Annotated in this window: 49 protein-coding genes and 1 pseudogene (2 of these 50 running past the window's edge); 21 read left to right on the top strand and 29 right to left on the bottom strand. The window is 71.0% G+C overall.

Annotated features, from left to right (window positions below; genetic code table 11):
* From FLX07_RS11250 to FLX07_RS11230, 5 genes are all read right to left on the bottom strand, one after another.
* Positions 1 to 8 carry the 5' end (the start) of a TetR/AcrR family transcriptional regulator gene (locus FLX07_RS11250; RefSeq protein WP_142570367.1) on the bottom strand. It extends 604 nt beyond the left edge of the window, so 8 of the gene's 612 nt are visible here — the first part of the coding sequence; it begins with the start codon at positions 6 to 8; its stop codon lies off the left edge, out of view.
* Between the two features lies 1 nt (position 9).
* Positions 10 to 384 carry a hypothetical protein gene (locus tag FLX07_RS11245; RefSeq protein WP_142570365.1) on the bottom strand — a complete coding sequence of 125 codons (375 nt, stop codon included), beginning with the start codon at positions 382 to 384 and terminating at the stop codon, positions 10 to 12.
* Between the two features lie 309 nt (positions 385 to 693).
* A complete protein-coding gene (locus tag FLX07_RS11240; RefSeq protein ID WP_142570363.1) occupies positions 694 to 1,056 on the bottom strand; it encodes a DUF2203 domain-containing protein in 363 nt (120 codons plus the stop codon).
* Positions 1,057 to 1,090: 34 nt separating this feature from the next.
* Positions 1,091 to 1,462, bottom strand: coding sequence for a VOC family protein (locus FLX07_RS11235; RefSeq protein WP_142570361.1), 372 nt, complete (start codon positions 1,460 to 1,462; stop codon positions 1,091 to 1,093).
* A 10-nt stretch (positions 1,463 to 1,472) separates the two neighbouring features.
* Positions 1,473 to 2,360, bottom strand: coding sequence for a helix-turn-helix transcriptional regulator (locus FLX07_RS11230; RefSeq protein ID WP_167748202.1), 888 nt, complete (start codon positions 2,358 to 2,360; stop codon positions 1,473 to 1,475).
* 102 nt (positions 2,361 to 2,462) lie between these two features.
* On the opposite strand from FLX07_RS11230, the gene FLX07_RS11225 reads away from it, so the two are divergent.
* Complete coding sequence (locus FLX07_RS11225; RefSeq protein WP_167748201.1) at positions 2,463 to 3,860, top strand: MFS transporter; 1,398 nt, start codon at positions 2,463 to 2,465, stop codon at positions 3,858 to 3,860.
* 72 nt (positions 3,861 to 3,932) lie between these two features.
* On the opposite strand, the gene gdhA is transcribed toward FLX07_RS11225, so the two are convergent.
* The gene (gene gdhA / locus FLX07_RS11220; RefSeq protein WP_142570357.1) at positions 3,933 to 5,276 is read right to left on the bottom strand and encodes an NADP-specific glutamate dehydrogenase; all 1,344 of its coding nucleotides are present in this window, start codon (positions 5,274 to 5,276) and stop codon (positions 3,933 to 3,935) included.
* A gap of 70 nt (positions 5,277 to 5,346) precedes the next feature.
* Positions 5,347 to 6,279, bottom strand: coding sequence for a GNAT family N-acetyltransferase (locus tag FLX07_RS11215; RefSeq protein WP_229689675.1), 933 nt, complete (start codon positions 6,277 to 6,279; stop codon positions 5,347 to 5,349).
* A gap of 376 nt (positions 6,280 to 6,655) precedes the next feature.
* Between FLX07_RS11215 and FLX07_RS11210 the strand changes: the two genes are divergently transcribed.
* Positions 6,656 to 8,455, top strand: a complete 1,800-nt coding sequence (locus tag FLX07_RS11210) for a PQQ-dependent sugar dehydrogenase (RefSeq protein WP_142570353.1) — start codon at positions 6,656 to 6,658, stop codon at positions 8,453 to 8,455.
* A 323-nt stretch (positions 8,456 to 8,778) separates the two neighbouring features.
* Entirely contained in the window at positions 8,779 to 10,287 is a 1,509-nt protein-coding gene (locus FLX07_RS11205; RefSeq protein ID WP_142570351.1) for a PQQ-dependent sugar dehydrogenase, read from the top strand.
* Between the two features lie 12 nt (positions 10,288 to 10,299).
* Here the strand turns inward: FLX07_RS11205 and FLX07_RS11200 are convergent, their stop codons facing one another.
* Both FLX07_RS11200 and FLX07_RS11195 read right to left on the bottom strand, forming a co-directional pair.
* Positions 10,300 to 11,073 (bottom strand): thioesterase family protein, encoded by a 774-nt coding sequence (locus FLX07_RS11200; RefSeq protein ID WP_142570349.1) that lies wholly within the window; start codon positions 11,071 to 11,073, stop codon positions 10,300 to 10,302.
* Positions 11,074 to 11,165: 92 nt separating this feature from the next.
* Entirely contained in the window at positions 11,166 to 11,543 is a 378-nt protein-coding gene (locus tag FLX07_RS11195) for a cupin domain-containing protein (RefSeq protein WP_142570347.1), read from the bottom strand.
* A 243-nt stretch (positions 11,544 to 11,786) separates the two neighbouring features.
* Between FLX07_RS11195 and FLX07_RS11190 the strand changes: the two genes are divergently transcribed.
* Both FLX07_RS11190 and FLX07_RS11185 read left to right on the top strand, forming a co-directional pair.
* Complete coding sequence (locus tag FLX07_RS11190; protein ID WP_142570345.1) at positions 11,787 to 13,214, top strand: M35 family metalloendopeptidase; 1,428 nt, start codon at positions 11,787 to 11,789, stop codon at positions 13,212 to 13,214.
* Positions 13,215 to 13,372: 158 nt separating this feature from the next.
* Positions 13,373 to 14,347, top strand: coding sequence for an aldo/keto reductase (locus FLX07_RS11185; RefSeq protein WP_142570343.1), 975 nt, complete (start codon positions 13,373 to 13,375; stop codon positions 14,345 to 14,347).
* A gap of 73 nt (positions 14,348 to 14,420) precedes the next feature.
* Here FLX07_RS11185 and FLX07_RS11180 read toward each other — a convergent pair.
* Positions 14,421 to 14,525 (bottom strand): annotated as a pseudogene (locus FLX07_RS11180) (helix-turn-helix domain-containing protein); the annotation flags it as partial.
* 68 nt (positions 14,526 to 14,593) lie between these two features.
* Here FLX07_RS11180 and FLX07_RS11175 point away from each other — a divergent pair.
* The 3 genes from FLX07_RS11175 (at position 14,594) to FLX07_RS11165 (ending at position 17,486) form a co-directional block, all read left to right on the top strand.
* The gene (locus FLX07_RS11175; RefSeq protein ID WP_223853267.1) at positions 14,594 to 14,752 is read left to right on the top strand and encodes a type II toxin-antitoxin system prevent-host-death family antitoxin; all 159 of its coding nucleotides are present in this window, start codon (positions 14,594 to 14,596) and stop codon (positions 14,750 to 14,752) included.
* Positions 14,753 to 15,252: 500 nt separating this feature from the next.
* On the top strand, positions 15,253 to 15,471 hold the full coding sequence (locus FLX07_RS36395) for a hypothetical protein (protein WP_167748200.1): 219 nt from the start codon (positions 15,253 to 15,255) through the stop codon (positions 15,469 to 15,471).
* 512 nt (positions 15,472 to 15,983) lie between these two features.
* On the top strand, positions 15,984 to 17,486 hold the full coding sequence (locus FLX07_RS11165) for an endo-1,4-beta-xylanase (protein WP_142570341.1): 1,503 nt from the start codon (positions 15,984 to 15,986) through the stop codon (positions 17,484 to 17,486).
* Positions 17,487 to 17,617: 131 nt separating this feature from the next.
* On the opposite strand, the gene FLX07_RS11160 is transcribed toward FLX07_RS11165, so the two are convergent.
* The gene (locus tag FLX07_RS11160) at positions 17,618 to 18,457 is read right to left on the bottom strand and encodes an SAM-dependent methyltransferase (RefSeq protein WP_142570339.1); all 840 of its coding nucleotides are present in this window, start codon (positions 18,455 to 18,457) and stop codon (positions 17,618 to 17,620) included.
* A 287-nt stretch (positions 18,458 to 18,744) separates the two neighbouring features.
* Here FLX07_RS11160 and FLX07_RS11155 point away from each other — a divergent pair, with 287 nt between their 5' ends.
* From FLX07_RS11155 to FLX07_RS11140, 4 genes are all read left to right on the top strand, one after another.
* The gene (locus FLX07_RS11155) at positions 18,745 to 19,674 is read left to right on the top strand and encodes an alpha/beta hydrolase (RefSeq protein WP_142570337.1); all 930 of its coding nucleotides are present in this window, start codon (positions 18,745 to 18,747) and stop codon (positions 19,672 to 19,674) included.
* Positions 19,675 to 19,679: 5 nt separating this feature from the next.
* Positions 19,680 to 21,365 carry a DNA polymerase/3'-5' exonuclease PolX gene (polX, locus tag FLX07_RS11150; RefSeq protein ID WP_142570335.1) on the top strand — a complete coding sequence of 562 codons (1,686 nt, stop codon included), beginning with the start codon at positions 19,680 to 19,682 and terminating at the stop codon, positions 21,363 to 21,365.
* 242 nt (positions 21,366 to 21,607) lie between these two features.
* Positions 21,608 to 22,423 carry an SAM-dependent methyltransferase gene (locus FLX07_RS11145; RefSeq protein WP_142570332.1) on the top strand — a complete coding sequence of 272 codons (816 nt, stop codon included), beginning with the start codon at positions 21,608 to 21,610 and terminating at the stop codon, positions 22,421 to 22,423.
* Between the two features lie 349 nt (positions 22,424 to 22,772).
* Entirely contained in the window at positions 22,773 to 24,434 is a 1,662-nt protein-coding gene (locus FLX07_RS11140; RefSeq protein WP_142570330.1) for a wax ester/triacylglycerol synthase family O-acyltransferase, read from the top strand.
* Positions 24,435 to 24,530: 96 nt separating this feature from the next.
* Here the strand turns inward: FLX07_RS11140 and FLX07_RS11135 are convergent, their stop codons facing one another.
* The 8 genes from FLX07_RS11135 to FLX07_RS11095 all read right to left on the bottom strand — a co-directional run bounded on the left by FLX07_RS11135 (position 24,531) and on the right by FLX07_RS11095 (position 33,048).
* Positions 24,531 to 25,142 carry a TetR/AcrR family transcriptional regulator gene (locus FLX07_RS11135; protein WP_229689674.1) on the bottom strand — a complete coding sequence of 204 codons (612 nt, stop codon included), beginning with the start codon at positions 25,140 to 25,142 and terminating at the stop codon, positions 24,531 to 24,533.
* Positions 25,143 to 25,421: 279 nt separating this feature from the next.
* Positions 25,422 to 27,032 carry a solute symporter family protein gene (locus FLX07_RS11125; protein ID WP_142570325.1) on the bottom strand — a complete coding sequence of 537 codons (1,611 nt, stop codon included), beginning with the start codon at positions 27,030 to 27,032 and terminating at the stop codon, positions 25,422 to 25,424.
* Complete coding sequence (locus FLX07_RS11120; RefSeq protein ID WP_142570322.1) at positions 27,029 to 27,373, bottom strand: DUF485 domain-containing protein; 345 nt, start codon at positions 27,371 to 27,373, stop codon at positions 27,029 to 27,031. The genes FLX07_RS11125 and FLX07_RS11120 overlap by 4 nt, the downstream gene beginning before the upstream one ends.
* A gap of 232 nt (positions 27,374 to 27,605) precedes the next feature.
* Complete coding sequence (locus FLX07_RS11115; protein ID WP_142570632.1) at positions 27,606 to 29,051, bottom strand: sodium/solute symporter; 1,446 nt, start codon at positions 29,049 to 29,051, stop codon at positions 27,606 to 27,608.
* A gap of 110 nt (positions 29,052 to 29,161) precedes the next feature.
* Positions 29,162 to 29,596: a DUF485 domain-containing protein gene (locus FLX07_RS11110; protein ID WP_223853266.1), complete on the bottom strand. Its 435-nt coding sequence runs from the start codon at positions 29,594 to 29,596 to the stop codon at positions 29,162 to 29,164.
* Between the two features lie 18 nt (positions 29,597 to 29,614).
* The gene (locus tag FLX07_RS11105) at positions 29,615 to 30,364 is read right to left on the bottom strand and encodes a LytR/AlgR family response regulator transcription factor (RefSeq protein ID WP_142570630.1); all 750 of its coding nucleotides are present in this window, start codon (positions 30,362 to 30,364) and stop codon (positions 29,615 to 29,617) included.
* Between the two features lie 85 nt (positions 30,365 to 30,449).
* The gene (locus tag FLX07_RS11100) at positions 30,450 to 31,631 is read right to left on the bottom strand and encodes a sensor histidine kinase (protein ID WP_142570320.1); all 1,182 of its coding nucleotides are present in this window, start codon (positions 31,629 to 31,631) and stop codon (positions 30,450 to 30,452) included.
* Positions 31,632 to 31,722: 91 nt separating this feature from the next.
* Positions 31,723 to 33,048, bottom strand: coding sequence for an alpha/beta hydrolase (locus FLX07_RS11095; protein ID WP_142570318.1), 1,326 nt, complete (start codon positions 33,046 to 33,048; stop codon positions 31,723 to 31,725).
* Between the two features lie 68 nt (positions 33,049 to 33,116).
* On the opposite strand from FLX07_RS11095, the gene FLX07_RS11090 reads away from it, so the two are divergent.
* Positions 33,117 to 33,692: a TetR-like C-terminal domain-containing protein gene (locus tag FLX07_RS11090; protein ID WP_142570316.1), complete on the top strand. Its 576-nt coding sequence runs from the start codon at positions 33,117 to 33,119 to the stop codon at positions 33,690 to 33,692.
* Positions 33,693 to 33,845: 153 nt separating this feature from the next.
* Here the strand turns inward: FLX07_RS11090 and FLX07_RS11085 are convergent, their stop codons facing one another.
* From FLX07_RS11085 to FLX07_RS11060, 6 genes are all read right to left on the bottom strand, one after another.
* Positions 33,846 to 34,751, bottom strand: a complete 906-nt coding sequence (locus tag FLX07_RS11085; protein WP_142570314.1) for a haloalkane dehalogenase — start codon at positions 34,749 to 34,751, stop codon at positions 33,846 to 33,848.
* Positions 34,752 to 34,774: 23 nt separating this feature from the next.
* Positions 34,775 to 35,206, bottom strand: a complete 432-nt coding sequence (locus tag FLX07_RS11080; protein ID WP_308424402.1) for an HIT family protein — start codon at positions 35,204 to 35,206, stop codon at positions 34,775 to 34,777.
* Entirely contained in the window at positions 35,203 to 36,363 is a 1,161-nt protein-coding gene (locus tag FLX07_RS11075; RefSeq protein WP_142570312.1) for an acyl-CoA dehydrogenase family protein, read from the bottom strand. The genes FLX07_RS11080 and FLX07_RS11075 overlap by 4 nt, the downstream gene beginning before the upstream one ends.
* Positions 36,363 to 36,881, bottom strand: a complete 519-nt coding sequence (locus FLX07_RS11070) for a MaoC family dehydratase (protein ID WP_142570310.1) — start codon at positions 36,879 to 36,881, stop codon at positions 36,363 to 36,365. The genes FLX07_RS11075 and FLX07_RS11070 overlap by 1 nt, the downstream gene beginning before the upstream one ends.
* A 228-nt stretch (positions 36,882 to 37,109) precedes the next feature.
* Positions 37,110 to 38,078: a DUF3618 domain-containing protein gene (locus FLX07_RS11065; RefSeq protein WP_142570308.1), complete on the bottom strand. Its 969-nt coding sequence runs from the start codon at positions 38,076 to 38,078 to the stop codon at positions 37,110 to 37,112.
* Complete coding sequence (locus FLX07_RS11060) at positions 38,075 to 38,473, bottom strand: phage holin family protein (protein ID WP_142570306.1); 399 nt, start codon at positions 38,471 to 38,473, stop codon at positions 38,075 to 38,077. Before FLX07_RS11060 ends, FLX07_RS11065 begins: the two co-directional genes overlap by 4 nt.
* Positions 38,474 to 38,800: 327 nt before the next feature.
* On the opposite strand from FLX07_RS11060, the gene FLX07_RS11055 reads away from it, so the two are divergent.
* From FLX07_RS11055 to FLX07_RS11045, 3 genes are all read left to right on the top strand, one after another.
* A complete protein-coding gene (locus FLX07_RS11055) occupies positions 38,801 to 41,338 on the top strand; it encodes a glycoside hydrolase family 48 protein (protein WP_409347505.1) in 2,538 nt (845 codons plus the stop codon).
* Between the two features lie 152 nt (positions 41,339 to 41,490).
* The gene (locus FLX07_RS11050) at positions 41,491 to 43,899 is read left to right on the top strand and encodes a glycoside hydrolase family 9 protein (protein WP_142570302.1); all 2,409 of its coding nucleotides are present in this window, start codon (positions 41,491 to 41,493) and stop codon (positions 43,897 to 43,899) included.
* Positions 43,900 to 43,999: 100 nt separating this feature from the next.
* Positions 44,000 to 44,404: a cellulose binding domain-containing protein gene (locus tag FLX07_RS11045; protein WP_142570300.1), complete on the top strand. Its 405-nt coding sequence runs from the start codon at positions 44,000 to 44,002 to the stop codon at positions 44,402 to 44,404.
* Between the two features lie 128 nt (positions 44,405 to 44,532).
* Here the strand turns inward: FLX07_RS11045 and FLX07_RS11040 are convergent, their stop codons facing one another.
* Together FLX07_RS11040 and FLX07_RS11035 are read right to left on the bottom strand one after the other, a co-directional pair.
* Positions 44,533 to 44,796 (bottom strand): hypothetical protein, encoded by a 264-nt coding sequence (locus FLX07_RS11040; protein ID WP_142570298.1) that lies wholly within the window; start codon positions 44,794 to 44,796, stop codon positions 44,533 to 44,535.
* Positions 44,797 to 45,118: 322 nt separating this feature from the next.
* On the bottom strand, positions 45,119 to 46,267 hold the full coding sequence (locus FLX07_RS11035) for an FAD-dependent monooxygenase (protein WP_142570296.1): 1,149 nt from the start codon (positions 46,265 to 46,267) through the stop codon (positions 45,119 to 45,121).
* An 85-nt stretch (positions 46,268 to 46,352) separates the two neighbouring features.
* On the opposite strand from FLX07_RS11035, the gene FLX07_RS11030 reads away from it, so the two are divergent.
* From FLX07_RS11030 to FLX07_RS11020, 3 genes are read left to right on the top strand one after another with little or no spacing between them, the layout of a single operon-like run.
* The gene (locus FLX07_RS11030; RefSeq protein ID WP_142570295.1) at positions 46,353 to 47,072 is read left to right on the top strand and encodes a TetR/AcrR family transcriptional regulator; all 720 of its coding nucleotides are present in this window, start codon (positions 46,353 to 46,355) and stop codon (positions 47,070 to 47,072) included.
* Positions 47,063 to 50,173, top strand: coding sequence for a DEAD/DEAH box helicase (locus FLX07_RS11025; RefSeq protein ID WP_142570293.1), 3,111 nt, complete (start codon positions 47,063 to 47,065; stop codon positions 50,171 to 50,173). The genes FLX07_RS11030 and FLX07_RS11025 overlap by 10 nt, the downstream gene beginning before the upstream one ends.
* On the top strand, positions 50,174 to 51,010 hold the full coding sequence (locus FLX07_RS11020) for an SWIM zinc finger family protein (RefSeq protein WP_142570290.1): 837 nt from the start codon (positions 50,174 to 50,176) through the stop codon (positions 51,008 to 51,010).
* A gap of 3 nt (positions 51,011 to 51,013) precedes the next feature.
* On the opposite strand, the gene FLX07_RS11015 is transcribed toward FLX07_RS11020, so the two are convergent.
* Entirely contained in the window at positions 51,014 to 51,943 is a 930-nt protein-coding gene (locus FLX07_RS11015) for a diacylglycerol/lipid kinase family protein (RefSeq protein ID WP_142570288.1), read from the bottom strand.
* Positions 51,944 to 52,064: 121 nt separating this feature from the next.
* Positions 52,065 to 54,821, bottom strand: coding sequence for an immune inhibitor A domain-containing protein (locus tag FLX07_RS11010; protein ID WP_142570286.1), 2,757 nt, complete (start codon positions 54,819 to 54,821; stop codon positions 52,065 to 52,067).
* A 197-nt stretch (positions 54,822 to 55,018) separates the two neighbouring features.
* On the opposite strand from FLX07_RS11010, the gene FLX07_RS11005 reads away from it, so the two are divergent.
* Both FLX07_RS11005 and FLX07_RS36985 read left to right on the top strand, forming a co-directional pair.
* Positions 55,019 to 56,359, top strand: a complete 1,341-nt coding sequence (locus FLX07_RS11005) for an FAD-binding oxidoreductase (protein ID WP_208762158.1) — start codon at positions 55,019 to 55,021, stop codon at positions 56,357 to 56,359.
* Between the two features lie 54 nt (positions 56,360 to 56,413).
* Positions 56,414 to 57,671: the 5' portion of a serine/threonine-protein kinase gene (locus FLX07_RS36985; RefSeq protein ID WP_208762157.1), read on the top strand. It continues 644 nt past the right edge of the window; 1,258 of the gene's 1,902 nt are visible here — the first part of the coding sequence; its start codon is at positions 56,414 to 56,416; the stop codon falls past the right edge of the window.

Genomic DNA, 57,671 nt, shown 5'->3' with positions numbered 1-57,671 from the left:
CTTCTCATGTCACCTCAGCTTGCCACCCTTCGGATACGCCGCACGCATCGCGCGCCGGTTGACGATCAGCGCGACGGCGGCGACCAGGACGCCGACGACTCCCTGCTCCGCCTTCATCCACATCGGATAACCGCTGTCGGGCGCGAGCAGGATGAGCACGATGCCGATGGGCGCGGCGATGCTGACGAAGCGGATGCGTACGTACGCGGCCCTCTTGCCACGCGCGGCCTGCCCGGTCAGGGCGACGAGCCAGACGGACGCCGCGGCCACGGCCGCCCCGCGCAGCCACACCACCCAGTTGCCGCCGACGACGGCGGCCACACCGAGTGCGGCGATGGAGATGACGAGGACGGCGACGAACAGCGCCCGCACGACGGGCCACATCGGTTCATTATCCACGTGGGTAAAGTTATCCCCATGGATAACTCACGTGCAAGCCCTGAGGTGCTCCCAGAATCGCGATGACGTACGGAACCGGCGGTCAGCTCCGCACGAGAATCCGGGCACCGGTCAGCTCGGTGCCAGGCGTCGTCGCCAGGGCGGCCGCCGTTTCCGCGGCGGTGAATCCTCGATGGAGGCGGCCGAGATCAGGGGCAGGCGCGGACGTAGCCGCCACGTCAGGGCAGGCGCGTCGTCAGGGAAAAGCGCGGCGGCAGCCGCGAGTCACGGCAGGGGCGCGGCGGCAGCCGCGAGTCACGGCAGGGCGCGGCGGCCGGGGAAGCCTAGGTCGCTGCGGTGGTACCAGCCGAGGGCGGTCTCCCCCTCCAGCCAGCACAGCCGTACGGACACCTCGCCGAGCACGGCGGGGAAGTCCACGAGCAGCGGGGCGACGCCCTTGACCTCGATGTCCTCGGCGTCGAACCAGCTCAGGATCTCGTCCATGCGCGCCTCCAGACCCTTGGCCTCCGGCAGGCCGCCGAGGGGTGAGGCGCCCGCGTGCCGCAGGTCGTGGGTGAGCTCGGCCAGGTCGGCGCGCACGGCGACGAATGCGCGGGCGTGCTCCAGCACCGCCGGCATCAGCGATCTGGCCTCGTCGACCGTGAAGATCCTCGCCACCCTCCGGACGCTACCGCATGGGCCTGCGCGAGGCTCACAGGCGGCGGCGCAGCAGGCAGAACTCGTTGCCCTCCGGGTCGGCGAGCACGTGCCAGTCCTCCTCACCGGTCTGGCCCACGTCGGCTGGTGCGGCGCCGAGCTTGAGCAGACGCTCCAACTCGGCCTCCTGGTCGCGGTCGGTGGGGTTGACGTCGATGTGCAGGCGCAGCTTGCCCCGCTTGGGCTCGGGCACCGGCTCGAAGATGAGCGTCGGCTGCAGGCCACCGAAGCCGGTGCCGGGCGGGCCGATCTCCACCCAGCCGTCCTTCCTCTCGATCACCTCGAAGTCCAGCACCGCGCACCAGAAGGCGGCAAGTCGCTCGGGGTCGTGGCAGTCGACGATGAGTTCACTGATTCGGCAGGCCATGACTGCGGCTTTACCCGCGGACGGGCTCCACATGCAGCGGGCAGTGGACGACCTCCGGATGGGCCGCCAGCCAATCGATGCGCTGCCTGCTCTCGTCGTCCATCGGCGTGTAGACCACGACGCGGGCCTCCGGCGGCGCCGCCAGCGCCATGCTGGTGGACGTCAGGCGGATCAGGCCCACCGCCGAGTGCCTGAACAGCTTCACCCGGACGCCCGGCCTGGCCACCTCGTGCATCGCCCACATCCGGGCGAACTCCGGGCTGGCCGCAGACAGCCGGGAGACGAAGCTCGTCCACGCCGGCTCTCCCACGTGTCTGCCGAAGGTCGCCCGCAGCGTCGCGACCATCTGCGGGAGCTCCTCGTCCCTGTTCACGAGCGGGCAGCAGCAGTCCGGCATGGTGAACACCCGCCACAGGACGTTGCGTTCGAGCCGTGGCCGGTCGACCACGGAGGCGAAGATCGTGCCGTACGCGGCGTTCCCGGCGAGCAGGTCGTATCGCCCGTTGTAGACGCATGCGGGCAGCGGATCGAGCCGGCGCAGGATCGTGTACACCTCGGCGTCGAGGCCCTCCCCGTCGCCCGCCGGGTCGGCGATCTCCGGCAGGTCCGCCAGCCGGTAGAGGTGCTCCCGCTCGGCGGCGTCCAGCCGCAGCGTGCGGGCGACGGCGTCGAGCACCTGCACCGACGCGTTGATGGGGCGGCCCTGCTCCAGCCAGGTGTACCAGGTCACGCCCACGCCCGCGAGCTGGGCGACCTCCTCCCGCCGCAGGCCCGGGGTGCGGCGGCGCAGCCCGGGCGGCAGACCGACGTCCTCGGGCCGGATCCGCTCGCGCCTGCTGCGCAGGAAGGCCGCGAGCTCCTCACGCCTGGTGTTCCTGATACGCGTCCCCGTCGTCACCTCCCCATCCTGGCGGCTGCGCGACCGCGTTGCCAGGTGGTGTCAGTACCAGTATCCGCAGGCTCTCGTTACCCGTACCAGGGCGGCCGCATCGTTGCCTGCATGACCACTGTCACCACCCGCGCGCCGGCCGCGCGGCGAACCTCGCAGACTCTGCTGCTCACCGTCATCCTGGCGGGGCAGTTCATGGCCGTCCTCGACGCCACCATCGTCAACGTCGCCGCGCCGACGATGCGCACCGATCTCGGGGCCACCGGCTCCGGGCTGCAACTCGTCATCTCCGGCTACACCGTCGCGTACGCCATGCTGCTGATCACCGGGGCGCGCCTCGGGGGGCTGCTCGGCTACCGGCGGCTGTTCCTCACCGGGCTCGCGGTGTTCACGGCCGCGTCGCTGATGTGCGGGCTCGCCCCGTCGACCGGCGTGCTGATCGCCTTCCGGCTGGTGCAGGGCGCGGGAGCCGCCCTGATGGTGCCCCAGGTGCTCAGCCTGATCCAGGTCACCTTCGACGGCGCCTCGCGGGGGCGGGCGCTCGGCGTCTACGCCACGGTCATCTCGGTCGGCGCGGTCGTCGGACAGGTGCTCGGCGGGCTGCTGGTGACCGCCGACCTGTTCGGCACGGCCTGGCGGCCGGTCTTCCTGGTCAACGTGCCGATCGGGCTCGCCCTGCTGGCCGTCGGAGCCCGGAGGCTGCCCGCCGCGCACATGCGGCGTGAGCAGGGTTTCGACGTGCCCGGCCTGGTCACCCTGTCGCTCGCGGTCTGCCTGCTGGTCGTGCCGCTCGTGCTCGGGCACGAGGAGGACTGGCCGCTGTGGGGGTGGGTCGCGATGGGCCTGTCGGTTCTCGCGCTCTGCGCGTTCCTGCTCGTGGAGCGGCGTGCGGCGCATCCGCTCGTCCCCGGCCGCCTGCTGCGCGCTCCCGGGGTGGCCGTCGCCGCGGCGGGCATCTTCCTCGTGATGGCGGCGTACGGCGGCTGGCTGTTCGCCATGGCCCTCCACCTGCAGGGCGACCTCGGCGACAGCGCCCTGCGCGCGGGCTGCCTCTTCATCCCCGCGGCCGCCGCGTTCGGGCTGACCAGCCTCAACTGGAAGCGGCTGCCGGCCCGCCTGCACCGGCCGATGATCGTCGTGTCCGCCGTCGTCACCTGCGCGGGCGAGCTGGCCCTGGCGGCGGCGCTGTCCGGCGGCGGCCACGGCGAGCCGCTGCTGGAGATCAGCTTCGCGGCCATCGGTGCAGGCATGGCGGGCACGTTCAGCCCGCTCATGGCGGTGGCGCTGGCCCGGGTCGCGCCCGCCGAGGCGGCCGACGCCAGCGGCCTGCTGGCGATGATGCTCCAGCTCGGCCAGGTCGTCGGCGTGGCCGCCTTCGGCACGCTGTTCCTCAGCCTCGCCCCGTCGGCGCACGCCGCCACGGTGACGTCGCTGTGGCTGGCCGCGGTCTCGCTGGCCGCGGGCGGGTGCGCGCTGCCTCTCCTGCGCACCCGCCGGAACCCGGGATGAGCCCCCGCACAAGCGCCCGCCCGAGCACCGGATGAGCCCGGACGAGCACCGGATGAGCACCCGGGCGGGCGCTCAGATGAGGCCGAGGGCGAGCATCGCGTCCGCCACCCTCCTGAAGCCGTCGATGTTCGCGCCGGCCACGTAGTCGCCCGGCATGCCGTACGTGTCGGCGGTCTCCAGGCAGCGGGCGTGGATGTCGCTCATGATCTCCTGGAGCCGCCGCTCGGAGAACTCGAACGTCCACGAGTCGCGGCTGGCGTTCTGCTGCATCTCCAGTGCGCTGGTGGCCACGCCGCCCGCGTTCGCGGCCTTTCCGGGGCCGAAGGCCACCCCCGCCTCGCGGAACACCCGGATGCCCTCGGGCATGGTGGGCATGTTGGCACCCTCGCCGACAGCGACGCACCCGCCTCGCACGAGTGCCTCGGCGTCCTTGCCGGTGATCTCGTTCTGCGTGGCCGAGGGGAGCGCCACCTCACAGGGCACCTCCCACACGCTGCGCCCGGCGACGTACGCCGCCCCGGCGCCGCGGCGATCGGCGTAGACGCTGAGACGGCGCCGCTCGACCTCCTTGACCTGCTTGAGGAGGTCGAGGTCGATGCCCTTCTCGTCCACCACATAGCCGGAGGAGTCGGAGCAGGCGACGACGACGCCGCCCAGCTCGCTCACCTTCTCTATGGCGTAGACGGCGACATTGCCCGAGCCCGAGACGACCACGCGCCTGCCGTCGAACGACGTGCCCCTCGCCTTGAGCATCTCCTCGACGAAGAACGCGCAGCCGTAGCCGGTGGCCTCGGTGCGGACCTGGGCGCCGCCATAGGCCAGTCCCTTGCCGGTGATGACGCCGGACTCGTACCGGTTGGTGATGCGCTTGTACTGGCCGAACAGGTAGCCGATCTCCCGTCCCCCGACGCCGATGTCCCCCGCGGGCACGTCGGTGTGCTCACCCAGGTGCCGATACAGCTCGGTCATGAAGCTCTGGCAGAAGCGCATGACCTCCCGGTCGGAGCGGCCCTTCGGGTCGAAGTCCGCACCGCCCTTCCCCGCGCCTATCGGCAGGCCGGTCAGGCTGTTCTTGAAGATCTGCTCGACCGCCAGGAACTTGACGATGCCAAGGTAGACGGAGGGGTGGAAGCGCAGCCCGCCCTTGTACGGCCCGAGCGCGCTGTTGAACTCGACCCGGAAGCCGCGGTTGATGTGCACCTCTCCCCGGTCGTCCTCCCAGGGCACTCGGAAGATGATCTGCCGTTCGGGCTCGAAGATCCGCTCGATGATTTTCTGCTCGGCGTACTCGGGGTGCTTGCCGAGCACCGGCCCGATGCTTTCCAGCACCTCCCGTACGGCCTGGTGAAACTCGGTCTCACCCGCATTGCGGCGCAGGACGTTGTCGTAGACCGCCTCGAGCCTCTCGTGCAGCATCAACCACTCCTCAGTGTCTGGTTCCTCCCCATTTCACAGTAGAGATATCCGAGTTGTGAACACCCCCGGCTCAACGCGTGGAACGCACAAAGGCCCGCCATACGTCGATGACGAGCACCGGGCGCATGCCGACCGACCGGTAGAGGCCGAGCGCGGGAGTGGTGTTGTTGCTGTCCACGTGCAGGATCGTGCCCACCCGCCCGCGCCGCTCGTCGGCCTCGAAGGCCCGCGTGAGCAACAGCCGGCCGAGACCGTACCCGCGGAATGCGGGCCGCACCGCCAGTGTGCGGACGTAGCCGCAGTTCTCGTCGGGCACGAAATGGTTGGTGCCGAGCAGCATGGCCGCGGGCTCGCCGTGGACCCGGGCCAGCAGCAGCTGCGTCCAGTCGTTCGCGCTGGACGCCTCCATTTCGCCGGCCCACTCCTCGAACGCCGTCGGCACGAACCCGAAGTGCTCGGCGAACGCCTCCTGCTGGACGGCGTGCGCCGTGCGTCGCGGTTCCTCACCGCCGGGTGCGCCGGTCTCGACCGTGACCCCGGGCAGGAAGAGGGGCCGCACGCCGGCGTGGTCGGTCCGCATGCGGTGGAAACTGGTCGCGGGCGCGAAGCCGTGCTCCTTGGCCGACTCGCGCATGACCGTGTCCTGCTCGTAGACGCTGACGTCGACGACCGCGTGGTCGTGCCCGGCCTCGCGGGCAAGGTCGCCGGCCCGGCCGAGCACCAGGTCCCACATCAGGGCGGCCGCGCCGGGCTCCCGCGCCTGCACGTCGACGTCGACGTTGTCGCTCGCCGCCTTGCGCCTGGCGTAGCCCCAGCACAGGAGCCGCCCGCCCGAGCGGACCACCCAGCTGTCGTGCTCCAGGTCCAGCTCGCCGAGAGTGTCGGCGATGTCGTCAAGCGTCCAGTCGGGCTTGCCGGTCACTTCGATGTCGTGCTCGGCGACCAGTTCGTGGATGGCCGCCGCGTCGGCGAGCGTCGGCCGCCGGATGTCGTAGTCGTTCACGCCACTGTTTGTACGCATCGCGACTTGTGAGCCACTTGCCGATGAATTGGCACGGTGACCGCAGCCCATCTCGCCGCGATCCGGCAGGGCACCGCGGACGCGGCGGCCGATCCTCACGGGCATCCCCCGCGCCCAGACCCGCAACGCGGACGGTTCGCGTGCGGGCCCTCCGGACAAACCCGCTCGCCGGCTCGCCGGTCCACAGCTACGGCCACCGCGACGCGGGGTCTGAAAGTTTCCTCGCCTCGGCCCCGGCGGCGGACGAACGCGCAGGCCGGCGGACGGGCCCACGCCGGGCCGTTTGCCTCGGGCGCGGTGGCCGCTTTCGATGATTGGAGAGCCGGTATGCGGCCCCGTCCCCTCCCGGGAGCACGTGATGCCCAAGCGTCTTTCCGCGGCACTCGCGGCCGTCCTCTGCGTCGTGACCGCCGCCGCGGCGCTCGCCGTGACCCGGCCGGCCCCCGCGACGGCGGCCACCGGCGGGTTCGACTTCACCAGGGCGCAGGTCGCCGTCTCGGGGCTGCGGTCACCCTGGGGAATGGCCTTCCTGCCGGACCGCAGCGCCCTCGTGACCGAACGCACCACGGCACAGATCTGGCGGGTGTATCCGGGATACACCCCTGCACTGGTGACCACCATCCGGAACGTCTACACGGCGGGCGACGGCGGCCTGCTCGGCATCGCCCTGTCCCCCACCTTCACGCAGGACCAGTTGGTCTACGTCTACTTCACCGGCGCCTCCGACAACCGCGTGGTCCGGTTCCGGTGGGGCTACCCCGACGCGCAGCAGGTCGTCCTCGCCGGCATCCCCCGCGGCCAGTCCCGCAACGGCGGACGGATCGCGTTCGGCCCCGACGGCATGCTGTACGTCTCCACCGGCGACGCCGGGAACCCCGGCAACGCGCAGAACCCTGCCACCCTGGGCGGCAAGATCCTGCGCGTGCGGCCCGACGGCACCGTCCCTCCGGACAACCCGTTCGCCGGCTCGCCGGTCTACAGCTACGGCCACCGCAACGTCCAGGGCCTCGCCTGGGACGCGGGCGACCGGCTGTACGCCACGGAGTTCGGCGAGGACGCCTGGGACGAACTGAACGCCATCGTGCCCGGGGGCAACTACGGCTGGCCGGTCTGCCAGGGCGTGTGCGGCGACTCGCGCGTGCGCGACCCGCTCGTGACCTGGCACCCGGCCGAGGCGTCGCCCAGCGGCCTCGCGTACGCCAACGGGACGCTCTTCGCCGCGGCCCTGCGTGGCACGCGGCTGTGGGCGGTGCCGGCCGCGGGCGGCGCCGTGGGCACCCCGGTGACCGAGCTTCAGGGGAGGTACGGACGGCTGCGCACCGTGGCCCTCGGTCCGGACGGCTGGCTGTGGGTGACGACGAGCAACTACGACAGCGGCGGGACTCCGGTCTTCGGCGACGACCGGATCATCCGGATCCCGCCCGTCGGCTCGTGGCCGCCGGCGAGTCCGTCGCCTTCACCGTCGGCCGGTCCGCCGCTGTCACCGTCACCCAGCCCATCGCCCTCGCCGCCCGGCGGCTCCTCACCGTGCCCCTCCCCCTCGCTCAGCCCCTCACCGCCGCCGTCGCCCAGCCCTTCGCCGTCGTTCAGCCCCTCACCGTCACCCAGCCCTTCATCGTCGCCGGGCGCCTCCTCTTCGCCCAGCCCATCACCATCGCCATCATCAAGTCCGTCGCCGTCACCCAGCCCGTCGCCGTCACCCAGCCCGTCACCTTCGCCGAGCCCGTCGCCTTCGGCCAGCGCCTCGCCGTGCCCCTCCCCCACGCCCAGCCCTTCACCATCGCCGTCACCCAGTCCCTCGCCGTCACCCAGTCCGTCACCATCACCTAGTCCGTCGCCGTCCGCGGGTACCCGCTCGTGCGAAGCGACGATCCGGTTCGTCCTCTCGTGGACGGCGGCCTCACGGGGCGAGCTGACGGTGCGGAACACGGGAACGCTGCCCATCTCCTCGTGGATCGTCACCTTCACGGTCCCCAACGGCCTGAGCTACGTGCAGTTGGGGAACGGCGGCTACACCCCGCGGGGAGGCACGGTGACCGTCACCAACCAGCCCTGGAACGGCACGCTGCCGCCGGGCGCGGCGGTGACGATGGACTTCGCGATCGGCTGGTCCGGTGGCACCGTCGAGGTGCCGGTGGCCACCTGCACGGCCGCCTGATTTACCTGTCCGTCCTGTCCGCGCCCGGCGGGGAGACCGGGGAGACGCGGATGCGGGACCCCGGACGGGTCCCGCATGCCGCGCCACGGCGTCACCGTGGCGGCGGAAGCCGCCGGAAAACCTTCCCCTGGCAATGAAATTTTCCCGGCCCTGACCGCCGTCCCCGTCGGTGGCACACGACACAACACGCTGGTCAGCGGGAAACGGCGCGAGCGTGGCGCGGAAATGATCGCTCAGTTCACAGGACGGTGATTGCACGGAGCACGGCGGACGCGTTCGATGGGTCACGAGCCGGAACCCGACGTCCCGACCTGGAGTCTCTGATGCCCAAGCGCCTCGCCGCGGCACTCGCAAGCACCCTCAGCGCGGTGACCGCCGCCGCCGCGCTCGTCGTGACCCAGCCGCTCCCCACGAGCGCGGCGACCGGCGGGTTCGACTTCACACGCGCGCAGGTCGCCACCACCGGGCTGCAGGTCCCCTGGAGCATCGCCTTCCTTCCGGACGGCAGCGCCCTCGTCTCCGAACGCGACACCGCCGCCATCGCGCAGGTGCGTCCCGGATCGGCGCCGACGCGGGTGGCCACCGTCCCGAACGTGTCACCGCAGGGCGAGGGCGGCCTGCTCGGCATCGCCGTCTCCCCCACCTACGCCCAGGACCAGTGGGTCTACGCCTACTTCAGCTCCTCGTCCGACAACCGGGTGGTCCGGTTCCGGCTCAGCGCCCCCCAGACCCAGCAGGTGCTTCTCTCCGGCGTTCCTCGCGCCCAGTTCCACAACGGCGGGCGCATCGCCTTCGGCCCGGACGGCATGCTGTACGTGACCACGGGAGACGCCGGGACCTCCGCCAACGCCCAGAACCTGAACAGCCCCGGCGGAAAGATCCTGCGGATGCGGCCCGACGGCACGGTCCCTTCGGACAACCCGTTCTCCGGATCACGCGTTTACAGCTACGGTCACCGCAACGTCCAGGGGCTCGCCTGGGACGAGAGCGGCCGGCTGTACGCCACGGAGTTCGGCCAGAACACCTGGGACGAGATCAACTACATCCAGCCCGGCCGCAACTACGGCTGGCCGACCTGCGAGGGCGTGTGCAGCGACTCGCGCTTCACCAATCCCATCCAGACCTGGAGCACCTCCGAGTCCTCTCCGAGCGGTCTCGCGTACGCCAACAGCACGCTCTTCGCCACGGCCCTGGCCGGTAAGCGGCTGTGGACCGTACCGGTCAGCGCCGGCAGCAGGACGGGCAACGCGGTGGCCGAGTTCCAGGGGACGTACGGACGACTGCGGGCCGCGGCCGTGGGCCCGGACGGCTGGCTCTGGGTGACGACGAGCAACCGCGACGGCAGAGGGACCCCGGTCGCCGCCGACGACCGCATCGTCCGCGTTCCGCCCGCTGGCGGGTCGTCGCCCAGCCCCTCAGCGTCACCCAGCCCCTCAGCGTCACCCAGCCCTTCGGCGTCGCCGAGCGTGTCGCCGTCCGCCAGCCCCACGGTCTCCCCCAGCGCCTCGCCGTCGGCCGGTACGCGCGCGTGCTCCGCGGCGTACCAGATCTCCAATCAGTGGCCGGGCGGCTTCCAGGGCGCGCTGACGGTGCTCAATTCAGGAAAGGCGGCCATCTCCTCCTGGACCGTCACCTTCACCTTCCCCAACGGCCAGAGCATCACCCAGCTGTGGGGCGGCCACTACACGCAGTCGGGATCCACGGTGACCGTCACCAACGAATCCTGGAACGGCGCCCTCGCGCCGGGCGCGTCGACGACGGCCGGCTTCACCGGCAGTTGGTCCGGCGGCGCCAACGGAACGCCGTCGTCCGTCACCTGCACGGCGTCCTGACGCCCGTCTGGATCAGCGTGGCCCGACGAACAACGTCTGCGTGGCCGTGCCGATCTCACCGGCCCGGTCGAACAGCGTGGTGCGGGTGAGCCCGCGTCCCCGTGGGCCGATCGTCGTGGCCGCGTCCAGGCAGACCCACTCGCCTTCGGGAGCGCGGAACAGCGAGATGGTGAGGTCCACGTTGGCGAACAGATAGGCGTCGAAGTCCAGGACGCCGCTGATGCCGTTGCCGCTGTCGGCGAACATCGCGAGCCGCTCCAGCGGCGTGGTCTCCTCGCCCTCCACCAGCGGCACCCGGGCCCTGCCCCACGCCACGGCGGGCCCGGCCTCGTCCGGGGAGCCCTTGACGAACCGCCAGTCCGTGGCCCTGCCGTACCCGAAATCCCGTGCGATCCAGGAGTCCGCGTCGCCGGGGGCGGACGGCGGGACCGGCGCGGGCGGCGGCGCGGCCTCGCTCGCCGGGCTGCCGGCCTCCCTGATGCGCCACGCGGTCGCCCTGACCAGCTCGCGCCCGCCGGAGGTGACGGAGGCGCCGAGACACTGCACGCGCCTGCCGTCCCTGATCATCTCGGTGCGCACCTCCACCTCGGCGGCCGGGACGGGCGCGAACACGTCCACCGCCAGCCGGGCCGTCGGAAGCCCGGGGAACCGGCTGGGGACGCGGGCGAGCTCGTGCACCAGCAGCGCGGTGACCGGCCCCATGTGCTGATGCCGCGGATCCCACGGCCCCTGGGTGTGCTCCGTCGCCCGGTAGCGGCCCTCGCCGAGAGGGACGTACATCGCCATGGAACAAGATTCTAGAGGCGGTTCCGCAGGGCCCTCCGGCCGGTGCCCTCGCCACTCGGGGTCCGCCCGCCAGCCCTGGCCGGTCCGGGCCGCTACGCGGAATCCGTGCCGGAGACCGCATATCCCGGAATCGACGGCCACCGGACGGTGAGCACCACCGACTCCTCTTCGGCATGCCAGGAGTGATCGACCCCGTGGCCCCACACGACGTAATCGCCCTGATTCGCCAACAGCACGCTCCGCCCGGGAAGTTCGACGCGGAAACGGCCGCTGATCAGCACGAGGAGCGCGGTGCGCTTCTCGCCGGTGACCCATTCCGCACGCCGGTCACCCCGGGGATGCGCGTACCACTTGATCTCCACGTCCTCGCTGTGCCGCACATCGGCAGCGGGTTTGAAATGCCCCAGCAGCCACCCACGGTCGGCGACCGAGTCCAGCTGAGCGTTACCCACGTATACGTTCTCCGCCATAGCCCCGCACGGTACCGAAGCCGTCAGGACCTGCGGGCTGTCTGCGTGTCAGGATGACGAAGCGACGACCGCGGCACCTGGCACTTCTGCGGATTCGGATCAGGGATGTACGACTGGAACACCAGCCGACCGGCCTGCCAACGCGACGTGTCGGGGCATGGGGAGGAACAGCGCCCACCGGTATGTCACCTTCTGCAAGCGCCTGGCAATCGGGGACCGACCGCGGGGGATTACAACGGCAGCATGATCCCCGTTCCCACCCCCGCGTTGCTCAAGCAGGTCGCGGCAAACGAGAACAACGTCTACGCCTCCTACCACCGGCTGATCGGTGCCGCCCTCGCGAAGCAGGTCACGCGCGACGACTCCTACCAGCGGCTCGCCGTCCAGTGGAGCAAGCTCAACCTCGTCCCTCCCGGGGAGACCAAGGAGGCTACGGGACGACGCAGGGCGGCCGAGCTGCCGCAGTTCGTCACTGACCTCAACCAGCTTCCCTCTCCCGCGGCCGACCAGGCGCAGCAGCCGGAGGAGGATTTTCCACCGGTGGCGGAGAGCCCGTGGTTCATCGGGCTCCTGAAACTGATCGAGGCGAATGTCGTCCTCCCGATCGAGACTGGTTCGCCACGAGCGATGGCGAGTTTGCGGACCTGCTTCGGGGACGAGGCCGCGGCGGCCGCCCCCCGGTTCCGGAAGATTCTGCAGCAACTGCGGGCCATCCACGCCCGCTCGGACGGCAAGAGCAAAGGGATGCTCTACAACCCGCAGCTGCCCCGCTCGATGGGGGCGCTCGGGCGGGGCAGCGGCGCGGAGGCGTGCATCGACCTCAGCTCCAGGTTTCGCCCGCATCTCATGTCCGACGTGGAGGCCGCCTCCACGCTGGTGCACGAGGGTTCGCACACGATCGCGGTGGAGCCCACCGTCGACTTCGCCTACCGCAACGCCCACGCCCACTACTTGCTGCCGCCGAAGCTGGCGCTTCTCAATGCGGGCAACTACGAGCAGGTGGTCATCGACCTGATCGGTGGGATGCCGGGACAGCTCAACGCCGGTGATGTCAAGGCCCTGCGGGACGGCGCCGGCGACTCGCTGGCGCAGGTGCACGCGTTGATGTGCTCACGGGTGGTCCGCGCCTGGGTCCGCGTCTACGACCTGATCGGCCTGGTCGCGAGCGGGCGGATCACCGCCGAGGAACTACGCGGGCTGCCGCCGGTGCCTTCAGACTCCAGACCTCTGCTCACCGCTCTGCTGAGAGAGCTCTTCGCCCAGCTCGAGACCCTGATGAGCGTGGTGAACACCTACCTCGTCCTCAGGCTCGGACCCAAGCCGGACGACGAGCTCAACCGCGCTCCGGAGCAGCGCACCAAGGACGATCCCGGCGCGCACCCGCGGCCGCCGACACCCGACGACATACAGCCTCTGACCTTCGAGACGACGCGCACCGCGACCACGGTCACCGTCTCCTTCGGCTGGGCCTCGGAAGGCACCCCGGACGCCATCGCCAGAAACGTCCTCTTCGAGCTGACCGACCGCCTCTGGCAAGGCGGGCACAGCGTCTTCAACGGCTCCGAAGTGGCCCACCTCGTCCAGTCGATCCAGCTCACCGATCGCCCGGGGCTGCGTGCGATGCTCGAGGACTACTACGCGAGTCTGAGCAGAAAGGCCAAGATCGACTAGGGCGCGCCGCATCTTGTCGTGATCACCACGTGGTTCGGGTCAACCGCGCTCTCACCCCGGCCGATCGACGTCACCGCGCCGCGCTGGTGATTCGCCCCCTCCGCGCGCGGGCGACACCCGTCCCGCCCGGGAAGTGATGGGGCAAATAGGGTGCTGCTATGGAGTATCGACGACTTGGCACCACCGGCCTCAAGGTCAGCAGGATCTGCCTCGGCATGATGAGCTACGGCGAACCGGCCAAGTGGGGCGGCTGGGTCCTGAACGAGGACCAGGCCGAGCCCATCGTGCGTAAGGCGGTCGAGGGCGGCGTGACCTTCTTCGACACCGCCGACGTCTACTCGGGAGGCGCCAGCGAGAAGGTCACCGGACGGCTGCTGCGCAAGGCCTTCCCCCGGCGCGAGGACTACGTCCTGGCCACCAAGGTCTACTTCCCGATGGGCGAGGGCAGGAACGACTGGGGCCTGTCCCGCAAGCACGTCATGTCGGCCATCGACGCCTCCCTCGACCGCCTCGGCACCGACTACGTCGACCTGTACCAGATCCACCGGTGGGACGACGAGACGCCGATCGAGGAGACCATGGAGGCGCTCAACGACATCGTCCGGGCCGGCAAGGCCCGCTACATCGGCGCCTCCAGCATGTGGGCATGGCAGTTCGCTAAGGCCCAGCACGTCGCGGACAAGAACGGCTGGACCCGTTTCGTCAGCATGCAAGATCATTACAACCTGCTGCACCGCGAGGAGGAGCGGGAGATGATCCCGCTGTGCCTCGACCAGGGTGTGGGGCTGATCCCGTGGAGCCCGCTCGCACGCGGCCTGCTCGCCCGCGCGGGCAGGCAGGCCGACACCGTACGGCAGATCGGCGACGGTGCCAGGCAGGAGCAGCTGTACGGCGGGCCCGCCGACGAGGCGATCCTGGAGCGGGTGGCCCGCACCGCCGAGGAGCGTGGCGTCTCCCCCGCGACCCTCTCCCTCGCATGGCTGCTCAGCCGCCCGGGTGTGACCGCGCCGATCGTCGGCGCGACCAAGGAGCACCACGTGGACGACGCGCTCGCCGCGGTCGAGCTGAAGCTCACTGAGGAGGAGATCGCCTTCCTGGAGGAGCCGTACCGGGCGCGGCCCCAGCAGTTCTGACCGGAGGGCCCCACGCTCACCGGGCCCGGGACAGTGCCTATCCGGGCAGGGACTCGGCGGACGGAGACGGGCAGCGCAGCCTGTCGTTGAACACCGTCCGCGCGCACCCGAACGCCCGGGCCAGTGCTTGACACTGGCCCGGGGTCGGGTAGAGGCGGAAGTTGTACCGCAGCTGCACAGAGCAATTGTGCATCCACGTAAATGCGCGTGCGTCCGCGTTTCAAGACGTGCATGGACTCGGGAGAGATGAGCGTCGCGGAAGCGCGCCGCCGGTTCGCGGACGTGCTCAACGACGCAGCTGTACGCGGCCGGATCACGTACATCACCAACCGGGGACGGACAATCGCCGCCGTCGTGCCAGTACCGATCGCCGAAACCGCCGAGCAAGCGCAGGACGAACACTGACCGTCAGGGCACGCTCGGGCCTTGGCGGCCCTCCCACGCGGGCCTTCACCCCGAGCCTGAAGGCCGGAGCACCGGCCCGCAACTCGGTAGCGCTTGAGCAGCCGCATCGCCTCCGGCGTCACGTGCTCGGGACGGATCTCGGAGGGGAAGCTGCCGAAGAACACCCGCCCGTTCGGGGGCAGTTCCTCTTTGACGCCCGCCAGCAGTTCCTCCACGGCGTCCAGCGCCGGCTCCGGCCCCTGCGTGCCGTACGAGAGGGCGGTGGGGGTGATGAAACGGACGTCGCGCAGGCCGTGGGCGGCCATCCGGCGGACGTGAGCGCACGCCGTCCACGCTGCGGTGCCGGAACCTGCCGCCGAACATGAAGGCCGAACATGAAGGGCGTCTGACAGAAGCGGCACGTGTAGGCGCAGCCCCTCGTGATCTCGATGGGCCCGAAGTGACCGCGCCGGTCGGGGAAGGACGGAAAGGCGTCCAGCGGTAACTGCGGGGCCGGTGGCGTGCGCAGCGCCCTGCCGTCGCCGTCGCGCACGGCCAGGCCGGGCACGGCGGTGAGCGGCCGGTCCGCGCGAAGCGCCTCGACCAGGGCGACGATCGTCGGCTCCCCCTCGCCGATCGCGGCGAGGTCCCAGCCGGCGTCGATGACCTGCTGCGGCTCGGCGGTGGCGTGCACTCCGCCGGCGATGGCGGGGAATCCGCCGGCGTCGACGGCCGAGTGAGCGTTCACAACGCGTCTTCCGATCGGCTCTCCTCTCCATGGGGGGTGATGAGAGGTGGTGTGGGGCGGAGCCAATACGAGGCGGAGATCCCTTGTCAAGGGCCTTGATACTTGTGCACCGCACCGTACAGGGTCCGAGTGCAGCCCAACTGGGGCGTTTCCGCGACGTCCCACGAGACCGGCGAGAGGCGGGTGGTGAAACTTTCATCCCTTTCCCCCGCCCAATCCCCGGGTAGCCGAAAGTTTCGGAGCGCAGATGCCATCTGCTTAACCGATTTGGCATACGCAGCTTGGCCAGGTAGCCCGAAAGTTTCCGTTGAAGTCTTGACAAGTTTCGGGAAGGTTTCCACACTGATCCTCCGAGGCGGTCCCCCGCTCCCAGGTGGTGGTGCACGTGCAGGGGGCCGCCGATCACGACGCCCTGGTGGTGTGCGTTCTCAAGCGACGAGGCGCGGCGTCGATATCACGGGAACTTCCGTGTTCCCTCGGTGATTCAGTTATGGAGGCTCAGACATGGGCGAAAACGTCATGTCCCCGCCCGGAACCCGGCTACGCCGGGTTCTGGTCGCCGGCGCTCTCGGCGTGCTCACCGCGGCAACGGCGGTGGTGTCGGTGACGGCCCCCGCCGACGCCGCAGCGAGCACGCTCGGCGCGGCCGCCGCGCAAAGCGGCCGCTACTTCGGCACCGCCATCGCCAGCGGCAAACTCGGCGACGGGAACTACACCGGCATCGCGAACCGTGAGTTCAACATGATCACGGCCGAGAACGAGATGAAGATCGACGCGACTGAGCCGAACCAGGGCCAGTTCAACTTCAACAACGCCGACCGGATCTACAACTGGGCGACGCAGAACGGCAAGCGGATGCGCGGCCACACCCTGGCCTGGCACTCCCAGCAGCCGGGCTGGATGCAGTCCCTCAGCGGCAACTCGCTGCGCCAGGCGATGATCAACCACATCAACGGCGTCATGGCCCACTACAAGGGCAAGATCCCCTACTGGGACGTGGTCAACGAGGCGTACGCCGACGGCAACTCCGGCGGCCGCCGCGACTCCAACCTGCAGCGCACCGGCAACGACTGGATCGAGGTCGCCTTCCGCACCGCGCGGGCCGCCGACCCGGCCGCCAAGCTCTGCTACAACGACTACAACATCGACAACTGGAGCTGGGCCAAGACGCAGGGCGTCTACAACATGGTCCGGGACTTCAAGTCCCGCGGCGTGCCCATCGACTGCGTCGGCCTGCAGTCGCACTTCAACAGCAACAGCCCGTACAACAGCAACTACCGCACCACCATCTCGCAGTTCGCCGCCCTCGGCGTGGACGTCGCCATCACCGAGCTGGACATCCAGGGCGGGTCGTCCTCGACCTACGCCAGCGTCGTCAACGACTGCCTGGCCGTCTCCCGCTGCATCGGCATCACCGTGTGGGGCGTGCGTGACAGCGACTCCTGGCTCGGTGCGAACACCAGCCCGCTGCTGTTCGACAGCAACGGCAACAAGAAGGCCGCGTACAACTCGGTCCTGAACGCCCTCAACGCGGCCACGCCGACGACGTCGCCCAGCCCCGGCACCTCGCCGAGCCCGGGCACCTCGCCCAGCCCCGGCACCTCGCCCACCCCCGGTGGCGGCGGCAACGGGACGATCAAGAGTGTCGCCTCCGGCCGCTGCGTGGACGTGCCCAACTCCAGCACCACCGACGGCACCCAGTTGCAGATCTGGGACTGCCACAGTGGCACCAACCAGCAGTGGAGCTACACCTCCTCGCAGGAGTTCCGGGTGTACGGCAACAAGTGTCTGGACGCCGCGGGCACCGGTAACGGCGCCAAGGTCCAGATCTACTCCTGCTGGGGTGGCGACAACCAGAAGTGGCGCCTCAACTCCGACGGCACCATCACCGGTGTCCAGTCCGGCCTGTGCCTGGACGCTGCCGGACAGGGCACCGGCAACGGCACCCAGCTCCAGCTGTACTCCTGCTGGGGCGGCAACAACCAGAAGTGGACCTTCACGCAGTAAGGCCGGCGGGGCCACCGACTCGGTCCGGCCCCACCTGCTGAACCTCTCGCTCTAGTCGCGAGCAAGGCCTCCGGTGCGCACGTCGCACCGGAGGCCTTGCGTTGGGCCGTACGCCCTCTTCCCGTTCCGGGTCAGGGCTTCTCCGCAAGGGCGCCGTAGGCCCAGGCGTGACCTCCCGGAATGCGCTCCCGGTCCTTGTACTCGTCAGGCCGCCAGCGCACCACCTCGACCACGCCCGGATCGATCACCTGCCAGCCCTCGAAGAACCGCAGCACCTGGTCGAGGGTGCGGGGCACCATGGGCGCGGTGCTGTTGTCGTAGGGCTTGGTGAAGTCCTCCTCGCTCACCTGGGGGGCGAAGTCGAGCGTGATATGCGACAGCAGCAGGTGGCTGCCCGAGGGCACGGCGGCCTTGAATGTCTCGACCAGGCCGTGCGGGTCCTCCTCGTCGGTGATGAAGTGCAGGACGCCCGCCAGGATGACGGCCACCGGACGGTCGAAGTCGATCACGGCCCGGACCTCCGGGTGGGACAGGATCGTCTCCGGCTTCCGCAGGTCGGCCTCGATCACCGACGTCATGCCCGCGGCGCTGCCGGTCAGCAGGGCTCGGCCGTGCACCAGGACGATGGGGTCGTTGTCCACGTAGGCCACCCGGGCCGCGGGGTTGACCTGCTGAGCGACCTCATGGGTGTTGCCCTGGGTGGGAATGCCCGTGCCGATGTCGAGGAACTGCGTCATTCCCGCCTCTCCGGCGAGATGACGTACCGCCCGGCGGAGGAAGGCCCGGTGGGCGCGAACGCCTTCGCGGGTGCCCGGTGAAACCCTGAGAAGGTGTTCGGCCGCCTCACGGTCGGGCGCGAAGTTGTCCTTGCCGCCCAGCAGGTAGTCGTATATCCGGGCCGGATGCGGAACCGCGGTATTGATTCGCGGAACGGGCCTGGCGACCGGTTCGCGGTCCGTCGGCTCTGACATCAGTGCTCCTTACTGCTGTCTCTCGATCGACAGGGGAGACAACGGCACCCGATCGCCCCGTCTCACCGCCGCGGAACTTTCGCGGCCGATTAAGTGATTTTTCGGGAGACGGTATTCGTCCCGCCGGGAGCCGGTCAAGCCATCCGGCTCGCTCACCGGCCGGTCGCGGCCCGGCTTGCGGCCGGTCAAGGCCTGCGTCCTCGAATTGCGCACCAATTCGCCTAAAACGCCGCAATTCACTCTCTCCGCCATTGACGGCGGCGGATCGATATGACATCCACCTTTTCGTGAAGAAGATTCTGCCGTGGCTCGTCCTCGTCGTCCTCGTCGTCATGGCGAGCGGCTGCCAGAGCGCCGCCGAGTCCGCGGCGCCGCCGCCCGTCCGCCCGACGGCTTCGGCCGCGATCGTCTCGCGGGAGGCCGTGGACGGGCGGACGGACAAACTTGTCATCGACTCGCCGGCCACGGGCGAGAGGCGCTCGGTGTGGGTGCTGAAGCCGGCGGCCTGGAAGCCGGGTTCCACCGGCTGGCGCGCGCTGTACCTGCTGCACGGCTGCTGCGCCGGCGGCGGCTGGGACTGGCTCAGGACGGGCGAGGTGGCCCGGCTGACCGCCGGCCTCGACGCCGTCGTCATCGTCCCCGAGGGCGGTTCGATGGGCTGGTACGCCGACTGGCGCGACGGCCCCGCCTGGGAGACCTTCCACCTGACCGAGGTGCCGCACCTTGTCGAGCCGCGATACGGCGTCGGCACACGCCGCGCGATCGCCGGCTTCTCCATGGGCGGCCTCGGCGCGTTCGTCTACGCGGCCCGGCATCCGGGTGTGTTCGAGGCCGCGGCGTCGTTCTCCGGGGTGCTCGACACCCGCGACGACGTCTCCGGATATCGGGCGTTCATGGCGGACAACGGCGTGGACACCGAGGATCTGTGGGGCGACCCGGATGCCTGGGCGGAGCACAACCCCGCCGGCCTGGCCGGGCGGCTGAAGGGCGTGCGCCTCTACGCGTCCGCGGGTGACGGCGAGCCCGGGCCGCTGGACCACGGGGACGGGCCGGTCGATCGCACCGAAGCCTCGATCATGCGGCAGAACCTGAACTTCGCCCGGGCCGCGGAGAAGGCGGGGGTGAAGGTGACGACGGATTTCTATGGAAACGGCACCCATACCTGGCCGTACTGGATCCGTTCGTTCGAACGCGCGCTGCCGCTTCTCCTACCCTGAGAGACATGGGACGGGCCAATGACGAGGCAGCCGCGGCGCTGCAGGAGTACGCCGAGCTTTTCGCGCTGAACGGCGGGGACGCCTTCCGCGTGCGCAGCTACCAGAAGGCGGCCAAGTCGATCGCGGGATTCCCCGGGGACCTCGCGGAGACCGATGCGCGGTCGATCCCGGGCGTGGGCGAGGCGATCGCCAAGAAGGTCGAGGAGTTCCTGGAGCGCGGCAGCTTCCGCCAGCTCGACGACCTGCGGGGCAAGGTGCCCGAGGGGGTGCGCAGGCTGACCCGGATCCCCTCGCTCGGCCCGAAGAAGGCGCTGTTCCTGTTCCAGGAGCTCGGCATCGACTCCCCCGCGGCGCTGGCAGACGCGATCCGGGACGGCCGATTGCAGGGCCTGCGCGGCTTCGGCGCCAAGACCGAGGAGAACCTGCTCAAGGGCATCGAGCACATGGAGCGGTCGGGCGGCCGGGTCCACCTCGGCGTCGCGGCGGATCTCGCCGAGCGGGTCATCGCCTCGCTGCCCGCCGACCGGATCGCCGTCGCCGGGTCGCTGCGCCGGATGAGCGAGACGATCGGCGACATCGACGTCCTCGCCGTCGGCGACCCCGGCCTGATGGAGCTGTTCGCGCGGCAGCCGTACGTCACCGAGATCGTCGCGAAGGGCGAGCGGAAGACCTCGATCAGGACCGACCGCGGCCTGCAGGTCGACCTGCGGCTCATCCCCGCCGAGTCGTGGGGGGCGGCCATGGTCTACTTCACCGGCAGCAAGGAGCACAACGTCCGCATCCGGGAGATGGCGGTCAAGAAGGGCTGGAAGCTGTCGGAGTACGGCCTGTTCGACGGCGACCGCCTCATCGCGTCGGAGACCGAGGAGGAGGTCTACCAGGCGCTCGGCATGGCGTGGGTGCACCCGGCGCTGCGAGAGGACGGCGGCGAGGTGGCGGCCGCGCTGCGGGGCGAGCTGCCGCGCCTGGTCGAGCTGCACGACCTGCGGGGCGACCTGCACACCCACACCGACCTCACCGACGGCATCGCCTCGCTGGAGGACATGACGGCCGCCGCCGCGATGCGCGGCTACTCCTACTACGCGGTGACCGACCACGCGCCCGACCTGGTCATGCAGCGCATGACCCTCGACAAGGCCCTCGCCCAGCGCGCCCGCATCGCCGAACTGCAGGCGAAATATCCGGATATGCGGCTGCTGCACGGCAGCGAGCTGAACATCGCCCCGGACGGCTCGGTGGACTGGCCGGCCGAGGTGCTGGCCGGATTCGACGTCTGCGTCGCGTCGGTGCACTCGCACTTCGGCCAGTCGCGGGAGGAGATGACCCGCCGTTTCATCACCGCCTGCGAGAATCCGCACGTCCACGTCATCGGCCACCCCACGACGCGGAAGATCGGCAAGCGGCCGCCGGTGGACGCGGACTGGGACGCGGTCTTCCGCGCCGCCGCCAGAACCGGCACGATCATGGAGATCGACTCCTACCCCGATCGGGCCGACCTGCCCTCCGGCCTCGTACGGCTCGCGCGCCACCACGGCGTGAAGTTCTCCATCGACAGCGACTCCCACGCCGTCCCGCATCTGGCCCACCAGAGGTTCGGCGTGGGCATCGCGCAGCGGGCCTGGCTCACCCCGGACGACGTGGTCAACACCTGGCCCCTCGACCGCCTGCTGGCCCATCTGGGCAGGGACTGACCGCACGGCTCCCGCCGGCGGATCATCGGGCGCGCCGCCGTCGGCCCGCCCCTGCCGGGCCCACCCCCGGCCGACCCACCCCGGCCGACCCGGCCGGTCGGCCGGGGAAGCGCCGGCCCTGTGGTTGCGTGCCGTAGCTTGATCGGAAAGGATGGGCCGCGACGCGCGATCCCCCGGCGACGAGCGGAGATCACTGACGCGGGTGCGGTCGTCTCTCCGTTCCGACCACTCCGAGGGCCCCCATGAGCGACACTTCTCCCGCCGACGACCCCGGCGTCCGCAGGATCGACAGCAGCGTGCCGCACTCGGCTCGCGTCTGGAACTACTTCCTCGGAGGCAAGGACCATTACCCCGTCGACAGGGAGGCGGGGGAACGGATCCGCGCCGTCTTCCCCGGGATGGTGGACATCGCCCGCCAGTCCCGGCAGATGCTCGTGCGCACCGTCGGCTATCTCGCCGGCGAGGCCGGAATCCGCCAGTTCCTGGACATCGGCACGGGGCTGCCCACCGTCGGCAACACCCACGAGGTCGCCCAGCGGCTGGCCCCGGCGTCCCGGATCGTCTACGTCGACAACGACCCCCTGGTGCTGGTGCACGCCCAGGCGCTGCTGACCAGCACCCCCGAGGGGGCCACCGACTACATCGAGGCCGACGTGCGCGACCCCGGCCGCATCCTGCGGGAGGCGGCCGGCACGCTCGACTTCACGCGGCCGACCGCACTCATGCTGATGGGCATCCTCGGCCTGGTGGCGGACTACGACGAGGCCCGGGAGATCGTGCGCCGGCTGCTTGCGGCCCTGCCGTCCGGCAGCTATCTCGCGCTCTACGACGGCTCCGACACCGACCCGGCGTACGTCGAGGCGCTCGGCCGCTACAACACCGCCAGCGGCGCCACCCCCTACACCCCGCGAAGCCCCGAGCAGATCGGGGGCTACTTCACCGGCCTGGAGCTGCTCGACCCCGGCATCGTCTCGGTGTCGCGATGGCGGGCGGAGGACAACCCGTGGGGCGAGCCCCGCGAGGTGGCCTGCTTCGGCGGCGTGGCGCGCAAGCCCTGACCCGCATCCGGCGGGCGACGCCGGTTCCCCCGGCGCCGGCCGCGACCGCGTTCGTCTCGCCTGGGTCACGGGCGCGCCTGAACATCCCCCGGCGGCACGTGGGAGAAACGCGGCGGTAACGCGATGCGTCGATGATGGTCACGGTGCGCAGGCGGGTGACTATCGTGCGCCAGGGGATCGCCGCGGGTGAACGGCCCCCGGCGTGCGGCGCCCTGCGCCGGGGCTGCGGATCCCGGACGGCTGGGCCGGCCGCGGACCAACGGCATGTCCGGGGGGCATGACCGGGTGGCATGACCGGGTGGCATGACCGGGTGGCATGACCGGGCGGCGTGAGCGGGAGGATGACGAGATGCGCCAGTTGACGGCACTCGACGCGCAGTTCCTGAGCGTGGAGTCGGCGACGACCGCGACCCATGTGGCGGGTGTCGCCATACTCGACCCTTCGGCCTCGCCCTCCGGCGACCTGACCAGGGAGGCGCTGCTCGCCCTGCTGCGCGAGCGGCTCCACCTCGCCCCGCCGCTGCGGATGCGGCTGGCCGACGTGCCCTTCGGGCTCGATCGGCCGTACTGGCTGGACGACCCGGACGTCGACCTCGACGCGCACGTGCACGAGACCACTCTCCCGGCGCCCGGCGGGGAACGGGAACTGGCGGCGTACGTGGCGGACGTCCACGCGCGGCGGCTCGACCGCGGGCGGCCGCTGTGGGAGGCACACCTCGTGCACGGACTGGACGGCGGCCGCTGCGCCCTCTACATCAAGGTGCACCACTGTGCGATCGACGGCGTGTCGGGCTCGGAGATCCTGACCGCGTTGCTCGACCCGTCGCCGCAGCCGCGCCGGGTCGAGGCGCCCCCGGCCCCGGCGTCGCCGCAGCCGCCCGGGCTGCTCACGATGCTCGCCGGAGCGATCACCCGGACGATCGTCCAACCGGTGGAGACGCTGTGCTCACTCGCCCGCGCCGCCGCCGACCTGGACGCGATCCCGGTCATGGCGGCGCTGCCCGACGCCCGGCTCGTGGCCCAGGCCGCCCGCGCGCTCGCGGGAGACGCGCGGCCGCTGCCCGAGACGCCGCCGCTGGTCGCGCCGCGCACGCCGTTCAACGGCCCGATCTCCGGAAAGCGGGAGGTCGCCCTCGGCTCCGTGCCGCTGTCGGAGGTCAGGAGGGTGGCCAGGGCCTTCGGCATGGGCCCGAACGACGTGGTGATGACGCTGTGCGCCTCGGCGCTGCGGCGCTGGCTGCTCGCCCACGACGCGCTGCCCGACCGGCCGCTGGTGGCGGCCGTGCCGGTGGCCCTGCGCTCCCAGCGGTCGCCGGACGTGGGCGGGGCCTCCCGGGACATCGCGGACGGGCGGGTCGGCAACCGGATCTCAGCGATGATCACACCGCTGGCCACGGACGTCGCCTCCCCCGGGGAGCGCCTGGCCGCCGTCCGCTCGGCGCTGGCCGCCGCGAAGCGGCGCTTCGCCGTCTCCCACCGCACCTGGCTGGACGACGTGTGCGCGATGGTGCCGAGTGCCTTCGCGGCGCTGGCCACGCCGATGGTGTTCCGCCTCGCGGGGGTCACGGGCGCGGGCGTCAACCTCATCGTGTCGAACGTGCCGGGCCCCCGCGTGCCGTTGTACCTGTGCGGCGCCCGGATGCTCGCCTACCACCCGCTGTCCGTGGTCACCGACGCCACCGGGGGGATCAGCATCACCTGCGCGTCGTACGACGGGCGGCTGGACTTCGGCGTCGTCGCCTGCCCGACCCGGTTGCCCGACGTCTGGAGCATGATCGGCCACCTGCGTGAGGCGATGGACGAACTCCTGGCCCTGCTCGACGACTCCCCGGACGCCCCGGCCCCTCACGACTCGGCCCCTCACGACTCGGCCCCCGGCGACTCGGCCCCCAGCGACCCTGCCTCGCTTGAGCCGGCCCCTCACGACCCGGACTCCCATGACCCGGACTCACCGGGTGACGCTCCTCCCGCACGGCCGCGGGAAGAACAGGAGACGATGGTGTCCGCCTGACCGCCTCGGGCCGCCGCCTCGGGCCGCGCCGGGAGGTCATGCCTGGGCTCGCCGGAAGGTCATGCCGGGAAGCGCCGGGAAGGAGCACGGCCCTCGTCAGTGCAGGGCGTGGGCGATCAGTTCCGCGACCGCGTCGGGGTCGATGTGATGGCCGGTGAGCAGGCAGATGCTCTCCTGATACAGCAGGACCGCGGCGAAGGTCGCGGCGGCGGCCTCCAGCCGGGCGGCGTCACCGCGCCCGCCCGGCAGGGCGAGCTCCAGGGCGAACCTGGCCCGGCGGATGATCTCGGCGTTGAGGCGGCTCAGGCGCTCACGCACGGACAGGTGGGTGTCGGCCTCCCGGAACAGGATCCGCCGCATCGCGGGGGACGCGCGCAGCGGCAGCCTGCGGGCGAGCCGCGACAGCGCGCCGACCGCGTCGCCGGGGACCGCCTCGGCCTCCTCCTCGACCTCCTCTTCCACCACCACGGTGCGCTCGTCCACCAGCGAGATCAGTACGTCGATCTTGCGGGGGAAGTAGTGGAAGACCAGGCCCTTGGGAACACCGGCGAGTTCGGCGATGCGCGCGGTCGGCGTGGCCTCGTAGCCGCCGCCCGCGAACAGTTCCTCGGCGGCGTCCAGGATGCGGGTGCGGGCGTCGCCGTCGGACGGCTGCTTCCCTCTCCGCGAGCGCGACCACGCCTTGGCGGTCTGGAGAGGGCTGTCCACGGACCGAACCATAACCAGAGTGGGCGCCCCAACACCATGACGCGAGGGACAGGGCAGGCATACGCCCGGCCGTGAGCCCCTGCGCCGGGAGGCCGTGAGCCCCCGCGCCGGGAGGCCGGGGGGCGCAGTGCCGGGGGGCGCAGTGCCGGGGGGCGCAGTGCCGGGAGGCGCAGTGCCGGGAGGCACAGTGCCCGCGGCCGGGCGTATGCGAGTGCGCCGGCCCCCGGCGGTGGTGGGAGGCACCGCCGGGGGCCGGCGACGTGTGGCCGGGAGCCGGCGTCAGTGGCCCGTGGCCTGCTCGGCGCCGATACCGGTGAGCGAGCGGACCTCGATCTCGGCGTACTTCGACGCGTTGTACTCCTTGCTCAGGATCGTGCCGAGGTAGCCGCACAGGAAGCCGATCGGGATCGAGAAGATGCCCGGGTTCGACAGCGGGATCAGGTGGAAGTCGGCGTCGGGGATCATCGCCGTCGGCGCGCCGGAGACGACCGGAGAGAAGATCACCAGCACCAGGGCGGAGACCAGGCCGCCGTAGATGGCCGAGACCGCGCCCGCCGTGTTGAACCTCTTCCAGAACAGGCTGTAGAGGATCGCCGGCAGGTTGCCCGACGCGGCCACCGCGAAGGCCAGCGACACGAGGAACGCCACGTTGAGCGACTGGGCGAAGATGCTCAGCGCGATCGCGACCGCGCCGATCACGAACGCGGCGACGCGGGCGACCACGACCTCCTGGCGCTCGGTGGCGGTGCCCCGCCTGAACACGTGCGCGTACAGGTCGTGGGCGAAGCTGGAGGAGGACGCGAGGGTCAGGCCCGCGACCACCGCGAGGATCGTGGCGAACGCGACCGCCGCGATGACGGCCAGCAGGACGGTGCCGCCGACGTCGCCGAAGAGGTCCTGGCCCACCTTCTGGGCGAGCAGCGGGGCCGCCGTGTTGCCTGCCTTGTCGGCCGCGGCGATCGTCTTCGAGCCCACCAGGGCGGCGGCGCCGAAGCCGAGCACCAGCGTCAGCAGGTAGAACACGCCGATGATGCCGATGCCCCACAGCACGGACTTGCGGGCGTCCCTGGCGGTGGGCACCGTGTAGAAGCGGATGAGGACGTGCGGCAGGCCCGCCGTGCCGAGAACCAGGGCCAGGCCGAGGCTGATCAGGTCGATCTTGCCCCAGGTCCCCTGGGCGGCGGTTCCGTACTTGAGGCCCGCGTTGAGGAAGGCGTCGCCCTTGCCGCTCTGGGCGGCGGCGTCGCCGAGCAGCCCGGACAGGTTGAAGCCGAACTTCGCGAGCACGAACAGGGTGATCAGCGCGGCGCCGACCATCAGCATGACGGCCTTGACGATCTGCACCCAGGTGGTGCCCTTCATGCCGCCGAACACGACATAGATGATCATCAGCAGGCCGACCGCGATGATCGTCCAGATCTTGCCGGCGTCGGAGTGGACGCCGAGCAGCAGGCCGACGAGCGCGCCCGCGCCGACCATCTGCGCGAGCAGGTAGAAGATGCTGACGACGATCGTGGACACGCCCGCCGCCGTACGGACAGGGCGCGGCGACATCCGGAACGCCAGCACGTCGGCCATCGTGTACTTGCCGGAGTTGCGCATGAGCTCGGCGACGAGCAGCAGCGCCACCAGCCAGGCGACGAGGAAGCCGATCGAGTAGAGGAACCCGTCGTAGCCCGACAGCGCGATGATGCCGGCGATGCCGAGGAACGACGCGGCCGACATGTAGTCGCCGCCGATGGCCAGGCCGTTCTGCAGGCCGCTGAACGACCGGCCGCCGGCGTAGAAGTCCGCCGCGCTCTTGGTGTTGCGGCTGGCCCAGAACGTGATCGCCAGCGTGAGGGCGACGAAGACCAGGAACAGGATCGTGGACAGCGTCTCGTGACTCACTTGGCGCCCTCCCCGACCTCGTCGGCGCTCTTGGTCTCGTCGCGCAGCTCGTCGGCGATCGGGTCGAGCTTGGCCGCCGCGTGCCGCGAGTAGGCCCAAGCGATCAGGAACGTCGACACGAACTGCAGCACGCCGAAGACGAGGGCGACGTTGATGTTGCCGAACAACTTGGTGCCCATGAAGTCCCGGGCGAAGCCCGACAGCACCACGTAGAGCAGGTACCACACCAGGAAGGCGATGGTCATGGGGAAGGCCCAGGACCGGTAGCGACGGCGCAGCTCCTGGAACTGCTCACCCGCTTGTATACGTTCGTAGACCGATGGGTCGTGCTGGACGGTCACAAGATCTCCTTCAACAGTGATCTGGATCACTTCAACGTAGGAGCGCGCCGTGTCCGCCGACGAGTCCCGGGGGCCGCCGAGTCGCCCAGCCGTACCACCCGCTCGTTCACATGGCGCATTCGTGCGACGAATGGTCGGTTGCACGCGCCGAGCGGTCACACACCGCATCGCCGAATCGCCGGGCCGCAGCGGAACGCCCGGCTACACGAACAGGCCGGATCGGAACGCCCGGCTACATGAAACGCGGGCGCCAGTCGCCCCGGTCGACGTTCAGCGTCTCCGGCGTGTGCAGGCGGACCATCGTGCGCGCCACGCCGCGCGGCACCCGCGACGGCGTCAGCAGCGACACCACCACCATGACCGTGAACGACACGGGCACCGTCCAGGCCGCCGGCTCCGCCAGCAGCGACCCCGCCCATCCGGTGTGCGGGCCTCCGATGATCGTGATCACGACCGCCGCGCAGGCCAGCCCTCCACCGGCGAGCAGCCCGGCCATCGCCCCCGCCGTCGTCAGCCTGCGCCACCAGATGCCGAGCACGAGCAGCGGGCAGAACGACGAGGCGGCGACGGCGAACGCCAGCCCCACCACGGTCGCCACCGGCAGGGACCGGGCCACGCCCGCCAGCGCGAACGGTACGAGCACCGCGAGCACGGTCGCGACGCGGAAGGCGCGCACTCCGCCGCGCAGGATGTCCTGCGCGATCACCCCGGCGACCGACACCGTCAGCCCCGACGAGGTGGACAGGAACGCCGCGAACGCTCCCGCGGTCACCAGCGCGGTCAGGAACTCGCCCACCGGACCCCCGACCAGCCGCCCCGGCAGCGCGATGACCACGGTGTCGCTCTCCGGCATGCCGTAGACGTGGCCGAGGTAGCCGTAGACCGCGGGCATCAGGTAGAAGGCGCCGAGCAGCGTCAGCACGACGAGCGTGGTGCGGCGGGCGGCCCGCCCGTCCGGGTTCGTGTAGAAGCGGACGAGCACGTGGGGCAGCCCCATCGTCCCGAGGAACGTCGCCAGGATCAGCGAGTACGTCTCGTAGAGAGGATGATCGCGGCCGTGGAGCGGCAGCACCCACTCGTCCCCCAGGGTGAGCCCCGGCCTTCCGTCCGACCACCAGGCCACCAGCATGAACGCCAGCGGCACCGCCAGCGCGGTCAGCTTCAGCCAGTACTGGAAGGCCTGGACGAACGTGATCGACCGCATGCCGCCCGACAGCACGTTGATGGCGACCACCACCGCAACCAGCAGGCTGCCCGTCCACGGCGGAGCCCCGGTGATCGTACGGAAGACCAGCCCGGCGCTCTGGAACTGCGGCATGAGGTAGAGCCAGCCGATCAGCACGACGAGCACGCTGGACAGCCGCCGCACCGCCATCGACTCCAGCCGCGCCTCGGCGAAGTCGGGCAGCGTGTAGGCCCCCGACCGCCGCAGCGGCGCCGACACCAGCACCAGCAGCACAAGGTAGCCGCCGGTCCAGCCGACCGGCAGCCACAGCATGTCCGCGCCGAAGGTGAGGATCAGGCCCGCGATGCCGAGGAAGGAGGCGGCCGACAGGTACTCCCCGCCGATGGCCGAGGCGTTCCACAGGGGCGAGACCGTGCGGGAGGCGACGTAGAAGTCCGACGTGGTGCGGGACACCCGGATGCCGAACGCGCCGACGAGGACGGTCGCCAGCATCACCAGGACGACCGCGGCGATCTGACTCACCGGCGCACCGTCCTCATCCCCGCACCGTCCTCCTGGAGCACCGTTCTCACCGGCGCACCGTCCTCACCGAAGCACCGTCCTCACCGGCGCTCCACGAGGTCGGCGAAGTCGCGCTCGTTGCGCTCGGCCTGCCGCACGTACAGCCAGGCCCCGACGACGAGCGCCGGGTAGATCAGCCCCGCGAGCACGACCCACGGCAGCGGCAGGCCGAACAGCTCGGCCGCGCGCAGCTCCGGGGCCAGCAGGAACAGCAGCGGCAGCCCTCCCACGACGCAGGCGAGCAGGCTGCACACGAACAGCGCCAGGCGGAACTGGGTCCGCACCAGGGAGCCCATGTATACCTCGCCCAGGCGGGTCTGCTCGTCGATCTCCCGGGTGAGCGGGTGCCGCGGCCTGCGCGCCGCCGCCGTGCGCGGGCTGGTCACCACCACCCTGCGGGGCTTGCCGGTCGGCGCCGCCCCCTCGCCCTGGCCGCGCGGGCCGGTCGCCGCCGCCCTGCGGGGCTTGCCGGTCATCGCGCCCTCACCGTCCGCTCACCGGGTCTGGCCTCTGCGGGCCCGGCGGACCAGCAGGTCGCGCAGCTCCCGGGTGTGGCGGCGGCTCACCGGGATCTCGGTCTCCCCCACCCGCACCACGCACTTGCCCGAGTCGATGTGCAGCTCGTCGATGTGCTTGACCGCGACGAGGTGGCTGCGGTGCACGCGCAGGAACCCGGCCGACGCCCAGCGTTCCTCCAGCGTGGCCAGCGGGATGCGGACCAGGTGGCTGCCGGTCGCCGTGTGCAGCCGCGCGTAGTCGCCCTGCGCCTCGACGTACCGCACCTCCGTGCTCGCCACGAACCGGGTGACGCCGCCCAGCTCGACCGGGATCGTGTCCGCCTGCGGCCCCTCCCCCGGCTCGCCCCGGCTGCCGCACACCCGGCGGATCGCCTCGGAAAGCCGCTCCGGCCGTACGGGCTTGAGCAGGTAGTCCTCGGCCTTCAGCTCGAAGGCGTCCACGGCGTGGTCCTCGTACGCCGTCACAAAAACGATCTTCGGTGGGCGGGTGAACTGGGTCAGCAGCCGGCCCAGCACCACTCCGTCGAGCCCGCGCATGCGGATGTCGAGGAAGACCGCGTCCACCGGCCTGCCGTCCGCGATGGCGCGGTCGAGCAGGCGGAGCGCCGCGGCCCCGTCGCGGGCGGTGAGCACGTCGCCGATGCGGGGATCCGCGCGCAGCAGGTAGGCGACGTCCTCCAGCGCGGGCTGCTCGTCGTCCACCGCCAGGACCCGCAGACCGCTCACGATCACCCCTTTCACCGACCGATCCCCTAGAGAGTGATGACCACACCGTCGGTAAGTCAACGCCTCTCGTTGTCACGAGACGGTGTCAGTGGAGGGAGACCCCGGGGTGGTATTTGGGGATCCGCACGGTGACCTTGGTGCCCGCGCCCTCGCCGGTCTCCACCACCAGGCCGTACTCGTCGCCGTAGACCTGGCGCAGCCGCTCGTCCACGTTGGCCACGCCGATCCCGCCCGCGCCCGAGCGGTCCTCCCCGGCGAGCACCCGGCGCAGCCGTTCGGGGTCCATGCCGACGCCGTCGTCCTCGACGGTGATGCCGCACTCCGCGCCCGCGTCCTCGGCGACGATCGTGATGCGGCCCACGCCAGGCTTGGCCTCCAGGCCGTGCCGTACGGCGTTCTCCACCAGCGGCTGCAGGCACAGGAACGGCACGGCCACGGGCAGCACCTCCGGCGCGATGCGCAGCGTGACCTGGAGCTGGTCGCCGAACCTGGCCCGTTCGAGCGTGAGGTAGCGGTCGATCGACCGCAGTTCCTCGGCGAGCGTGGTGAAGTCGCCGTGCCGCCGGAAGGAGTAGCGGGTGAAGTCGGCGAACTCCAGCAGCAGTTCCCTGGCCCGCTCGGGGTCCGTGCGGACGAACGACGCGATGGTGGTCAGCGAGTTGTAGATGAAGTGGGGCGAGATCTGCGCCCGCAGCGCCCGGACCTCCGCCTCCATCAGCATGGTCCGGGAGCGGTCGAGCTCGGCCAGCTCCAGCTGGGAGTCGACCCACCGCGCGACCTCCTGCGCCGCCCGCACGAGCCCCGCCGAGGCGTGGTCGCCGTACGCCGCGAGCGAGCCGACGACGCGGTCGTCGGTGGTGAGCGGGACGACGACGGCGTGCCTGACCGGGCACTCGGGCCGGGCGCAGTCGAGCGCGAGCACCTGGGTGCGGCCGTCCTTCAGCGTCTCCGCCGCGTGCTCGAACGCCTCGGCCGCGTGGTGGTCGCCCACGCCGTCGTAGACGAGCAGCTCCTCGCCGTTGGTGACGGCGATGGCCGGGGAGCCGAGCAGCTCGCGCAGGTGCCGCGACGCCTTCAGCGCCCCGGCCTGGGTCAGTCCGGCGCGCAGCGGCGGCGCGGCCAGCGACGCGGTGTGCAGCGTCTCGAACGTCGCCCGCTCGGCGGGGCTGCTGCCGAGGTCGCGCCGGCCGCGCAGCACCCGCCACAGCACGACCGCCGGCACGGCGACGAGGACGGCGACGACGAGCGCGGTGACGACCGGTTCCACGCCGCCGCAGCCTACCCTCCGGAAGCCGGCAACCCGGCGTTGCTTCACGATCAGTGGCGGCCCCGAAGTCCAGGTCGGCCCGCTGTGGACCTCACCTGTGGTCGCGGAGGAAGGCGGGGATATCAGCGCGGGTCGGGTAGTTCCGCAGGGGCGACGGCTCTCTCTGGAGGAACGCTGTGATGACGGCGGCGGCCCGCTCGTTGTTGTCGTCGAGGCCGTTCCACATGTGGTGTCCGACACCGGGCATGTATTGCGTTCGCTCGATGCTGGGGTCGGCGGCGAGGACGGCGGTCTCCCATTGGCGTATCTGTGACGAGCATTCGGCGATCATCAGCATCGCGGGGGTGCGGGAGCGTTTCAGGTCGGAGGCGATGGAGGGTGAGTCCTTGATCGTCTGCATGATGCGGAGGCTCGCGGCGGCGCTGAAGGAGAAGTTCTCCGCGGTGTCCTCGGCAGGGATGCGGCCGGCGTCCTGCGCGCAGTAGGCGGAGGCGGTGTCGCTGCCGAGGTCGGCGGCCTTGAAGGCGTTGACGCCTTCGGCCTGCGTGATCAGGCTGGTGTCGGGCGGGAGGAGCCCGAGTTGGATGAGGCCGAGCGCGACGGCGTACCGGGGGACGCTCGTCGCCCGCGGTCCGGTCGGGGCCGGTGCGAGACCGCGCGCGGACGGTCGTCCCTGTTGCCCGCTGATCAGCGCGGTGGGGCCGTCCATGGGGCCGGGCTCGGCGATGATCGCCCGGTGCACGTGGATGGCGACGTCCGGGGTGGCCAGGGCCCGGGTGAGCACGACCGCGCCTGCGGAGAATCCGAGAACGTCGACCGGGCCCCTGTTCAGGCGATCGATGAAGGCGGCGAGGTCGCGTACGGACCTGGAGATCGTGTACTGCTCCATGGGCAGTAGGTCGCTGCGTCCGCCGCCGGGCTGCTCGTAGGCGTACACGTCGTAGCCCTGTCCGGCCAGGAGTCGAAGGAATCGGTGGTCGAGCACGGCGATGTTGCGGACGGGCCCTCCGTGGAGGTACACGAGCGGCGTGGGGTGCCGGAGGGCGCCGGCGGCGGGGGGATAGTGGTAGACCGCGACCCGGCTTCCCGTGCTCAGGCTCCAGTGTCTCGTCGCGACGAATGGCAGGTCGGGCGGATACTGCCGGGTCGTGGGGGCAGTGGGGACGCAGACCGACGCCGTGAGCGCAGCGGCGACGATCACCGGCGCGAAGGGCCACAGGCGACCCGGCCAGGTACGGCCGCGGCCTCGCCACAGTGCGGCGATGACTCCGGCGCCGAAGGCGGTCAGCCAGGCGGCAAGCCCGGCGCGCGCGCCGTCCGTCAGAACGATGAGGGCGAGGAACAGCCCGGCCAGCCCCACGACGGCGAGCACGGCGAGGCTCAGGCGGCCGAGGCGGAGGGGAACAGTGACAGGCATCGACAGTTTCCAAACGTTGTTTCAGAACGATGTTTGGAAAACCTACCACCTCGGCTAGACTGGTCGTCGTGGGCAGGCCGAGAACGAACGACGACACGGTGAAGGACCGCCTCGTCGAGTCCGCGACCGAGATGTTCGCGACCCGTCCACGGGAGTCGATCACCATCCGCGCCTTGGCCGCTGCCGCCGGGACCGCGACCGCCGCGGTCTACTCACTGTTCGACGGCAAGGACGGACTGATCGCCGAAGTGCGCAACAGGGCGGTCGCCGGGCTGTTCCGGGAACTGTCGGCGGTGGCGGCCTCCGATGACCCCCTCGCCGACCTCTATGCGCTGGCGGTCGCGTACCGGCGATGGGGGCGCGAGCACCGCCACCTCTACACGGTGTTGTTCGGCGGCGTGCAGAGCTTCGACCCGTCCGGCGAAGTGGGCGCCGCAGATCCCGTCAGGCCGCTCATCGAGGCGATAGACCGCGCTCTGTCGGTGTCCGCGCTCTCAGGCGACGCGACCTCCATCGCGCTGTCACTATGGGTGACTTTGCACGGGTTGGTGACTCTCGAACTGGCCGGGGCCCTCGACGCCGCCACGGCCGAGACCACGTTCCGCTCGACGGTCCCCGCCGTGCTGCGTGGCTGGGCGGCTTGACCTCGCAGCATCCGCCTACGCGGTGCTCTCTGCCTGTCTTGCGCTTGACAGAGCTACGCGGACGTGGCCCGGCGGGGAAGGTTCGCGGCTTTCGCCGATGGTGATGCTCCCGGTCCCGGGAGAGGCATACAAGAAGTGCCGGCAGATCCTCGTCTACCTGGCGGGTGTCGTGTGGACGAACGCGGCGACGGCCTCGCCGAGCTCGCGGCCGGCGTCCTCCTGCAGGAAGTGGCCGGCGCCCGCGATGACGGGGTGGTCGAGCCCGGCCGCGCCGCGCATGGACTTCTTCAGGATCGGCGCCATCCCGCCGGTGATGGGGTCGCGGTCGGAGAACGCGACGAGGAACGGCAGGTCGAGGGAGACGAGGGTCTGCCAGGCGGCGCGGTTGGCGGGAGCGGCCGGGTCGCCGGGGGTGATCGGCACCAGGCCCGGCATCGCCCGCGGCCCCGCCTTGAACTCCTCCGAGGGGAACGGCGCGTCGTAGGCCCGCCGTACGGGCTCGGGCAGCTCGGTGACGCACCCCGACTGGATGAACCGGGCGATGTCGAGCACGGGCGCCTCCTCGACGGCCGCCCGGAAGCGGTGCCACACCTCGGGCATCGGGAAGTCGCCGGTCGGCAGGCCGGTGTTGGCGGCGACGACCCGGGCGAAGCGGTCCGGATGCTCGGCGACGAGCCGCAGCCCGATCAGGCCGCCCCAGTCCTGGCCGACCAGCGTCACGCCGCGCAGGCCGAGCGCGTCGAAGGCGAGCGATCGCACCCACTCCACGTGCCGGGCGTACGTGTGGTCCTCCGGACGGGACGGCTTGTCCGACCGGCCGAAGCCCACCAGATCGGGGGCGACGGCGCGGCAGCCCGCCTCGGCCAGCACGGCCATCACGTGCCGGTAGAGGAACGACCAGCTCGGCTCCCCGTGCAGCAGCAGCACCGGCGGGCCGTCCGCCGGGCCCGCCTCGACGTACGCCATGCGGGCGCCGCCGGTCACCTCGGCGTAGCGGGGTTCGAAGGGGAAGCCGGGCAGGTCGGCGAAGCGCTCGTTGGGCGTGCGGAGGAAGTCCATGCGGGTGCCTTTACGTTGTAGATTCACAGCGGAGGTTCGTTCAACGCGGCGCGGATGCGGGCGGCGTAGTTTTCGATCTCGGCGTCGCCGTCGTAGCTGACCCGGGGCCAGAAGAAGCCGCGCAGGCCGTCCTTGCGGTTGCGCGGCACGACGTGGACGTGCAGGTGGGGCACGCTCTGGCTGATCCGGTTGTTCATCGCGACGAACGTGCCGGCCGCGCCGGTGCCGGCCTCGACCGCCCGCGCGACGGCCTGGACCCGGGCGAAGAACGGCCCGACCTCCTCCGCCGGGAGGTCGGGCAGGGTCTCGACGTGATCGCGCGGCACGACGAGCACGTGCCCCTTGAACACCGGCCGGGTGTCGAGGAAGGCCGCCGCCACCTCGTCGTCCAGCACCACGCGGGCGGGCCGCTCCCCCGCCGCGATCTCGCAGAACACGCAGCCGTCCACGGTCACCAGCCGAGCGTGGCGTCGCCCTCGACGAGGGCCTTGGCGATGATCAGCCGCTGCACGTCGTTGGTGCCCTCCCCGATCGCCATGAGCGGCGCGTCCCGGTAGAGACGCTCGACCACGAACTCCTGCGAGTAGCCGTACCCGCCGTGGATCCGCATCGCCTCCATCGTCGTCCTGAGCGCCGTCTCCGAGGCGAAGTACTTCGCCATCGCGGCCTCGCTGCGCACCGGCCCCGCCTCCGACCGCACGGCGGCCCAGTACGTCATGAGCCTGGCCGCCTGGATATCGGTCGCCATGTCGGCCAGCTTGAGCTGGATCGCCTGGAAGCCGGCGATCGGCTGCCCGAACGCCTGCCGTTCCCGGGCGTAGCCCAGGGCCGCGTCGTAGGCGCACTGGGCGACGCCGACGGCCCGGGCGGCGATGTTGAGGCGGCCGAGTTCGAGCGCCGACAGCACCTGCTGCATGCCGCGCCCCTCGGTGCCGCCGAGCAGCCGCGACGCCGGCACGCGCACGCCGTCGAGGACGACCTCGCACGTCTCGGTGCCCTTGTAGCCCAGCTTGGGCAGGTCGCGGCTGACGGTCAGGCCCTCACTGGCGGCGTCCACCAGCAGCACCGACATCCCGCGGTGGGCGGGCGTCTCGATCGAGGTCTTCACCAGGACGGGCAGCGGGTCGGCGTGCCGCGCGTTGGTGATCCACGTCTTGGTCCCGGTGACGACGTAGTGGTCGCCGTCGCGGACCGCCCGGGTGGCGATGCCCTGCAGGTCGGTGCCCGCGCCCGGCTCGGTCAGCGCGATCCCGGTGCGGCGGGCGCCGGTGGCCAGGTCCGGCAGGTAGTGGCGGCGCTGCTCGTCGGTGCCGTATGCGGCGATCATCCAGGTGGACAGGGAGTGGGAGCCGAGGATCCCCGCGACGCCCATCCAGCCCCGGGCGATCTCCTCGAAGACGAGGGCGAACGACACCCGGTCGAGGTCGAGCCCGCCGTACTCTTCCGGGACCGTGATGCCGAACAGCCCCAGCTGCGCGAACCGCCGGACGATCTCCTCCGGATAGCGGCCGCTGCGCTCCCACTCCGGCGCGACGGGGACGATCTCCTTGTCCACGAACTCCCGCAGCGTCTGCCGGAACAGCCGCTGCTCCTCGTTCAGCTCGAAGTCCACTACGCCTCCATCGGCCCGGTCTTGGCACGCGGGAAGTACCCCTTGTCGTGTGGCGCGTCCCGCTTGTAGACCATCACCGCGCGCCGCCAGGACATCACCTCGTCCCCGTCCTGGTTGAGGCCCCGGGTGCGGCAGGTGACGATGCCCGCGTACGGCCGGGACCGCGACTCTCGCCTGTCCACCACGATCGACTCGGCGTACAGCGTGTCGCCGACGAAGACCGGATGGGTCAACCGGATCTCGTCCCAGCCGAGGTTCATCATGGCCGTCTGGCTGACGTCGATGACCGACAGCCCGAGCACGATCGCCACCGAGAGCCCAGAGTTCACGATGATCTTCCCGACCGGAGCCCGGGCGGCGAAGTGCGCGTTGAAGTGGTTCTGGTTGGTGTTCATCGTCAGCAGCGTGAACCAGGTGTTGTCGGCCTCGCCGATCGTCCGGCCGAGCGGGTGCTGGTAGACGTCGCCGACCACGAAGTCCTCGTAGTAGCGCCCGAGGTGGGCTTCATGGACCGTCACACCAGAATACTATTCTGGATCAGCTCCGGGCGGGGTCTTCACGCCGGGTCGCGGGAGCCTCGCTCAGGCCCGCCTCGGGCTCGGGGGTTTCCGGGGGATCACGGGGGCCGGCGTACGGCTCCGCGGCGGACTCGCAGCGGCCCCCGCTCGTCCTCGGGCCCGGGCTCGGTCATCGGGCTTGTCCTCGGGCCCGGGCCGGGCTAGGGCTCGGGCCGGGCTAGGGCTCGGTCATCGGTGCGCGAGCCTCCGCATGAGCGCGCGGCGTGACCGCAGCGGCATCCGGCGACCGCCGGACATGCGGGACCGGCCGAACAGGCCGCGGATGCCCGTCCCGCCGAACATGCTCTCGCGGCCGAGCGTTCTCTTGCCGCCGAACAGACCCTTCCCGCCGGACACACCCTTGCGGCCGAACAGACCCTTCCCGCCGGACACACCCTTGCGGCCGAAGGCGCCGCCCTTGCCGCCGATCGGGCCGATGCCGCCAAACCTGCTCTTGGCGCCGAGACCGCTCTTGGCGCCGGACATCCGGAAGCCGGACATCCGAGATCCGCCGCGCGTCCTGCCGATCCTGCCGGACGTGCCGAGCATCCCCCTGCCCATGCGGGCCCCACCGGTGCCGCGCGTCCTCGACATGCCCCCCGTGCCGGAGACCGCCGACTTCCGCTGGAACACGCTCGACGCTCCGGGCCTCGTCGTACGGCCCTGGCCCCGGGTGAACCGGCGCAGCAGCAGCAACGCGGTGCCCGCGGCTCCGGCGGCGGCGATCAGGCCGGGACGGCTCTTCGCCTGCTCGCCGACCCTGCCCGCGGCTCCGCGCAGCGGCTGCGGCGCGGCCTCGCGCACCCGCCCGGTGACACCGGCCACCCTGGCCCGTGCGGCCGCGGTGGTCGCGTGCACGCGTTCCTGCGCCCGCGCCTTCACGTCGGCCTTGGCGGCAAGGGCCTCGATCGTGTCACCGAGGTGGTCGCGGGTCCGCTCGATCTCCTGGCGGACCTCGGCGATCTCGTCGTGCCCCTTCTTCTCGTGTCCGCCTCTGGTCTCGGTGTCCCGGGCCGCGGCGACGGGCTCGGGGCCGGGCCGCGACTGCCGTACGGCGTTCAGCGACTCCGGCTCGGTGACCGGATCGGACACGTCCTGTCTGTGCACACCCACGGCACCGGCGTTCGGCCGGGCCGCTCCGGGGTCGGTCTCGGTCATCTGCGCGCACTCTCCTTCATGACGTCGATGTCTGCTTTGAGGCTGCGCATCGCCTCGTCGGGAGTGGGCGGCGCCGCACGGGACACCTGCTCCTTGCCCACCAGGGCGAGCAGTCCGGCGAGCGCCAGCAGCGCGGCGCCGATGATCAGGGCACTTGCCCAGGCCGGCAGCACGAGCGCGAGCGCCAGGATCGCGGTGGCCACGAGGGCTCCTCCGCCGTAGAACGCGATGAGTCCCGCGGCGCCGAGCAGGCCCGCGCCCATGCCTGCGCGTTTGCCCTTACGAGTCATCTCCAGCCGCGCCAGCCGCAGTTCGTCGCGGATCAGCCGGGAGACGTCCTCGGACAGACGGCGGACGAGTTCGCCTGTGGACGGCGACTCCTTCTGGATGGTCATGGCCTGCCTCCCTTCCAGGGTTGGGAAGCGCCTACCCGCAGCCGAGAGCCCTAACCACGGGCCCCGGCGGGGTGAACGGCCAGGCTGTTACACGTGAAAGTTTCAGTCATGTATCAGCGCGACGTCCGCCAGAGGCGGGCAAAAGGCCAGCAAGGGGCCCCGGCTCACCGCCCGAGAGAGCCACCGCGTGAGGCGTCGGCAACCCGTCATTGACATACCGGGGGCCCAATCCACAATCCTGAGGTGGGAGCGCTCCCATCGTATCGGTCCAGATCCACCCTTGCCCGCATCGGTCGCGAAATCCACTACCTGGCATTTCTCCATCCGATGCTCCCACCCCCAATCCCCTTTGGAGACCCTCCTCAAATGCGAACGAGAGCTCTGAGTACGGGAGCGCTCCCACGATCGCGGAGACGGCTCGCCCTGCTGGCGGCCGCCTCCGTGTCGGGCGGCCTCCTCGTCGGACTGGCGCAGACTCCTGCGTCCGCCGCCGTCTCCTGCGACGTCCAGTACGCGCTCAACTCCTGGGGTTCCGGATCAGGCGGTTTCACGGCCAGCCTGGACATCAAGAACCTGGGCGACGCGATCAGCAACTGGACGCTCCGGTTCAACTTCCCGAACGGGCAGAGCCTGTCGAACGGCTGGTCCGCGAACTGGAGCCAGAGCGGCTCCACCGTCACGGGCACGAGCATGTCCTGGAACGGGAACCTCGGCACCGGCGCGACGACCAACGTCGGGTTCCAGGGAACGTGGTCCGGCAGCAACAACAAGCCCTCCTCGTTCTCCATCAACGGCGTGACCTGTGGGGCGACGGTCAGTCCCTCACCGAGCCCCTCGCCGAGCCGATCGCCCAGCCCCTCCCCGAGCCCGTCGGCCAGCCCGTCGGCCAGCCCGTCCGCGTCGCCGTCGGCCTCGCCCTCCGCCTCTCCCTCGGCGTCGCCGTCCGCGTCGCCGTCGGCGAGCCCCTCGCCGGGGACCAACGCGTACATCAACAACTTCATGACGATGTACAACAAGATCCACGACCCGGCCAACGGGTACTTCTCGCCCCAGGGCGTGCCGTACCACTCGGTCGAGACGCTGCTCGTGGAGGCTCCCGACCAGGGCCACGAGACGACGTCCGAGGCGTTCAGCTACTACCTGTGGCTGGAGGCGATGTACGGCAAGATCAGCGGTGACTGGTCGAAGTTCAACACCGCGTGGACGACGATGGAGAAGTACATCATCCCGTCGCACAACGACCAGCCCACCAACGACAAGTACGACGCCAGCAAGCCGGCGACGTACGCGGGTGAGTGGAACGACATCAGCCAGTACCCGTCCAGGCTCGACAGCGGCGTCAGCGTCGGCAGCGACCCGATCGCGGGCGAGCTGAAGAGCGCGTACGGCACCTCCGACATCTACGGCATGCACTGGCTGCTGGACGTCGACAACACCTACGGCTTCGGCCGCTGCGGCGACGGCACCACCAAGCCCGCCTACATCAACACCTACCAGCGCGGTCCCGAGGAGTCGGTCTTCGAGACCATCCCGCAGCCGTCCTGCGACACCTTCAAGTTCGGCGGCCCGAACGGGTTCCTCGACCTGTTCACGGGTGACGCGTCGTACGCGAAGCAGTGGAAGTACACCAACGCGCCGGACGCCGACGCCCGCGCCGTCCAGGCCGCCTACTGGGCGCTGACCTGGGCGACCGAGCAGGGCAAGCAGTCGCAGATCTCCACCGCGGTGTCCAACGCCGCCAAGATGGGCGACTACCTGCGCTACGCGATGTACGACAAGTACTTCAAGCAGCCGGGCTGCACCAGCACCTCCTGCGCGGCGGGCACCGGCAAGAACGCGTCGAACTACCTGCTGTCCTGGTACTACGCCTGGGGCGGCGCGACCGACACGTCGGCCGGCTGGGCCTGGCGCATCGGCTCCAGCCACAACCACGGCGGCTACCAGAACCCGATGGCGGCCTGGGCGCTGTCGAACGTCAACGCGCTGAAGCCGAAGGGCTCCACCGCCGTCAGCGACTGGTCGACCAGCCTCACCCGGCAGATCCAGTTCTACAAGTGGCTGCAGTCGGCCGAGGGCGCCATCGCCGGTGGCGCGACCAACAGCTGGGAAGGCCACTACGCCGCTCCGCCGTCGAGCCTGCCGAAGTTCTTCGGCATGGCCTACGACTGGGAGCCGGTCTACCACGACCCGCCGTCGAACCAGTGGTTCGGCTTCCAGGCGTGGTCGATGGAGCGCGTGGCGGAGTACTACTACGCCACGGGCAACGCCGACGCCAAGACGGTGCTCGACAAGTGGGTCTCCTGGGCCCTGTCCGGCACCACGGTGAACTCCGACGGCACCTTCCAGATCCCCTCGACGCTGCACTGGACCGGCCAGCCCGACGCCAGCTTCAGCGGCACCGGGATGCCGTCGGCCAACACCGGCCTGCACGTGACCATCGCCGACTACACCGACGACATCGGCGTGGCCGGCTCCTACGCCAAGACGCTGATGTTCTACGCGGCCAAGTCGGGCAACGCCCAGGCCAAGAGCACGGCCAAGGCGCTGCTGGACGGCATCTGGAAGAACAACCAGGACTCCAAGGGCGTGTCGGTCGCCGAGACCAAGACGGACTACAACCGCCTCGACGACCCGATCTACGTCCCGTCCGGCTGGACCGGCAAGATGCCGAACGGCGACACGATCAACAGCAACTCGACCTTCATCTCCATCCGGTCCTGGTACAAGAACGACCCGGACTGGTCGAAGGTCCAGTCCTACCTGAACGGTGGATCGGCTCCGGTCTTCCACTACCACCGCTTCTGGGCGCAGACCGATGTGGCCACCGCGCTCGGACAGTACGGCCTGCTCTTCCCCAACGGCTGAGCACGCCCCGTAAGCCGGGGTGCGGTGTCGCCTGACCCTTCACCGCACCCCCAGGGAAGTGTCCCTGCGGACACGACCGAGTAAGCCGGGGTGCGGCGGCGCCTGACCCGTCGCCGCACCCTCGACCCCCCACCCATGTGAGGCACATCTTCATGCGGCGTACGTTCCCGGCACTGGCGGCGCTGATCATCTCCACCGCGGTCGTCCCGGCCGCGGTTCCCATGTCGGCATCCGCGGCCCCGTCGTTCAACTACGGCGAGGCGTTACAGAAGTCGCTCTTCTTCTACGAGGCCCAGCAGTCCGGCAAGCTGCCGTCCACCAACCGCGTCACCTGGCGCGGCGACTCGGCGCTCAACGACGGCAAGGACGTCGGCCTGGATCTGACCGGCGGCTGGTACGACGCCGGCGACCACGTCAAGTTCGGCCTGCCGATGGCGTTCAGCACGACCATGCTCGCGTGGGGCGCGGTGGACTACCGCGACGCCTACACCTCGTCCGGGCAGCTCACCTACCTGCTGAACAGCCTGCGCTTCGTCAACGACTACTTCATCAAGGCGCACCCCTCCGCCAACGTCCTGTACGGCCAGGTCGGCAGCGGCAACCCCGACCACGCCTGGTGGGGCGCGGCCGAGGTGCTGCCGATGAACAGGCCCTCGTACAAGATCGACTCCTCGTGCGGCGGAGCCGACCTGGCCGGTGAGACGGCGGCCGCGATGGCGGCCTCCTCGATCGTCTTCCGGCCCACCGACGCGTCGTACGCCGACAAGCTCCTGACCCACGCCAAGCAGCTGTACTCCTTCGCCGACACCGTGCGGGGCAAGTACAGCGACTGCATCACCGACGCGGCCAACTTCTACAAGTCCTGGAGCGGCTACAACGACGAGCTGGTGTGGGGCGCCATCTGGCTCTACCGCGCCACCCAGGACTCCTCCTACCTCGCCAAGGCCGAGTCGTACTACGCCAACCTGGGCACCGAGCCGCAGTCGAGCACCAAGTCGTACAAGTGGACGATCGCCTGGGACGACAAGTCGTACGGCTGCTACGCGCTGCTGGCCAAGCTGACCGGCAAGCAGCAGTACGCCGACGACGCGAACCGGTGGCTCGACTTCTGGACGGTCGGCGTCAACGGGCAGAGGGTGAACTACTCCCCCGGCGGCCAGGCCGTGCTCGACTCGTGGGGTTCGCTCCGCTACGCCGCCAACACCGCGTTCGTCGCGCTCGACTACAGCGACTGGCTGACCGACTCGACCCGCAAGTCCCGCTACCACGACTTCGCCGTGCGGCAGATCAACTACGCGCTCGGCGACAACCCGCGCAAGTCGTCGTACGAGATCGGCTTCGGGACCAACCCGCCGCGCAACCCGCACCACCGCACCGCGCACGGCACCTGGACGAACAACCTGAACGGCGAGCCGGAGCAGAGCCGGCACATCCTGTACGGCGCGCTGGTCGGCGGCCCCAAGTCGGCCGACGACTCCTACACCGACAGCCGGGCCGACTACACGATGAACGAGGTCGCCACCGACTACAACGCCGGCTTCACCAGCGCGCTGGTGCGGCTGTACAAGGAGTACGGCGGCACGCCGCTGGCGAACTTCCCGGTCGCGGAGACCCCCGACGGCCCGGAGATCTACCTCCAGGCGGCGCTCAACGCCACCGGCCAGAACTTCACCGAGATCAAGACGATGGTCTACAACCACTCGGCCTGGCCCGCCCGCGCGCTGACCGACGGGTCGTTCCGCTACTACTTCACCCTCGACGGCACCACCACGCCGAGCCAGATCACGCTGACGGCCAACTACAACCAGTGCAAGCCGCCGACCGGCCCGACGCAGTTCTCCGGCAATGTCTACTACGTCACCATCGACTGCTCCGGCCAGGTCATCGCGCCGCAGGGGCAGTCGGAGTCGCGGCGTGAGGTGCAGTTCCGCATCGCCAGCTCGGGTTCGTGGGACCCGTCGAACGACTGGTCGTACACCGGGATCTCCACCACGCCGTCCACGCCGGTGACGGTGCAGAACATGACGCTCTACTCGGGGTCCACCAAGATCTGGGGCAACGCGCCGGGCGCCGAACCGTCCCCGTCGCCCAGCCCCTCGGTCTCCCCGTCCCCGTCTCCGTCTCCGTCGGCGTCTCCGTCGGCCAGCCCCTCGGCGTCGCCTTCCCCGTCGCCTTCCCCGTCCCCGTCTCCGTCGCCGTCCCCCAGCCCGTCCGTCTCCCCGTCGCCTTCCCCGTCCCCGTCGCCGTCCCCGGTGACCGGCAAGGCGTGCACCGCGACGTACACGATCACCAACGCGTGGCAGGGCGGCTTCCAGGCGGACGTCACCGTACGCAACTCCGGCGCGTCGGCCGTCTCCGGCTGGAGGGTGGCCTGGTCGTTCCCGAACGGCCAGACCATCTCCCAGCTGTGGAGCGGCACGGTCAGCCAGAGCGGGTCGAACGTGACGGTGCAGAACCTGTCCTGGAACGGCAACCTGAGCGCCGGCGCCACCACGAGCTTCGGCTTCACCGGCACCGGCTCGGGCACCGTCCCGTCGTCCGTCACCTGCACCGCCGCGTAGTCCGCTTTCCCGGGCTCGCCCCCGTCCGCCCGCCTTCCCCAGACGGACCCCTCCCTGGGGAAGGCGGGTATCCACGTCAGCGCCGAGAAGGGGAGAGATCATGATCAGACGGACGATCGCCACGGCTGCCCTGGTCGTGGCGGCCGCGGGGATCACGGCCGCTCCGGCCGCCGCGGACTCGCTCGGCTGCACGGCGACCTACACGATCACCACTGTGTGGGGTGGTTCGCAGAGCCACGGCGCGCTCGCCCAGGTGACCGTGCTCAACAGCGGGTCGTCGGCGATCAAGGGCTGGCGCGTGTCGTTGCGTTACACCGACGGCACCGTCGTCACCCAGGTCGGAGGAGCCGTGCCGCTCCCGGTGATCGGCCTGCCGGGCTTCTACGCGTTCGGCAACGAGAGCTACAACGGCGACATCCCGATGGGCGGCTCGACCACCTTCGGCCTCATGACCAGCGGGGGCGGCGGCGGCAGCGCTCCCAGCGTCACCTGCACGCCCGCCTGACGCCCACCGCGGCAGTCAGCGGCCCACACCGGACACCGACGATCCCCCGGGACACACTCCCGGGGGATCGTCGTCTTCCGCTATCCCAATCGGACGCAACAGGGCGTGTCACACCGTGACATGCCGGATCACCACGACTCCGGAGGCAGGTTCACGTCGCCGACACGGTCGTAGATGACGGTCTCGTCCGCCAGCCTGACGACCACAACGCGGCGGGCGAGCCCCGCTCGCTCCAGCGCCTTCGCCGACTCCACGGCGTTCTTGGCATAGTGGTAACGGTCACGGCTACCGGTGAACGGGCTCTCCCTGTCACACCTGACCTCGTAGCGGTCATCCGGCCAAGGGTGGATGAGCCCCTCGGCAGTGCGGCGCTCGGTAGCGGTCGCGGTCATTGCACACCTCTCTAGTCACGGAGGGACCTCCGCTCAGAAAGACCCCCCCTGCCCCCCCAGCGCCCAAGTATTGCTCATATGCAACATTTGTTTCACAGCACCCCCTCGAACAGAGGGCCGAGGACATCAGCACGTGACACGGCGGGCAGACCACCCGTTCCGCCCGGGAGACCTCGCCTCCGTGCTGCCGGGCGACGACCTCGCCGTGTCGACGTCGGGCGCGGCGAAGCACACGGCGAAGCACACAGCGCACGGCGAAGCACACGGCGCACGGCGAAGCGCGGGACGCACGGCATGGCCCCCCAACACCATGCGCGGCGTCTCACCGGGCGAGCGCGTGCCTGAGCCGCGTGGCGGCGGCCACGGCGGGCCACAGGCGGGTTGCCAGGTTCCTGGCGAGGATGCCGCCTCGCGTCGCGGGGACCAGGAGTGCCGACGCCTGCCCGGCGTTCCGCTGCTTGGGGTCGGCCAGGCGCCGGTGCGTCGCCTCGTACCGGCGGAAGGCCGCCCCGGGATCGGCGGTGCCGGCCAGCGCCTCGGCGAGGGTGAACGCCCCCGCCATCGCCAGGGTGGACCCGTCGCCGAACAGCGACATGCAGGAGGCGGCGTCGCCGAGGAGCGCGACGCGTCCCTTCCACCAGCGGGGCAGGCGCACCTGGCTGACGGAGTCGAAGTAGAGGTCGTCGGTGACGCTCACCCGTTCGAGCAGTTCCGGCGCCCGCCAGGACACGCCCGCGAAGGCCTCGGTCAGCATCCGCTTGTGCTGTTCGGTGTCGCGGTGGTCGAACCCCGGCATCGCCGGGCTCCGGTAGAGGAAGAACGCGCCCGGGGACGCGGGATGGACGGCGACCGCCCTGCCGGGGACGTTGTGCATGAGGATGTCCCGCCCGGCCTCGGCGGCCCCGCCGCCGAGCGGCGTCGTCGCGACGTACAGGCCCATGTGGCGCACGAGGTCGCTCTGCGGCGCCCCCGTCTCCTGGCCGAACGTCAGGCGCCGCGTCACCGAGTGCAGGCCGTCGGCTCCGATCACCAGGTCGAAGCGGCGGGGGGCGGCGTGCTCGAAGGTGACGTCCACCCCGTGCCCGTCCTGGGCGAGCGCCGTGATGGAGTCGTCGAAGCGGAAATCGGCGTGGCCGCGACTCGCCTCGTAAAGGATCGACGCGAGGTCGCCACGCGGCACCTCGACCTCGTCCGGCCGCTGCACGGCGCGCATGTCCATGCGGCCGACCCGCCTGCCCGCCGCGTCGACGAAGCTGACCCCGGTCGTGCCGGTGGCGGCCCGGCGCAGCCGGGGCAGGACACCCATCCGTTCCGCCACCGTGACCGCCGGCCCCCTGACGTCCACCGGGTTGCCGCTGGACCGGGGCTCTCCCCCGCGTTCCACGACCGTGACCCGGAATCCGTGCCTGGCCAGCCAGTAGGCCAGCGTCGGCCCCGCTATTCCTGCCCCTGAGATGAGCACCGTGCTCATGACGCACCCCCTAACCGGAAGAATTTCCTCCGGATATCCGACGGTATCCTAACCGGAGGAAAATCGTCCAGATCCGGTTGGTGAGGTGGCAGTGGAGAAGGGACTGCGCGCCGACGCGCGCCGCAACCGGGATCTGATCGTCGCCGCGGCCCAGGAGTTGTTCCTGGAGCAGGGCGTCGACGTGCCGTTGGAGGACGTCGCCCGCCGGGCCGGCGTGGGCGTCGGCACGCTCTACCGCCGCTTCCCCGACAGGGACGCGCTCCTCCGGGCGGTCGGCGTGGAGAGCCTGCGCCGGCTTGCGGACCTGGCGGAGACGGCCTGGCGCGAGGAGCCGGACGCCTGGCACGCGTTGTGCCGTTTCCTGCGCGGCTCGGTGGCCCTGCGGCTGGGCGTGCTGCCGGCGAAGCTCGAACCGCACCTGCACCAGCGGCTGCGCGCCGGCCCGGACCTGCACGAGATCCGGCAGCGCGTGATCGCCGGCGTCCTGCGCATGATCGAACGGGCCCGGGCGGACGGCACGCTGCGCGCCGACGTCGGCCCCGGCGACATCGCCCTGCTGATGACCCTGAACGTGTACACGCCGCCGGGCATGCACGACGAGCAGGCCATGGAACGCGTGGTGGAGCTCGTGCTGGACGGCCTGCGCGCCGACAGGGCATCACCCCTTCCCGGGGCTCCGCTCAACGAGGACGACCTGCGGCGCTACACCGCCGTACGGCTCCCGCCCGCCGACGACACACGGTACGAGGGCGCCGGAACCGCTGCTAGCGTTCCGGAGTGGCAGGGGGAGACGGAATGCTCGTGATCCACGCGGCCTGGGACGCCGGCCGCCTCGTGCTCTGGGCCGAGGACGCGGCCGGCGCCGCACCGAGCGCAACCCGGGCCAAGGTTCGCCCGCATCCCTTCGCCGCCCCGGCGGACGCCCTCGCCGCCGCGCTGCCGGGCTGGGGGGACACGGCCGCCGAGGCCGCCGGAAAGGCCGTGTCGGGCGAGGTGGTGCTGCTCCTGCCGGGTTCGGCGTCCGGCCCCCTGCCCTCACCGGAGACCGGGCTGCGGGTCGTCGCGCGCCGGGCCGGGATCAGGCCGTGGCGGGTGTTCGCCCTGCTGCTCGACGCGGGCGCGGCGCTGCGCCTGCTGACCACGCTCGACGAGGCGGGCCACCCTTCGGCGCAGTCGCCCGAACCGGAGGACCACCTCGCCGACATCGTCGCCGGGCCCTCCCTGCGTTTTCTCTCCGTGGTCGCGGCCCACGTCCGTGACCTGGTGCGGCGCGGCCGGGTGCTGCCCCAGTTCGTCTCCGAGGCCGACGGCTACGCGGCCCGGTGGCGGCCGGTCCTGACCGGTCCCGACGCCGCCCGCTTCCGGGAGCTCGCCGCCGCCATGCCGCCGGTCTGCCGAGCCGTGACCGAGGAGCGGCCCTCCGCCCACGTGCTGATCGAGGCGATCGCGGCCCTGACCGACGCTGCCGTACGGCAGGCCCTGCCCGAGCGCCTGCTGGGCGGGCACCGTCCCGGGCGGCGCAGCCCGCTGGCCGACCGGTGGACGGTGGCGCTCACCGGGGACGCGGCGGCCCTTCCCGGCGTGCGCCATGAGGAGGCGGAGGCGCTGGCCCGGCCGCTGCGGGACTGGTTCCGGGCGGCCCACCAGCTCGACGGCCCGGTCAAGGTGTCCTTCCGTCTGGTCGAGCCTCGCCAGGTCGAGCCGTCTGACCCGGGGACCGGCGCGAGCCCGGACATCGCCGGCGAGTATGCCGCGGCCCAAGCGGACGGCGGTGCGTGGCGTCTGGAGTTCGCCCTCCAGTCGGCCGAGGACCCGAGCCTCTATCTGCCCGCTCCCCTGCTCTGGGCGGGCGAGACCATGCCCGGCCTGCCCGGCCGGCCCGACGAGGTCCTGCTGACCGGGCTGGGCCGGGCCGCCCGTCTCTACCCCAAGATCAACGATGCGCTCCGGCAGGCCCGGCCGGCCCATGTCGACCTGGACGTCGAGAACGCCTTCCACTTCCTCCGCCATGCCGCGCCGCTCCTCCAGTCGGCCGGGTTCGGCGTGCGGCTGCCCGCCTGGGCCGGCCGCACCAGACTCGGCCTGAAGCTCACCGCGCGGTCCCGCTCCGGGCCCGGCGCCGCCGCCGATCAGGGGTTCGGGCTGGAACAACTGGTGGATTTCCGGGCCGAGCTGGCCCTCGGCGAGGAGGCGATCAGCGAGGAGGAGCTGGCGGAGCTGGCCCGGCTCAAGGTGCCGCTGATCCGGCTGCGGGGGCAGTGGGTCGAGCTGGACGCCCGGCAACTGGATGCCGCGCTGAAGGCGGTGGAGCGTTCGGGCCGGATGACGGTCGGCGAGGTCATCCAGGAGGTGGTCCACGGCGGGGACGACGACCTTCCGCTGGTCGCGGTGGACGCCGACGGCCTGCTCGGCGACCTGCTGTCCGGCGAGGCCGACCGCCGGCTCGAACCCGTCGCGACCCCCGCCGCCTTCCACGGCACGCTGCGGCCCTACCAGGAACGCGGCCTCGCCTGGCTCGACTTCATGTCCCAGGTCGGACTCGGCGCCATCCTCGCGGACGACATGGGACTCGGTAAGACTCTTCAGACGTTGTCCCTGCTCCTTCGCGAACGTGAGCAGGAAGAGCAGGTCGGGGCGACGCTGCTGGTGTGCCCGATGTCGCTGCTCAGCAACTGGCAGAAGGAGGCCGCCCGCTTCGCTCCCTCGCTGGACGTCTACCTCCATCACGGCACCGGCCGGCTGCGCGACGAGGAACTGGCCGAGCGGGTCGGCGTGGCCGACCTCGTCCTCACGACGTACGGCACGGCGTTGCGCGACCGGGACGCCCTGACCCGGTTCGGCTGGGCCCGGATCGTCTGCGACGAGGCCCAGGCCATCAAGAACGCCGCCGCCCGGCAGGCCCAGGCCGTGCGCTCGCTCCCGGCGCGGACGAGGCTGGCGCTGACCGGCACCCCGGTCGAGAACCATCTGGCCGAGCTGTGGTCGATCATGGAGTTCTGCAACCCCGGCCTGCTCGGATCGGCGAAGGTCTTCCGCGGCCGCTACCAGGAGCCGATCGAACGGCGGGGCGACGAGACCGCCACGACCGCGCTCAAGCGGGCCACCGGCCCGTTCGTGCTCCGGCGCCTCAAGACCGACAAAACGATCATCTCCGACCTGCCGGACAAGATGGAGATGAAGGTCTGGTGCACGCTCACCCCCGAGCAGGCGAGCCTCTACCAGGCGGTGGTCGAGGACATGATGGACAGGATCGCCGGCAGCGAGGGCATCGAGCGGCGTGGGAACGTCCTGGCCGCGATGACCAGGCTCAAGCAGGTCTGCAACCACCCCGCCCACCTGCTCAAGGACGGCTCGCGGCTGGCCGGCCGGTCGGGAAAGCTGGCCCGGCTGGAGGAGCTGGCCGAGGAGATCCTCAGCGAGGGCGACAAGGCGCTGGTCTTCACGCAGTACGCCGAGTTCGGCTCGATGCTGCAGCCCTACCTGGCGGCGCGTCTCGACCGCCCGGTGCTGTGGCTGCACGGCGGGCTGCCGAAGAAGACGCGTGACGCGCTCGTGGAGCGCTTCCAGGCCGAGGACGAGCCGATGATCTTCCTGCTGTCGCTCAAGGCCGCCGGCACCGGGCTCAACCTCACCGCCGCCTGCCACGTCGTGCACGTGGACCGATGGTGGAACCCGGCCGTGGAGAACCAGGCCACCGACCGGGCGTTCCGCATCGGTCAGACCCGCAACGTGCAGGTCAGGAAGTTCATCTGCGCGGGGACCCTGGAGGAGCGGATCGACGAGATGATCGAGCGCAAGAAGGCCCTGGCCGAGAGCGTCGTCGGGACGGGCGAGGACTGGATCGCCGGGCTGTCCACGGCGGAGCTGCGCGAGCTGTTCCGCCTGTCCCCCGAGGCGGTGAGCTGAATGCCGGTCGGACGGGACGGCTGGTTCGAGGCCGCGCGGCCCATCAGGGTCGAGGGCGGCATCAAGGCACGCTCGAAGCGGGGCTCCATCGGCGAGCAATGGTGGTCGCGGCGGTTCATCGACATCCTGGAGCGCGTCTGCGACGCGGGCAGGCTGACCCGGGGGCGCGCCTACGCGCGGCGGGGCCAGGTGCTCGACCTCGACCTCGGTCCCGGCCTGGCGAAGGCCCGGGTGCAGGGCTCGCGCCCCAAGCCGTACGACGTGCACGTGCGGATCACGGCGTACGACGCGCGGGAGTGGGCGGGGCTGGCCGAGGCGCTGGCCGCGCAGGCCCTCCACCGGGCCAAGCTGCTCGCCGGGGAGATGCCGCCGGAGATCGAGCAGGTCTTCGACGCGTGCGGGCTGCCGCTGTTTCCCGGCGAGCGGGGCCTGGACATGGAGTGCTCCTGCCCCGACTGGGGCTTCCCCTGCAAGCACCTGTCGGCCGTGCTGTACCTGCTGGCCGAGGCGTTCGACGAGGACCCGTTCCTGGTGCTGGCCTGGCGGGGAATGGCCAAGGACGCGCTGCTCGACGCGCTCCGCCAGACCGGTGGAGGGGAGCACGTGGAGAAACCAAGGCTTCTCGACGTGACCGACGTCCCGTTCGCCGAGCGCGTCGGCGACTTCTACGGGTCCGGCGCCTCCCCGGCCCGCCCCGGCCCGGCGGCCGGCCCCGGCTCGCCTTCCGATCTCCTGTTGCGCGCGCTGGACCCGCCGCCGGTCAAGGCCAGGCACATCCCGCTCCTCGACCTGCTGCGGCCCGCGTACCGGGCTTTCGCGGCCGAGGAGAACGAGTAGGGATCAGGTGTCCTCGAAGCTCTGCGGAACCATCACCCGGACGCCGTTCGGGATGGTCCTGAGCACGAGCGGGGTGCGCAGCCGCACCTCGCCGTCGATGTCGGCCGCCATCGGCGGGTCGGTCTCCAGCAGCATCTCCTGGCCGGTCACGAAGGGGCCGCCCGCGAGGCTGGTCCACTTGCCGGTGGTCGCCCGCACGAGGGTCTCCCCGAGCAGGCGCAGCCGCTTGCCGGAGCCGAGCTGGTAGGCCACCAGCCTGCGGTTGTCGATGCTGACGTCCCTGGCGATCTGCCAGCCTCCGTGGAAACGGCCGTTGGCGATGTTGAGCTGGTGGGTCAGCAGCTCGTGGCGCTTGCCGTCCACCGTGATGTAGGCGCGGAACGGCCGGTGCCTCGGCAGGACCGTCATCGCGGTCAGCGGGTAGGCCGCCCGGCCGAGCATCCGCTTGAGCCACGGCTTGACGGTGCCCGCCACCTCCACCGAGACGCCGAAGCTCGCGAGGTTGGCGAAGGGACGGTCGCCGCAGATGCCGAGGTCGATGTCGGCCACCTTGCCCTCGGTGAACACGCCGATCGCCCCGGCCAGGTCGAGCGGCAGCCCCAGGCTGCGGGCGAAGTTGTTGGTGGTGCCCAGCGGCAGCACGCCGAGGGCGACGTCGCGGCCCGCCACGTGCCTGACCGAGCTGCTCAGCGTGCCGTCGCCGCCGCCGACGACGAGCAGGTCGGGGCCCGAGTCGAGCGCGCGGGTCAGGATGTCGCGCAGCCGCGAGGGGTCGGTCACGGGGTGGACGCCCGTGAGCCGGAAGTCCCGCTCCTTCAGCAGCGCCAGCACCTCGGCGTAGTGGCGACGGCCCCGCCGGGACTTGGTGTTCACGACGACGGCGGCCTTCCGCTCCCGGTGGATGGCCTCCGTATGCTCCGCCTTGCTCCGCACGCTCACATGCTAGGGGCCACCGCGGCCGGGCGCGCGGCCCCGGGCATGAGTGTGCCCGGCTGCCGTCCGGAGCGGACGGCGGCCGGGCACGGGACCACAGGGGTTCACACCCCGGTGGCGGCTACTTCTTGGCCGGGGTGACCTGGACGATCGCACCCAGGTTGGCCGGCAGCGGGCTCATCAGCTTGATCTGCACGCCGAGCTGCTTGCCCTCGTCTCCGGGGTTGCCGGTGCCGAGGATCGGGCCGCCGATGTCGGTGCCGTAGAGCTCCGTCGCCGGGGTGCCGTCCGCGTGGACGATCCGGGTCGAGTACGGCTGGTTGTTCTTGGACGGGACGACGGCCGAGGAGTCACGCTGGCGGTAGTACAGGCTGCCGTCGTCGTGGATCTCCAGGCCGGGGTACCAGCCCTTGGCGTCCGTGAACGACTTCACCGCCGCCTGCTTGCCGAACGAGGTGCAGTACTCCTTGAACGGCTCGCCCTCGACGCACTCCTTGAACGGGTAGGTGCCGAAGAAGTTGAACGCCGCGTTGGACGACTGCGGACGGGACGGCAGGTTCTTCAGGAGGCTCGGGTCCTTCTCCGCCGCCTCGCCCGTACGGCGCAGCGGGTCGAAGTGCGAGTCCACGACGAGGAGCTCGCCCTTCGGGCCCACCGACGGCAGGTCGAACGTGCGGCCCGACACGTCGTTGTTGGACACCGAGGCGTCGCGGTACCAGACGAGCAGGCCCGGGGCGTTGTACTTGACCTTCTCGACCTTCCACGCGCCGTCGCGCAGCCAGGTCGTGTCGTAGGCGTACTGCAGGCCGTTGTCGAAGCCGTCGAAGTTGCGCCACTCGGCCAGGTAGTACTGCGCCGCCTGCTCCTGCCCGGAGTGGATGACCCAGCCGGCGCCGCTGGTGTCGGTGAACGTGCCCTTGGTGGCCGTCCAGCCGTCGGCGCCGCTCTCGACGTCGTCGGTCCAGACCGCGGTGGCGCCGTCGTTCAGCGAGAAGTCGTCGTTGAACCAGCCGCGCTGCATGGACGCCGCGTCCGTGGCGTAGCGCAGGCGGATCTGGACGGACGTGCCCGCGAACGGCGCGAGGTCGACGTACAGGTGCTGCCAGCCGCCGCTCTCACCGGTGAGGCCGTACTTCTTGTTGCCGTAGTCCTTCAGGCGGCTGTTCGGGTCGGTGTAGTCGTCGCCGGTGGTGACGAGGCTGCCGTCCTGGTTGTAGACCTTCTGCTCGGTCCAGGTGGCGCCGCCGTCGGTGGAGATCTCGAAGAAGCCGTAGTCCCAGTCGGCCTCGATGCCCCAGTCGCTCCACCACCAGAACTTCGCGTCCGGCCCGGCCGGGACGTCGACGGTCCTGCTCAGCTTGTTGTCGGCCCAGTCCTGGTCGCTGTTGGACCACCACAGGTTCGACCCGCTGTGCGGGGTGGACATGACGTTCAGCTTGTCCGGCAGGTTGATCCGGACGCCGTCCTCGGTGCCCTTCGGCGTACGCGAGGCCTGGCCGACCGCCACGAGCTGGTTCTTGCCGCCCGGCTCGATGACCTTCGGGTTGGCCCAGCCGAGCACCCACTTGTCCCACAGCCCCATGTGCGTGGGCATGGACTGGATGATCGGCCCGGCGTGCGAGCCGCTCGACATCAGGTCCCAGAAGTCGACGTCGGAGTCGCCGGCGCCGGTGGTGTCGTACAGGTCCGGCAGGCCGAGGTCGTGGCCGTACTCGTGGGCGAACACGCCCACGCCGGAGTCCTCGGGCTGGAGGATGTAGTTCGAGATCTTGATGTTCGTGCCCGGGACCGTGTAGCCGCCGGTCACGTCGCTGGAGTGGGCCCACAGGGAGAACGTGCCCTCGGCGCCACCGCCGCCCGACTTGTCCTCGCCCGCGTGGATGAGCACGAGGTGGTCGACGACGCCGTCGGGCTCGTCGTAGTTGCCGTCGCCGTCGGCGTCGGAGGTGTCCTCGACGTCGTAGTCCGCCCACGGGAAGTTCGGGTTCGACTGCACGAGCGCGTCGACCGCGTCGACCGCGAACTGCGCGGGACCGCGCGGGTTGTCGGGGTGGCCGGTCATGTCCTGCGGGTAGGTGTGGCACTTGCCCGCGCCGTACCACGCCTCGGAGTGCGGCACCTTGAGCCAGCCGACGGCCTGACCGGTGACGGTGTAGGCGCCCTTCGACATCTCCTCATACATGTTCTTCATGGTGAGGCCGGACAGGTCGATGCCCTTCTTGCCGTCCCGGGGATCCTTCATGTCCGGGCGGACCCGGGTCGTGATCCCCTTCGAGCTGTAGAGCATGTTGTTGTAGTGGGCGGTGTTGAAGTCGGCCACCCACATCGAGTTGTTGTCCTTGCCCCCACCGGCCGCGGTCGCGGGGTTGGGGATCGAGTTGTGCAGCGGGCCGTTCAGCTTGGTGCCCGGCGGCTCGGTGATGCAGTCGTCGACGTCGTCGATCGTCCTCGGGTGGGACCAACCGGAGAAGTCGTCGTTGGCCTGGTCGTTGAACTCGACCAGCAGCGTGAGGAGCTTGGCGGTGCGGGTCGTCTTCGCCTTCTTGTAGATGAAGTCGAAGGGGTTCTTCCCGGTTCTGATCGCCTGCTTCTCGTGCTTGGCCAGCACCCGTGCCGCGACCGGGTTGCCGCTCGCGAACTTGTGGTCGACGGCCTTGGCCAGAGCCGCGGTGCGCTTGGCGCCCTGCGCCGGGACCTTCTCCTCGATGGTGGTGAAGTCGCCCTGCACGCGCGGCGGCGCGTAGTTGATGTAGTGGTCCTTGGCGGAGGGCTGGTAGCCCGCCGTGGGCGCCGCGGCCGCACCTGCCGCGGCCAGACCTCCTGCCGCCAGCCCGAGCGCGGGCACGATCGCGGCGAGACGCCGGATTCTTCTGGACAACGAGATCCCTTCCCGTCCGGGTTCCCCGGACACCCATGCACAGCGCGCCGGGATGAGCACGCATGCGGGACCTTAAACGAGCGGGTAAAGGGAGGGTAAAGAGTCGCTCGGTATGGTTGTCAAAATGTGATCTGTACCGAAAACCGTTAATAATTCCGGATGAGACCCGATACCGAACCGTGCCGTAAAGTCCAGACGTGAACGAGCTGACCTCCGCGCTCGCCGCGGCACTGCCGGGCGGGCGCGTCCTCACCGATCCCGACGTCGTCGACTCGTATGCCAGGGACCGCACGTTCGTACCGCCGGGCAGGCCGCTCGGCGTGGTCCTGGCGGACTCGCGCGACGACGTCGTGGCCACGTTGCGCTGGGCGAGCGAGCACCGCGTGCCGGTGGTCCCGCGCGGCGCGGGCACCGGGCTCGCCGGCGGGGCGACGGCCGTCGACGGCTGCGTCGTCCTGTCCCTCGCGCGGATGACCGCGATCCGCGAGCTGTCTCCGCAGGACGAGATCGCGGTCGTGGAGCCCGGTGTCATCACCGCCGACCTCGACCGGGCGGCCCGCGAGCACGGCCTGATGTACGCCCCCGACCCCTCGTCGTACGAGATCTCGACCATCGGCGGCAACCTGGCGACCAACGCGGGCGGCCTGCGGTGCGTGAAGTACGGCGTGACCCGCGACTCGGCTCTGGGCCTAGAGGTCGTGCTGGCGGACGGGCGGGTGCTGAACACCGGCCGCCGGACGATGAAGGGCGTGACCGGCTACGACCTGACCGGTCTGTTCGTCGGTTCCGAGGGCACGCTCGGCGTGATCACCGCCGCGACGGTGCGGCTGCGGCGGGCGCCGCGCGAGGTGTCCACCGTCGCCGCCGAGTTCACCTCGCTGCGCGACGCCGCGGCGGCCGTGTCGGCGATCGTCGCCGCGGGCTGCCAGCCGTCGATGCTCGAACTGATGGACCGCACGACCCTGCAGGCCATCGACGACTGGAAGAACATCGGGCTGGAGCCCTCCACCAAGGCGATGCTCATCGCCCAGGCGGAGGGCCCGGCGGACGAGATGGCGGCGCTGTGCGGGGCCGCGTCGTTCGTCGCGGTGTCGTCCACTCCGGAGGAGGCCGCCGAGCTCATCGGCATCCGGCGCCTGGCCTATCAGGCCAAGGAGCGGCTGGGTCAGTGCCTGGTGGAGGACGTGTGCGTGCCCCGCTCGGTGCTCCCCGACATGATCACCACGATCGAGGAGGCGGCGGCCCGGCACGGCGTGATGATCGCGACGGTCGCCCACGCGGGGGACGGCAACGTGCACCCCGTGTTCGTGTTCGACCGCGGCCTCGCCGAGCCGCCGGAGGAGGTCTGGGCCGCGGCCGACGAGGTCTTCCGCGCCGCGCTCGACCTCGGCGGGACGCTCACCGGCGAGCACGGCGTGGGCCTGTTGAAGAAGCGCTGGCTCGGCCTGGAAACCGGCCCGGTGGCGGCTGAGCTGCACCAGGGCATCAAGCAGGTGTTCGACCCTCTGAACCTCCTCAACCCCGGTAAGGCCATCTGACCACTGGTAGCGTTTGGTCCCATTATTTGTAAGGTTGCGGTGTAATCGGGGGCGATGGTGGCGTTAGAGGCTGGGGATCCCGACCGCCTGGGCCCGTTCACGCTCGTCGACCGGCTCGGAGAGGGCGGCCAGGGCGTCGTCTTCCTCGGGCGCGGCCCGGCGGGCGAGCAGGTCGCGATCAAGTTGCTGCACACCCGGCTGACGGCCGATCCGGAGGCGCGGGAGCGGTTCCTGCGCGAGGTCGCGCTGGCGCAGCGGGTCGCGCCCTTCTGCACGGCCCCCGTCCTGTACGCCGACCTCGCCGGCAACCAGCCGTTCATCGTCAGCGAGTTCGTGTCCGGTCCTTCGCTGCGGCAGCTCGTCGACCGGGAGGGGCCGCGCCGGGGCGCCGCGCTCGAACGGCTCGCCATCAGCACGACGACGGCGCTGGCCGCCATCCACCGGGCGGGCATCACCCACCGCGACTTCAAGCCGGCCAACGTCCTGATGGGCCCCGAAGGCCCCGTCGTCATCGACTTCGGGGTGGCCAGGGCGCCCGACTCGCCGCAGTCCACCGCGACCGGCGCGTCCATCGGCACGCCCGCCTACCTCGCCCCCGAGGTGCTCTCCGGCGGCACGGCGGGCGCGCCCGCCGACATGTTCGCCTGGGGCGTCACGATGGTGTTCGCCGCCACCGGCAGGCCCGCCTTCGGAGCGGACACGATCCCCTCGGTGATCACCCGGATCCTGAACTCGCCGCCCGATCTGGGCGACCTCGCGGCGCCCCTGCGGGACATCGTCGCCGCGTGCCTGTCGAAGGACCCCGCGCTGCGCCCCTCGGCCGAGGAGGTGGGCGCGCGGCTCACCGGGCAGCCCACCGTGCCCGTACGGCCCGCCGCCGCACCCGGGCCGCAGATGCCGGGCCCGCATCCGCCCGGACCGCACGTGCCCGGACCGCACGTGCCCGGACCGGGGCCGTACGGCGCCGCTCCGCATGCCCCCATACCGGGACCGCAGGGCCCCGCACCGGCACCTGGGCCGCATGCGCCGGGCCCGCCCGTGCCCGGGCCGCATGCGCCGGGCCCGGGGCCGCAGGGCGCCGGAGCGTCCACGCCGTCCACACCGCGCGCACGGCGCCGCTCCGGCCCCGACGGGTCGCGGCCGCCGCGGCCGGTGCTGACGTGGACGGCGGCCGGGATCGGGGTGTCGCTCCTCGCGGCGGCGGCCTTCCTCGTGCCGACGTGGGTGTCCGCCCAGCAGATCTCCTCGGAGGACGCCCTCGGCCCCGCCGAGTCGCCGTCGGTGACCTCGCCCATGGTGACGCCGTCCCAGG

Origin of the sequence: Microbispora bryophytorum (assembly GCF_006874465.1) — a bacterium.
In the GTDB taxonomy this organism is placed as follows: domain Bacteria; phylum Actinomycetota; class Actinomycetes; order Streptosporangiales; family Streptosporangiaceae; genus Microbispora; species Microbispora bryophytorum.
The sequence above is the reverse complement of the archived record's forward strand: the minus strand, read 5'-3'. Positions and strand labels throughout refer to the sequence as shown.

Coding starts and splice junctions, on each gene's coding strand:
- FLX07_RS11165 (WP_142570341.1), top strand. CDS start 15,984: ATGGGCGAAAACGTCATGTCCCCGCCCGGAACCCGGCTACGCCGGGTT.
- gdhA (WP_142570357.1), bottom strand. CDS start 5,276: ATGCTGCACGAGAGGCTCGAGGCGGTCTACGACAACGTCCTGCGCCGC.
- FLX07_RS11020 (WP_142570290.1), top strand. CDS start 50,174: ATGCCGGTCGGACGGGACGGCTGGTTCGAGGCCGCGCGGCCCATCAGG.
- FLX07_RS11190 (WP_142570345.1), top strand. CDS start 11,787: ATGATCCCCGTTCCCACCCCCGCGTTGCTCAAGCAGGTCGCGGCAAAC.
- FLX07_RS11050 (WP_142570302.1), top strand. CDS start 41,491: ATGCGGCGTACGTTCCCGGCACTGGCGGCGCTGATCATCTCCACCGCG.
- FLX07_RS11210 (WP_142570353.1), top strand. CDS start 6,656: ATGCCCAAGCGTCTTTCCGCGGCACTCGCGGCCGTCCTCTGCGTCGTG.
- FLX07_RS11095 (WP_142570318.1), bottom strand. CDS start 33,048: ATGCCTGTCACTGTTCCCCTCCGCCTCGGCCGCCTGAGCCTCGCCGTG.
- FLX07_RS11205 (WP_142570351.1), top strand. CDS start 8,779: ATGCCCAAGCGCCTCGCCGCGGCACTCGCAAGCACCCTCAGCGCGGTG.
- FLX07_RS11145 (WP_142570332.1), top strand. CDS start 21,608: ATGAGCGACACTTCTCCCGCCGACGACCCCGGCGTCCGCAGGATCGAC.
- FLX07_RS11035 (WP_142570296.1), bottom strand. CDS start 46,267: ATGAGCACGGTGCTCATCTCAGGGGCAGGAATAGCGGGGCCGACGCTG.
- FLX07_RS11040 (WP_142570298.1), bottom strand. CDS start 44,796: ATGACCGCGACCGCTACCGAGCGCCGCACTGCCGAGGGGCTCATCCAC.
- FLX07_RS11195 (WP_142570347.1), bottom strand. CDS start 11,543: ATGGCGGAGAACGTATACGTGGGTAACGCTCAGCTGGACTCGGTCGCC.
- FLX07_RS11245 (WP_142570365.1), bottom strand. CDS start 384: ATGTGGCCCGTCGTGCGGGCGCTGTTCGTCGCCGTCCTCGTCATCTCC.
- FLX07_RS11225 (WP_167748201.1), top strand. CDS start 2,463: ATGACCACTGTCACCACCCGCGCGCCGGCCGCGCGGCGAACCTCGCAG.
- polX (WP_142570335.1), top strand. CDS start 19,680: ATGGGACGGGCCAATGACGAGGCAGCCGCGGCGCTGCAGGAGTACGCC.
- FLX07_RS11200 (WP_142570349.1), bottom strand. CDS start 11,073: ATGGCGATGTACGTCCCTCTCGGCGAGGGCCGCTACCGGGCGACGGAG.
- FLX07_RS11085 (WP_142570314.1), bottom strand. CDS start 34,751: ATGGACTTCCTCCGCACGCCCAACGAGCGCTTCGCCGACCTGCCCGGC.
- FLX07_RS11160 (WP_142570339.1), bottom strand. CDS start 18,457: ATGTCAGAGCCGACGGACCGCGAACCGGTCGCCAGGCCCGTTCCGCGA.
- FLX07_RS11025 (WP_142570293.1), top strand. CDS start 47,063: ATGCTCGTGATCCACGCGGCCTGGGACGCCGGCCGCCTCGTGCTCTGG.
- FLX07_RS11235 (WP_142570361.1), bottom strand. CDS start 1,462: ATGGCCTGCCGAATCAGTGAACTCATCGTCGACTGCCACGACCCCGAG.
- FLX07_RS11140 (WP_142570330.1), top strand. CDS start 22,773: ATGCGCCAGTTGACGGCACTCGACGCGCAGTTCCTGAGCGTGGAGTCG.
- FLX07_RS11110 (WP_223853266.1), bottom strand. CDS start 29,596: ATGACCGGCAAGCCCCGCAGGGCGGCGGCGACCGGCCCGCGCGGCCAG.
- FLX07_RS11045 (WP_142570300.1), top strand. CDS start 44,000: ATGATCAGACGGACGATCGCCACGGCTGCCCTGGTCGTGGCGGCCGCG.
- FLX07_RS11060 (WP_142570306.1), bottom strand. CDS start 38,473: ATGACCATCCAGAAGGAGTCGCCGTCCACAGGCGAACTCGTCCGCCGT.
- FLX07_RS11115 (WP_142570632.1), bottom strand. CDS start 29,051: ATGCTGGCGACCGTCCTCGTCGGCGCGTTCGGCATCCGGGTGTCCCGC.
- FLX07_RS11065 (WP_142570308.1), bottom strand. CDS start 38,078: ATGACCGAGACCGACCCCGGAGCGGCCCGGCCGAACGCCGGTGCCGTG.
- FLX07_RS11055 (WP_409347505.1), top strand. CDS start 38,801: ATGCTCCCACCCCCAATCCCCTTTGGAGACCCTCCTCAAATGCGAACG.
- FLX07_RS11175 (WP_223853267.1), top strand. CDS start 14,594: ATGAGCGTCGCGGAAGCGCGCCGCCGGTTCGCGGACGTGCTCAACGAC.
- FLX07_RS11185 (WP_142570343.1), top strand. CDS start 13,373: ATGGAGTATCGACGACTTGGCACCACCGGCCTCAAGGTCAGCAGGATC.